This is a genomic window from Candidatus Arthromitus sp. SFB-turkey (assembly GCF_001655775.1).
Taxonomy (GTDB): Bacteria; Bacillota; Clostridia; order Clostridiales; family Clostridiaceae; genus Dwaynesavagella; species Dwaynesavagella gallinarum.
In genome coordinates this window covers 1-40,535 of the sequence record NZ_LXFF01000014.1, presented here as the reverse complement: position 1 = coordinate 40,535, position 40,535 = coordinate 1, and the positions used below count along the sequence as shown (strand labels likewise).

The window sequence follows — 40,535 nt, the reverse complement described above, 5'->3', positions numbered from 1 at the left end:
GATTCCTGCTCTAGCCACCAATTATGAGGATGATTTTTTCATCCTCTAACACTTGATTGTTAATGATGTTACTTGGCACCATAGCCAAGTGGTAAGGCAGAGGTCTGCAAAACCTTTATTCGCGAGTTCGAATCCCGCTGGTGCCTCCATACATATTTTTATATTTTGTAGCTGACAATGTGTTATTTGTCAGCTTTTATTATTTTTTATAAAAACTTTAGAAATTTTTATAAAAAAATTGAAAAAAAAATAGGATAACATTATAATTAGGGGTGTGATTAATATAGGTTTGTAATAGAATGGAGGATTTTGAATGAAAAGAAAATTTTTGAAATTAGTTATAACACTTTCTTTATCTGTTTGTTTTGGATTAGGTTCTTTAGTTGGAGGAGTTGGAAGACAAGCATTGGCTACTTCTGTAACTGAATCTGTTGCTGCTGAAAGTGAAGTAATGGTTGAGGATTTAGATTCTACTTCAAAAGAGTTTTATGATTTTTTGACCAAATATTCAGATTTTGATTCTTCTAAATTAAATGGAGAAGATAAAAAGTTATATGATAATATTACGAAAAATTTTGCTACATATGTTACTGATAATGAATTAGGATTAAGTGCTGAAGAACAAAAAGTAGCAGTAAATCTATTGTGGGGATTGGGCGAAGAAGATGTAAGTGATGAAGCTTTTGATGAAATTCTTGCATATGTAGGAATGGATATGTCTGGATTTGTAAAAGTTGTTATTTTTTCTTTTCAAGAAGAATTAACAGATGTAGAAGTTGAGTTTTATAATTTAATTATTAAATCACACGAACTTGATGTAACTAAATTGACAGAGGATCAAAAGAAAATATTTGATACTTTAAAAAGTAATGCTTCTAAGTTTGTTGCTAAATATGAATTAGAACTTGAGGAAGATGAGATATTTGAAATAGCTTCAATACTTTATAATATGATGGATAGTTCAACTAAACTTAGTACAAAACTTTTAACTGAAGTTGTTTATTATTTAGGAATAGATTTTTCGCTTTTTGAGGAATTATCAGGTGAATTCTTTGAAAAATTTAAAGATTATGTTCCTTCAACATCAGTAATATTTGATTATGTAAATATTGCGTATGCTATTGCTTTAGATCATGATATGAGTGCTGAAGACATAGACAATATAGCTGTTAAACTTTCAGAAGGAAATTTAACTGCTAAAGAATTTGTTTTGGGAATTTTAGATCAAGATGGATTTTATTCAGATAACAATGTATCTGATTTAGTTAATAAGCTTTATAATGTTATTCTTTTAAGAAATGTTGATGAAGATGGATTGAAGTTTTGGAATTCAAAATTAGATGAACTTGTTAAAGGTGGAAAATCTACTAAAGATGCTGTTAAATATGTTGCTAATGAAATGATGGGCAGTGATGAATTTAAAGCTATAGTAGAAGATTTTGGTTTAAAATATTAATTAGAAAAGAGACAAGCCTCTTTTAAGAGGATGTCTCTTTTTATTTTATATAGAAAAGTTCTCTGGTATTTTCATTTAAAGTATTAAATTCATATCCAAGATCTAAGAAATAATCTTTAATAAGTTTAAGTGAGTTAATTGTATTTATATTGTTTGAGTTGGTGTGCATTAATATAATTAAATTTTTATTGTTTTCAAAACGTTTTTTGTATTGATTTTTACATATTTGAAGAATTGTTTCAGGGCTATTTTGTGGGTTTATTGCATCTAATGTATCTATGTGCCAATCGTATATTTTAAAATTATTTTTATGTAGTTTATCTAAAAATATTTTATCCATTTTTAAATACGAATTTTGAGAGCCAAAAGGGAAACGAATTATTTTTGTATTAACATTAAAGTCTTTTTGCAAAAGTTTTTGTAATTCTAGATTTTCTTCTATAAAATTTTCGTGTGATGAATAGCATTTGTTTTTATTATGTGACATTGTGTGAAGTCCTATTGAATGATTCTCTTTAACTATTCTTTTTAGTACTTCAGGATTTTCGTTAACTAATTTTCCAACAACAAAAAAGGTTGCAGGTAGGCTTAATTCTTTTAGTTTATCTAAAAGTAAAGGTGTATTTTTGCATGTAGGACCATCATCAAATGTTAAATATACATATTTTTTTGTTTGTCCGTCGTTTATTGGAAAAGATTTTTGAAAATTTATTAGGGTAAAGATTAAAATTAACATAAAAATTTTATTTAAAAATTTCATGATATAATAAACTCCTTTATTTAAATTTAATCAGTAGTATAACCAGTAAAAAAATATTTAATACAACAAAAAGCAAGATGTTTAATGTAACATCTTGCTTTTTGAAAAAACAAATCTAGAAAATTTCTTTAGAAACAGTGTTATATAATTCAAGAGTTGAACAAGAACATTTTTCCCAAGAAAATTTTTTTGATTGATCATATGATTTTTCCTCTAAACTGTTTTTTAAAAGATTATTATTAGAAATAGAACATAATGCCTCAGAAATTTCTAATACATCATATGGATTAACATTGTATGAAGCATCTCCAACAACTTCAGGAATTGAGGTTAGATTTGAACTTAAAACAGCTTTTTTACAACTCATAGCTTCTAATAAAGGTAATCCAAAACCTTCGTATATCGAAATATATACAAAAAAATCTGATGCATTATAAAAAATAGGTAACTCGTTTTCGGGAATAAATCCTGTAAATATTACATGATCTTGAAGATTTTTTTCTTGTATAAGATTATTTAATATTTTAAATTCATCTCTTATATTTCCAAGTAAAATTAGTTTTGTAGGTTTATTGAAATTTTTATGTGCTTTTTCAAATGATAAAATTAAATTATAAATATTTTTACGTTTGCTGAATCCTCCTAGATAAAGTATAAAATCATAATCTATATTGTATTTTTCCTTTATAAAATTTTTGCAAAAATCTATATTTAAAGGTTTGAAAATTTTATTTGTAGCAAGAGGAGTAACAAAGATTTTATTTGGATCTACTGAGAAAAATCTAATTATTTCTTGTTTGGAGTATTCAGAGACCGTTATTATTGAAGAACTTTGTTCAATTACATATGGAATTTGTTTTAAAAAATTTTTTAAGTATGATTTTCCGACAGTTTGAGGAAGTGCGTATGGAATTAAATCATGAATAGTCACTATTATTTTAAATTTGTCTGATGATACTAGATCTTTATATCCAACTCCATTTTGAGGTATATGAAAAATTGAAGAGCTGTTCTTTTTAATAATGTTTGGTATATATTTTTGTTCAAAAAATGAACTATGTTTTCTTGAAATTAAATGTATGTTAGTATTATCTTTTTTAAATTCTTGAGGATTTTCTCCACAATAAAAAAGATCATAATTATTTTTCATATCTATTTTTAATAAATGTTTCACGAGATTTTTTGTGTAAGTTCCTATTCCAGTACCATGATATAAATGTGCACCTCGTATATCAATTGCAATTTTCATGTTGTTACCCCTTTTTGAGTATTTAAAATATAAGTATATAAATATTTTATTGATAAATAATAATAATGTTCAAAAATAATTTGAGAAGGTGGTATTAATTTGAAAGAATTGGTTTCTATAATAATGCCTGTATGTAACAATGAAAAATATTTATCAGATTCCATAGAAAGTATATTGAATCAAACTTATGAAAACATAGAATTATTAATTTTAGATGATGGTTCTAAAGATAAATCACTTTCAATTATAGAAAAATATGCTTTAGACAATAAAAACATAAGAATCATTTCAAGGGACAATAAGGGAGTAGCTAATTCTATAAGTGAACTTATTAAATATTCTAACGGAGAATACATAGCTCGGATGGATGGAGATGATATTTCATATTTAAACAGAATAGAAACTCAAATAAAATATTTAAAAGAAAATTCAGATGTATCATTGGTTGGAAGTTATGTTGATATTGAAATTAGTGATTATAAAAATGATGATGACAAACTAATGTGTGAAAAGATATTTAATTTTAAAATTGATAAAAATAATCCTAGTATTAAAATTTTAAATGGACACAAAATTTGCCATGGTACTTTTTTTGGAAAAGCAGATTTATTTAAAAAGATTGATTATAATTCAGGATTAAAAACTTCAGAGGATATAGATTTTATTTTTAACGCAATAAAGCAAAATTTTAAATTAGATATAATTCCTAAAAAATTATATTTAAATAGGGTTAATTCTAAATTTGTACATGAGCAAAAACATTTAGATAGTAAGTATAACCGTGAAATTTTAATTTCTAAAATTAAATTTTTAAAAGAAGAATTATTAAATAGAGAAATAATTATTTTTGGAGAAAGTAAGTATTCTGATGAATTATATGAAATACTAAAAAATGATAATAAAGTTAAAGTTGAAAACAATATTGAACTTGAGAAAATAAAAAATGAGTATGTTATTATTTTGGATAGAGAAAATTGTGAAAACATAGAAAATAATTTAATTTCGAAAGGTAAGAAAAATTTAAAGGATTTTGTAACGCTTTAACTTGTATTTTGAAAAAATTTTATATATCATTATTGAGAGGTGAAGGATTATGGTAGATTATTCACATAAAATACTTAATTGCAAAGAGTATAGAGATCGTAAAGAGGTTGGAATTGCAAATGTAATTCTAGAAAATTCATTAAAGTTAAAATTAGTTATAATACAATTAGGAGACGATCCATCTAGTAATTCGTACATTGGAAATAAATTAAAAGCATGTGAGAGATGTAAAATTGAGGCAGAACTTATAAAGCTGGATATAAACACAACACAAGAAGAACTTTTAAAAATTATAAATAGACTTAATGAAAGTGAAAATGTTACTGGAATACTTGTACAATTTCCTCTTCCTGCACATATAGATGCAAAAGTTATAAATGATTCTATAGTGTATACAAAAGATGTTGATGGATTTTCTATTATAAATAAAGGAAAACTTTATTCGAATGAAGATTGTTTAGTTCCATGTACTGCACAAGGAGTTATAGACATTTTAAAGTATAATGATATAGAAATTTCAGGGAAAAAAGTAGTCATTATAAATAGAAGTGATTTAGTTGGTAAGCCTCTTATGCATTTATTTCTTCAGAATAATGCAACAGTTACAGTTTGCCATTCTTATACAAAAAATTTGCAAGAAATATCATCTACAGCAGACATTTTAGTTGTTGGAATTGGAAACCCAAATTTTATAACAAAGGATTATATAAAACAAGATGCGATAGTTTTAGATATTGGAATTAGTTTTTTAGATAATAAAATATGTGGAGACGTTGATTTTTTTGATTGTATTGAAAAGTGTTCAAGGATAACAACAGTACCTGGTGGAGTTGGATTATTAACAGTTACAAATTTACTTACCAATGTAGTAAAAGCTTTTTCTATGAAAAATTAAGTAAAAATATTCGTAAATTTTAGTAAAAATAATGTAAATATTTTAGTTAAATATTTAAATTAAAAATAAATTAAAGTATAATTGGTATATAAGTTATGGAAAAAAATGGGATAAGAGGGGAATAGACTGTTGGAAAATTTGTATACTGTTAAGGAATTATCGCAAAAATATAATGTTTCAGAAAAAATAATTTATTCAAACCTTAAATCAAATGAGGAACTGAAAGAAAATATTATTTATAAAGGTAAGAGGACTTACTTAAATGAAGAGGGTGCTAAACTTTTAAATGATATTTTATGTAAAGAAATCGAGATTGAAGAGGAGTTAGAAGAAAACTTTACAAGACCAGAACAAATACAAATTAATACAGATATTAAACAAATAGAGAACGATGATATTGTACATAGAATTCAAAATATTAAAGATAGTATAGTTGATAAAACTAGTGCAGAAGAAGCTGTAGGAATTCTTCTTGAGCAGATAAAAGAGAAGGATAATTTAATAAAGAGATTAGTTTCACTTATTGAAAGCAACCAAGTTATTTTAGAGAAAGATAGGGAACAGCTTTTAGAAGATACTAGATATTATAAAACTTTGGAGATGCTCGAAGAAAGAGCAATTAAATTTGATGAAAATATTCCATATTTAAGAAACAAACTTGATTGTAAGAAGAATACAAGAAAATGGTGGAAAAAAAATACAGATTGATAAATATAGAAGCTCCTTTGTAAAATAAATTTATAAGGAGTTTTTGTATTTTAAGGGGGAGTATTATAGTGGTTAAAAAAATAGGAGTTATTTCAGATACACATGGTTTAATAAGAGAAGAAATTAATACGTTTTTTGAGGGATGTGATTTAATTATACATGCAGGAGATATATTAAGAGAAGATACAATTTGTGAACTTGAAAAAATTTGTAAGGTTGAAGCAGTTAGAGGTAATAACGATTATATGTTACCATTAACTAAGTATCCAGAGTTTAAAAAAATTACTGTAAATGACAATATAAAAATTTATGTTATTCATGATATAAATTTTATGCATGAGGATTTTGAAAACTATGATATAGTTATTCATGGTCATACACATAAACCATCAGAAGAATACAGAAATAAAACTTTAATTTTAAATCCAGGAAGTTTTGGTCCGAAAAGATTTTCACTTCCAATAAGTTTAGCGACGATTGATATTGATAAAAATTTGATAGTGAAATTTTACGAAATATAAAAAAGAGTACATTTAATTAATTAAATGTACTCTTTTCTTGTTATATTAATTTATCGATCATATTTTCAATTTCTAATTCATTTGGCATTCTATCCAAATTTTTTCTTGAAAATATTAAATCATCATTGACATAAACATCAAATATTCCATTAGTTGCAGGAATGATTTCTACTTTTGAAATATTTGTAGTATGTTTACCTAAAATATTTGTTAATAGAGTAACTACTCTAGGAAGATGATTTCAAACAGTGCAGTATTTTATTAAAATTTTCATTATATAACTTACCTTTCAAATATAAATTTTAACCAAAATCAAAATCAGCAGTATCAAGGTCTTCATTTTGATTGTTAGTGTCATCATCATTAGTGTTCGAATTTGAATTTCCACTGTTATCTGGAGGAGTTATTACTTCAGTATTATTATCTGGAGGCGATGTTTCATTATCAGTTGAAGTATTATTTCCATTATTATCGGTTGAAGTATTGTTTCCACTGTTCTCAGGTGGAGTTATTATAACATCATTATCAGTATTACCAGAATTTCCAGGGTTATTTGTATTATTATTTCCATTTTCAGGTTTGGTTTCTATATCTGTATTATTTTCATTACCTGAATTTGAGTTATTGCCTGAATTTTCATTATTATCTGGAGGTATTACTTCGTTATCAGTTGAGTTATTATTTCCATTATTTTCATCTGGTTTTGCGTTTGATTCTGGATTATTAGTATTAGAATTATTATTGTTATTGTTGTTGTTGTTGTTGTTGTTGTTGTTTTCAGGAGGTGTTGATGTGTTTCCATTATTTATATTGTCATCAAACCATCCTTCATCTGGATCAACTCCATCTTGGTCTAAATCATCTTCTATCGGTTCATATTGAGAATTATCATAAACTTTAGGAGCAACGTATTTTTGGTCACTCAAATATACACTTGGAGTATAGTTTCTTTCAAGATATATACGAGTTTCTCTTAAATAATTAGGAGTATTAGCGGTTGCTATTGCTCCAGTAAGAGAGTTTACAGTTACAGGTATATGAATATCACAAGTGCGAGTTGGAACTGTTCCCTTAGCAAAAATTTCAGTNNATAACAATATGATGTTGCTAATAAACCAGAAACACTGCATATATTAGCAGAAACTATATCTTCTGGTCTAGGAATATCAACTGGTGGCAAAGATTCGTGTGCAAAGGACATTATTTTACCAAATAAAGCACTTGCAGTAGATCCACTAAACGGTTTATTTCCCCATTTGTCTTTTAATTCTGTAGGTTTATCTGCACCAATCCATACAGCTCCAGCCATATAAGGTGTTATTCCAGCAAACCATAAATCTTTATTATTTTCTGTTGTACCTGTCTTACCTGCAACAGGTATATCCCCAAATTTAGCTGGTCTAGAGGAATATCTTTCAACAGGTCCTTTTAATAAATCATACATTATATAAGCAGTTTCAGGAGTAACAACTTGTGTTTTCTCTGGAATATTTTCTAAGATAACTTTACCATTTTTGTCAACTACATGAGTATAGGTGATCGGTTCTGTTAGGATTCCTCCATTAGCAAATACACTATATGCAGCTGCTAATATTAGAGGATTACCTCCATCTAAATCATTAGGGTCATTATTAAATTGACCAAGGGCTAATGTAGCAATACTTGTTTTGGAATTTTCGTTATAATGTAATCCAAATTTTTCACCATACTCTAAAGCCTTATCTAAACCAACTAGATCAGTTATTTTTATAGCAGATAAATTTATTGATCTTTCCAGCGAATATCTAACATTTGTATATCCGATAAAGTTTCCTTTTACTTCATTACTTGGATTCCATCCACCATATTTGGATGAAAGTTCTTTTGATAAAGGAGAATCTTCAACACCTGTTCCAGCGTGACCTAATTTTAAATCAATAAGAGGAGTATATGCAGTAAGAGGTTTTGCTGTAGATCCTATTGATCTTAAAAACTTGTCGGATGCTGCACGGTTATATGAATTAGCACTTTGTTCACCTCTACCACCTATAATTGATTTTACATGACCAGTTTTAAAATCAATTACAACGGATGACATTTGAGGTTGTTTTATTCCATTTTCATCAGTCCATTCACCAAGATTTATATAATTTGTTGCGTTGTCTAAAATATATTGTGAATGTTCCTGTAAAGCTTTATCCATAGTTGTATATATTTTAAGTCCATCGTTTCTTAAGTGTAATTTGATTTCTTCGTCAGTGTAACCATATACTTCTTTTAAATCTTTGGTAAGTTCTTTAACAACAGGTCTTGAAAACCATTCATAGTTATAACTATCACTAATTCTTTTAATATTAAATCCAATTTGATCATTATTAACTTCGTTTACAGCATTATTGTGTTCTTCTTGAGTGATGTATCCAAGTTCTAACATTTTACTTAGTACAGTTAAAGTTCTATTTTTGTAGAATTGACTATCTTCAATGTTAGCAGCACTAGAATAGTATTTTGTTGGATGTTGAGTAGATCCTGCCAAAAAAGCAGATTGAGCTAAAGTTAAATCACTTGCATTTTTGGAAAAATATTGAAGTGCTCCTGCTTCTACTCCATAAGCATTACCACCAACGAAGATAGTATTTAAATAAACTTGGAGAATTTCATCTTTTGACATTTGCTTTTCTAATTCTAAAGTAAGATAAATTTCACGAATTTTTCTTATTATTGATACTTCATTTGTCAAAATATTATTTTTTATAACTTGTTGAGTTATTGTAGATGCACCATGAAGTCCTGATTCTTTATTTATTATTTTTTTGATATCAGTTAAAACTGCACCTATTATACGTTGTATATCTATACCTGAATGTTCATAAAACCGTTCGTCTTCTATAGCTATGAAAGCATTACGTAAGGTGAGTGGCATCTCATCTAATGATATAACGTATCTTTTTTCTGCCGTTAAAACTTCATCCATAAATTCACCATTAGCATCAAAAAGCTGAGAAGCTTGATCTAAATCTGTAACAGCTTCTATTGTTAATGGAGGGGAAGTCTTAACTATTGCGAAAACAAATCCTGAAATTGTAACTATACCTATCAACGATATAACTAATATAAAAATTAAAAATACCTTAAAAAAATTCTTAACTTTATTATTGTTGTTATTGTCATTTTCGTTTTTTGGCTGGTTCGGAGTAATTGCGTTATTATTATTATTTGAATTTGAACTAGTACCAGAGTTATTATTGTTTGACATATATACCTCCCAGTAAATTCTTGCTTGTTGTTTGATAAGGTTACCAAATTTATATAGTTAAGTATTAAATTCAATAAATCATGTTGGTAACATTGTAAAATAAATTCTCCAACAAATTTTAAGATTATAAATTTAGCTATTATTTAAAAATAAAAATCTAAAATGCTTTGAAAAATTTTAAATATATTGTCGTTTTTTACTTTTATTATTTTTATTGTTGTGTGAATTTAAATTATCATTTTACACAAAGTTTTCCCGCAAATTTTTATTTGTTTTTTGATGAGATTGTCAAAGTAAATTATATATCTATCAAAAAAAAATGTAAATACAATGGGTTAAAACAAATGTTTGTAATTTATATAATTAAAGTTAAAATTTAACTTTAATTGTTTTGAATCTTATTTGGATATTTTAGATTCTTTCATGAAATTAATAAACTATACTTTTGAATAGCTTAATTTTTATAAAAATTACAAATAATTTAATTTAGAACAATTAATTTAATTTAGAACAATATTAAATAGACAATATTTTTTATAAAGAGTATAATTCAAAGCATGTGAGGTGATCTTTTGATATACGGAGAGATAGATGGTGTAAAAAAATCTTATATACAAGAACTTGAACTTTTATATGACGTTAAAGTTAATAAAAATTTTATTATTGATGAATTTGTTTTAAAAAAAATTGCTGAAATAAGTTTGAAGATAAATAAAGAGATTTGTGTGGTTATATCAAGACTTGGAATTGTACATAGTATTTCAATCGGAACAAATGTGAATGCAGAAATTAAAATTGATTCAAATGAAAAAAAGAAATTAAGTGGATATAGAGTTGTACATACTCATTTAAATTCATTTCCTAATTTGTCAAATGTCGATATAGCTTCCCTTAAAAATTTAAAACTTGATGCAATTTCAGCAGTCAATGTTACTAATGAAAAATTATTAAAAAGTTTTTCAATTGGATTTTTAAATTTTGATAACCAGAATAATTTTACTGAAATTATTTTTAAAGAAGAACAGAAATATTTTAATTTTGATATTTTTTCAGTTATTCAAGAGATTGAAAAAAATCTTAAAGTTGAAATTTATGATAATGAAATAAATGAAAATACAGTTTTAATTGGATGTGATTCTAAAGAAAGTTTAGAAGAATTAAAAGAGTTGGCTTTTGCTTGTAACGTTAATATTTGTGATATGTTTTTTCAAAAACGAGAGAAAATTGATAAGTCTTATTATATTGGAAAAGGAAAACTTCAAGAAATTTTACAGTCAACTTATCACAAAAATGTGGATGTTTTAATATTTGATGAAGATTTATCTCCTTCTCAAATTAGAAATTTAGAAGAATTTTCAGGAATTAAAGTTATTGATCGAACAAATTTAATTTTAGAAATATTTGCTAGGCGTGCAAAATCAAAAGTTTCAAAATATCAAGTTGAACTTGCACAATTAAAATATAGGTATTCAAGATTAAAGGGTCTTGGTTTTGTTTTAAATAGAACAGGTGGAGGAATTGGAACACGAGGTCCAGGAGAAAAGAAACTTGAAACTGACAGAAGACATATAAGAAATAGAATTGATTATTTAAAGGAACAATTAAAAATTATTAAATCTGAAAGAAATGTTCAAAGAGAATGCAGAATAAAAAATAAAATTCCTCAAGTGTCTATAGTTGGTTATACTAATGCAGGTAAGTCAACTTTAAGAAATTATATTTATTCAATATCAAATGATAATGTTTTAGAAGATAAATTTGTATTTGAAGCTGATATGTTATTTGCAACACTCGATACAACTACAAGAAAAGTTGTTCTTCCTAAAAAAACTATAATTTCTCTTACAGATACAGTAGGTTTTATAAAAAAGCTTCCGCATGACTTGGTTGAAGCTTTTAAGTCTACCCTCGAAGAAATTATTTATAGTGATTTATTGATTCATGTTGTAGATATTTCTTCAAAGACTTGGAAAGAAGAAATAGAAACAACAGATTTTGTATTAGGAGAAATCGGGATAAAAAATCCAAATAAAATTTTGGTATTTAATAAAATAGATAAATTAAAAGACTCAGAGTTTCAAGATATTAAAACAAAAATAGAGGCTGATTATGGAACTCATTCTATATTTATTTCAGCTATTGAAAAAATTAATATAGATGGGCTGTTAGAGAGTATAGAAAATAAATTGAATGTTACTAATAAAAATATTTCAGTCAATATACCTTATAGTGATTATTCAATTTTAAATTCTATTTATAATAATTACATTGTTCTAAAAGAGGAGCATTTAGATAATGGTACTTTTGTAAATTTTGATGTTCCTGAAGATGATTTTAAAAAATATGAAAAATATATAATTAAAGATTTGGAGAAATAGATTTTGGATTATAAAACTGTTTTAAGAGAAGGCATTTATGAATTCGAAGAAAAGAAATCTGTTTTTATTGGTTATACAAAACGTGTTGAAAATGAAAATGAGGCAAAAATTTTTATAGATAAAATTAAACACAAACATAGTGATGCAAGACATAATGTCTATGGGTATATAATCGGTAAAGATATGATGATTCAAAGATATACAGATGATGGAGAACCACAAGGAACAGCAGGTATACCAATAATAGAAGTTATAAAGAAAAATGATTTAAAAGATATCGTTGTTGTTGTTACTAGATATTTTGGAGGAACTCTTTTAGGCGTTGGAGGTTTAACAAGAGCTTATGTTAAATCCGCGAGTGGTGCTATAAAAAATTCTCAAATAGCTAATAAGATTTTGGGAAACAATATTAAAATAAAAGTTAATTATGATTTAATAGGTAAAATTCAATATTTTTTTAATGAAAATAAGATAGATGTTAAAAATATTCAATATGAAGATAAAGTGATTTTTGAAATTAGATGTGAGAAAAATAATTTAGAAGAGATAAAATTAAATATCATAGAGTTAACATCAAACAATTTAGATATTGAAATTGGTGAAGATGTTATGTATTTTAAAAGTGAGGGTAAATATTATTTAGATAATGAAATTTAAAAATGGGAGAATGGTTTATGGCTTTAAATGATAATAATGTAAATATTTCGTATATAAAGTCTATGATAAAGGAGTTTGAAATAGAGCGTGGTTGGGATAAATTTAGGAATCCTAAAGATTTAAGTATGAGTATTGCTATTGAAGCAGCAGAATTGATGGAGATATTTCAGTGGGATACAACAGATGAGGCTTTAAAAATAAAAGAAAGTGATAAGTTTGAACATTTTGGAGAAGAGTTGGCAGACGTGTTTATATACACTGTATCGTTAGCTAATAGTTTAGATATTGATTTGTTTGAAATTGTGAAGGATAAATTACATAAAAATTCTATAAAACATCCAAAAATTAAATAGGGGGATAAAAATGGCTGGTCATAGTAAATGGCATAATATACAGGCGCGAAAAAATAAAGTAGATTCAAAAAGGTCAAAAATTTTTACAAAACTTATAAAAGAAATATCTGTTGCAGCTAAAATTGGCGGTGTTAATATTGAAGGAAATTCTAGATTAAGAGATGCTATAGAAAAGGCTCAGCAAAATAATGTTCCAAGAGATACTATTGAAAGGGCTATAAAAAAAGGTTCTGGAGAGTTAATGGGAAATAATTATGAAACTCTTATTTATGAAGGATATGGACCTTTTGGTGTGGCTGTAATAGTTAAAACTCTTACGGATAATAAAAATAGAACTGCAGGAAATCTAAGATTTTTATTTTCAAAAAACTCAGGAAATTTGGGATCAAGTGGATGTGTTAAATACATGTTCAATGAAATTGGTGAAATTGTCGTAGATATATCTCAAAATATAAGTGAAGATGAAATAATGGAAATAGCTTTTGAACATGGAGCTTATGATTTTCAAACTCATGAAAGAGATGGAGTTTATGTTATTAAAAGCAATGTTGAAAATTTTAGAAAGATAAAACAAGAATTAGAAGTAGAGGATATAGATTTTTTAGAAGCAGAAATACGATTGCAATCAGACAATTATATTATGTTAAATAATGATGAAGAAATTGAAAAATTTGAAAAGTTTATTGATATGTTAGAAGAAGATGACGATGTTCAAGAAGTTTATCATAATGCGGAATATTACGAAAAATAATAAGTTTTATAATGAAATATTTTTAATTTAAAAGACGTATGCAAGGTAGCAGCGTCTTATTTTTATTTATGGAATGATAAATTTGTATAAAATTTACACAAAGTATACATACTGTTAATGAGGAGTGAGAAATTATGGAAATTAAATTTTTGAAAGATAAGAAAAAAAGATTTATTATAGTTGCTTCATTATTACTTTGTGTTTCAATTTTTTTATTGACTTATTTAATTACATATAATTTAAATAAATTAAATAGCAATGTAAATTTTGTAAATAGAAATAATTATGAAATTATGTCAAAAAACAATACAAGAGAACTTGTTATAGTAAATGAAAATTCTGAAGGAGAGTTTTTAGAGAAGAATAGAATAAAGCTAGAATTATCTGATATAAATAAAATTTTTACCGACATGTATCCTTTGGGAGGATATGAAATAATTGATTTTAATGATAAATCTATTATCTTAAAAGAGGTTGATGATAAAAAGTTTGATCCTAATATGTATTATATTGGTGAAAAAGATGGTTACATAACTGTGTTTAAGTCAGATGAAGATGGAAATTTGTTCATCGAAGATGAATCTTTAGATATAAGTAGTAAGAAGGTTGAATCATTACCAATAGCTGATAGAGAATTGGTTGTTAATTATGAACTAAAGTCGCATGAAAGAGAAGATGTACAAGATATATTAAGTGAACTTGAAACTTAATCTATTCATTAACTTGAAAAAAATTTTTTTGAATGGTAAATTTATATTGTTAGTTTGGATATATGAAGGTTGAGTTTTATGTATGAGTATATTGAAGGAAAATATAAAGGTTTAAATAAAGATTATGTTATTATTGATAACAATGGTATAGGATATAAAATATTTACATCAGGAAATAGTATTTGTTCAATGCCGTTGTTAAATGAAAATGTGAGATTATATGTTGAACAAGTAGTAAGACAAGATTTTATAGGATTGTATGGTTTTATAGATAAACAAGAGTTAGAGATGTTTTTAAAGCTGATAAACATAAATGGTATTGGTGCTAAGGCAGCTTTGTCATTGTTATCAGTAAATACAGTTGATACTCTAAAAAAAGCAATTTGTTGTTCTGATGAAACTATTCTTATGAAAGCTAGTGGAGTAGGTAAGAAAAGTGCTCAACGTATAATATTGGAATTAAAAGATAAATTTAAAGTTGATAATAATCAAGAAATTATGGATGAAAAATCTTACGTTGATACTAATTATAAATCGTTAGAAGCAACACAAGCTCTTTTATCTTTAGGATTTGAAGAAAAACATATCAATGTAGTTCTGTTGGAAGTTATGGAAAGATTTCCAGACGAATCTCTAGAGTCTATTATTAAAGAGTGTTTAAAAAATCTTATGAGGTAATTATTGTGGATGAAAGATTAGTTGGTGCATCATTCTCTGTTGATGATGTTAAGGAATATAGTTTAAGACCGTTAAGGTTAGATGAGTATATAGGTCAAGAAAATGTTAAGAAAAATTTGAAAGTTTTTATTGAAGCGGCAAAAATTAGAAAAGAACCTTTAGATCATGTTTTGTTTTATGGTCCACCTGGTCTTGGGAAAACTACTTTAGCTAGTATTATTTCTAAAGAAATGAATTCTAATTTAAAGGTTACATCGGGACCTGTGATTGAGAAGCCAGGAGACTTAGCTTCTATACTTACTTCTCTTGAAGATAGAGAAGTTCTTTTTATAGATGAAATACATAGATTGAGCAGGACTGTTGAAGAAATATTATATAGCGCTATGGAGGATTATTGTTTAGATATTATTATTGGTAAAGGTCCACAATCTAAATCAATTAGAATTGATTTATCTAAATTTACTTTAGTAGGTGCTACTACTAGATTAGGTCTTTTAACATCACCATTGCGTGACAGATTTGGTGTTATACTTGCAATGGATTATTATACAAATGAAGAGTTAAAGAAAATAATTACACGTTCTTCTAAAATACTAAATGTTGATGTGACAGATGAAGCAGCGTTAGAGATAGCTAAAAGGTCTAGAGGTACTCCAAGAATTGCCAATAGACTTCTTAGAAGAATACGTGATTTTGCACAGGTTAATAATACTAATGTTGTAGATATTTTATTAGCTAAAGAGTCATTGGAAGTTTTAGAAGTTGATGAGATGGGATTGGATAAAATAGATAAAAAAATATTAAATGCTATTATTTATAATTTTAATGGTGGACCTGTTGGAGTTGAAACAATAGCTCATTTTTTGTCTGAAGAATTAAATACGTTGGAAGATGTATATGAACCATTTTTGATTCAGCAAGGTTTTTTAGTTAGAACTCCGAGGGGAAGAGTTGCTACAGAAAAAGCTTATAGTTATTTTGGTATAAGAAAATAAATTTATTTGGAGTAAGTTATGGATATAAATCTTTTTGATTTTCATTTACCATCTGAATGCATAGCACAAAAGCCATTAAAAAATAGACAAGATTCAAAAATGATGGTTGTCAATAGAAATAATGATACGATAGAGCATAAAAATTTTTGTGATATTATTGATTATTTGAATAAAGATGATGTTTTGGTTTTAAATAATACTAGAGTTATATCAGCTAGAATTAAGGGAATTAATATTGAATCAAATGGCAAAATGGAAATGTTGTTGGTTAGAAATGTTAAAGATAATATTTGGGAGATAATGTGTAAACCAGGAAAAAGAGCTTTAATTGGCAAAAAGTTTCTGTTTGGAGATGGAAAACTTGAAATAGAGATTATAGATATTAAAGACGATGGAAATAGAATTGCAGAGTTTAAATTCAATGGCAATATTTATGAAATATTAAATGAAATTGGTGAAGTACCACTTCCTCCGTACATAAAGGAAAAATTAAATGATAGTGAGCGTTACCAGACAGTTTATTCAGACAAAATAGGTTCTATAGCAGCTCCTACAGCTGGATTACATTTTACAGATAATTTATTAAATGAAATAAAATTAAAAGGTATAAAAATTGTATATATTACACTTCATGTGGGATTAGGAACATTTATGCCTGTAAAAGTAAATGATTTAAATGAGCATAAAATGCATTCAGAATATTATGAAATAAAAAAAGAGGTAGTTGATATTATAAATGTTGCTAAAAAAAATGGAAATAGAGTAATATCCGTAGGTACAACTACGATGAGAACACTTGAAACTGTAGCATCAAAGTCTGATGATGGATTGTTATTTGAATCGTATGGATATACAGATATTTTTATAAAACCTGGATATAACTTTAAAATAGTAGATTCTTTGATAACAAATTTTCATTTACCTAAGTCTACACTTTTGATATTAATTAGTGCATTTTATGATAGAAATAAAATTTTAGATGCATATAGTGAAGCTATTTTAAATGGTTATAGATTTTTTAGCTTTGGTGATAGTATGTTCATTATATAAATAAGGAGAAGTTATTGTGTTATACAAGATATTAAATACTGATGGTATGGCAAAACGTGCAGAATTTAAAACTGTACATGGTACAATACAGACACCTGTTTTTATGAATGTTGGAACTTTAGGTGTTATAAAAGGAGCGGTATCTACTATTGATTTAGAAAAGATAAATTGTCAAGTTGAATTATCCAACACGTATCATTTACATATTAGACCAGGAGATGAAATTATTAAAAAACTTGGTGGTATACATAAATTTATGAATTGGCAAAAACCTATTTTGACAGATTCAGGAGGATTTCAAGTTTTTTCTTTAGCTAGATTAAGGGATATAACAGAAAGAGGAGTAAAGTTTAATTCTCATATAGATGGTAGAAAAATATTTATAGGACCAGAAGAAAGTATTAGAATTCAAAGCAATTTAGGTTCAACGATTGCTATGGCTTTTGATGAATGTATACCTAATCCTTCTACTAGGGAGTATGTTAGTAATTCGGTTTCTAGAACTACAAGGTGGCTTGAAAGATGTATTGTTGAAATGGATAGACTTAATAAACAAGAAGATACAGTAAATAAAAATCAATTGCTCTTTGGTATAAATCAAGGTGGTGTATATGAAGATATAAGAATTGAACATGCTAAAATTATATCTGAATTTGACCTTCCAGGTTACGCAATAGGTGGACTGGCTGTTGGGGAAAGCACAGAAGAAATGTATGAAGTTTTAGATAAAGTTGTACCATATTTACCTAGAAATAAACCAATATATTTAATGGGAGTTGGTACACCAGAAAATATATTAGAGGCTGTGGAACGTGGAGTCGATTTTTTTGATTGTGTTTTACCAGCCCGAAACGGAAGACATGGACAAGTTTTTACAAATAAAGGAAAGATAAATTTATTGAATAAAAAATTTGAATTAGATGATAATCCTATAGATGAAGAATGTAAATGCGAAGCATGTTGTAATTACTCAAGAGCATATATAAGACATTTATTTAAAGCAAAAGAAATGCTTGCATTAAGATTGTGTGTATTGCATAATCTTAATTTTTATAATACACTATTACGAGATGTAAGAAAATCTATTGAGTTAAATGAATTTTCCAAGTTTAAAAAACAAAAGCTTGAAGATTGGAAAATGATTTGAGGAGGTATTTATGGCATCTTTTGTTAATTTACTTATACCTATTGTTTTTTTGGTAATTTTGTATGTTATAATGATATTACCTGAAACTAGAAGACGAAAGAAGTATCAATCTATGTTAGATAATTTAAAAGTTAATGACAAAGTTGTTACTCGTGGTGGTATAGTTGCGAAAGTTATATCAATTAATGATGATAAAAACGAGGTTGTTTTGGAAACTGGTCCAGATAGAGTTAGAATGACTTTTTTAAGAAATGCAATTGGATCAGTAACTGTTGAATCAGTTGATAAAAATTCTTCTATTGTTAACGAATCTAAAGTTGAAAGTAACACAGAAAAATAAAAAATGTTGGGCATTTGTTTAAAACAAATGCCTTTTTAATTTGAAATTATTTTTATAAATATGGTATAATTCTTGAGAATTAATTATTAATGGGGGAGATGTAATGAAACATATAAAAGTTATTGTTAAAAATACAATTAAAGATACAATTAAAGATACAAATTGTAAGGAGTGTGCTAATTCTTGTCAATCTGCATGTAAGACATCTTGCACTGTAGCTAACATAGTTTGTGAAAAATAGTTTAAGATTAAATCAGTTTTCAATTTGTAATAACAATTAAATATTTGAATTTATTTTTGATAGACTGATTATTTCAGTCTATTTGTTTTTTATAATTGTAAGGAGAGTATGTAAATGGAATTAATTCACAAATTTTCAATAGATGGTTTAAAATATGTTTTGGATGTTAACACAGGTTCGATTATGGAAATTGATGAGCTTGTATATGATCTTTTAGAAGATGATAGAGTTTTAACTTTAGATGAAGCAATCGAAAAATTTTCATCTAAATATTCTTTTGATCAAATAAAAGAAGCTCTAGATGAAATAAATAATTTAGTTGAAGAAGGAGTTCTTTATACAAAAGATATGTATGAAGAAAAGGTTAAGAAAAATAATGAGCAAGAATATATGAAAGCAATGTGTTTGAATGTTGTTCATGATTGTAATCTTAAATGCAAATATTGTTTTGCTGATGAGGGAGAATATAAAGGTAAGCGTGAAATCATGACTTTTGATGTTGCGAAAAGAGCATTAGATTTTCTTATTAGCCAAAGTGGTCCAAGATATAATATAGAAGTTGATTTATTTGGTGGTGAACCATTAATGGCATTTGATATGATAAAACAATTAGTGGATTATGCGAGAAGTATTGAAAAACAAGCTAATAAAAATATAAGATTTACTATAACTACAAACGGACTTCTACTAAATGATGAAATAATTGAATATTTAAACAAAAATATGAAAAATATAATACTGTCTATAGATGGAAGAAAAGAAGTTAATGATAAGATGAGATTAACTGCTGTAGGAACTGGGTCTTATGATATTATAATTGACAAAATAAAGAAGCTCGTAGATGGAAGAGAAGAAGGTCAAGAATATTATTTGAGAGGTACATATACACATCAAAATCTAGATTTTTCAAATGATTTTATGCATTTGGTTAATGAAGGATTTAAAGAAATTTCACTTGAACCTGTTGTTGTTAAAGATGATTCTGAAATATCTATAAGATTTGAAGATTTAGAACAAATTTATGACGAGTATGATAAAATTTACAGATATTTGAAAGATATGATAGATGATGGGAAAAAGATAAATTTTTATCATTATAATATAAATCTTCAAGGTGGTCCATGCGTATACAAGAGGGTTTCTGCTTGTGGAGCAGGATTTGAGTACATAGCAATAACACCTAGTGGTGATATATATCCTTGTCATCAATTTGTTGGTAAGAAAGAATTTGTTATAGGTAATGTTAATGATTTATTGAACTATGGAATAAGAGAACCACAAATTGTTGAGGAATTTAAAGAAGCAAACATTTATAAAAAAGAAGATTGTAATAAATGTTGGGCAAGATTTTATTGTAGTGGTGGATGTCAAGCTAATAATCATGAGTTTACAAACTCTATATTGAAACCATATAAAATTGGATGTTATCTACAAAAGAAGAGAATAGAGATGGCTATAGCTTTGAAAGTCTATGAAAACTCTAAAGATACTTATATAAATAACTAGTTTTATTTGTATAAAAAATTTTCAGGAGGTATGATGTGGGAAAAAACGGTTTTACTTCAAAAAAATCTTCTGTTTTTATTTTTATTATTATAGTTATTTTAGTTATATTTTTTTCAGTCTGGGGATTTTTAGGATTTGAAATATTTGGATATAAATTTATGAACTTTAATGAATCCATAAAGAAGGGATTAGATCTTCAAGGAGGAGTTTCTGTACTACAAGAGATTGTAGATGAGGAAGTAACAAAAGATACTTTGCAAAGGACTAGAGAGTTATTATCATTACGGGTTAATAAATTTGGTTTAAGCGAGCCGGTTGTTGCAATAGAAGGAGATAATCGTATAAGAATTGATCTTGCAGGTGTATTTGATTCAGACGATATTGTTAAAACACTTACATCTACGGGTGAACTTACTTTTAAAGATGAAAATGGCAATGTTCTTCTTACGGGGAATGATGTTAAAGATGCAACGGCGGTGCTCACTAATGAAGGAAAAGCAATAATACAATTGAAATTTACTCCGGAGGGTACTCAAAAGTTTGCAGAAGCTACTAAAAATAATCTTAATAAAACTATAGAAATAAGTATGGATGATCAAGTATTAACAAAACCTGTTGTTAATACTGAAATAACTGAAGGAGAAGCAGTAATTGAAGGTAGCAGGAGCTTTGAAGAAGCTAATAAGGTTGCAAGTATAATACAATCAGGAGCGTTGCCTGTAACATTAAAAACTATTTCTGTGAGTACAGTTGGACCTACACTTGGTGCTGAAGCTATACCTAATACAGTCAAAGCAGGAATTATTGGATTTATATTTATATTTATTATAATGTTTATTAGATATAGATTTCCAGGGGTTATTGCTACTATGTCATTATTCATATATATGCTTTTATTTTTATTTATTTTTTCATTAATACAAGCAGTACTTACTCTTCCAGGTATAGCAGGGATACTTTTAACTCTTGGTATGGCTATTGATGCTAATATTTTGATTTTTGAAAGAATAAGAGAAGAATTAATAAAAGGAAAATCTGTTAAAATTGCTATAAGAATTGGATTTGATAAAGCTATGAGTTCGATTCTTGATTCTAATATAACAACAATAATAGCAGGACTTGTTTTATATTTTATTGGAACAGGTGGAGTTAAAGGATTTGCCACTACATTACTTATTGGTACTGTTTTAAGTATGTTTAGCTCTATAGTTATAACAAAATTTATGATTAAACTTATTTATAATATAGGATTAAGATCCAAAGCAAGCTATGGATTAACTAAATCGATAGAGCAAAAAAGTGGAGGGGCGATAAAAGATGAGTATAGTGAAGAGATATAAACTTTGGTTTTTAATATCTATAATTATAATATTAATTGGTGTTGGTATGTTTTTCTATCGAGGAGTTAATATAGGTATAGATTTTGTGGGAGGTACTACTGTATCTATAGAAATTGGAAAAGAATTTAATAAAGAGGAAATTGATCAAATATTATCTAAATATTCAAAAGATGCGACCTCAAAAAAAGTTAATGAAACTCAGTTAGAGATAAGAAGTAAAGAATTTACAGTTGATAAAGTAAAAGAGTTTTTTAATGAATTGAAAGAAAAATATGAATTAGAAGAATCAGCTTTGTTATCACAAAACGAGATAGGTGAGTCAGTAGGTAAGGAACTTTCAAATCGTGCATTAATTGCTGTTTTTATTGCTACAATTTGTATGCTTATATACATAGTTATAAGGTTTGAAATCTTTTTTGGGATAGCTGCAATAATTGCACTTATTCATGATGTTTTAATTACGTTAAGTGCATACTCAATTTTTTTCGTACCTATAAATTCACCATTTATTGCTGCAATACTTACTATAGTTGGTTATTCTATAAACGATACGATAGTAATTTTTGATAGAATAAGGGAAAATAAAAAAATACATTCTGGTAAATCAGATGAATTTATTGCAGATTTGAGTTTGAAACAAAGTTTTGTTAGATGTATAAATACTTCTTTAACAACAATAGTTATAATACTTTCAGTTTATATTTTTGTACCAAGTGTAAGAGAATTTTCTTTTCCAATACTTATTGGAATGATATCAGGAACATACTCTTCTCTATTTATTGCGACTCCTATATGGACATTATTAAATTCTAGAAAATCTAAAAAAAAGAAATAGTTTTGTTTGCAGATTAGTTTATTAAATTAATCTGCTTTATTTTTGTTAAATATATTGTAAAACTTATGATTGTAAATTATAATTAAATGTGTTTTTCTAATGATTTGGAGGACTATTATTATGGAAGATTATCGTAATGTTGTTTTTAAAAAAGGGTGTATAGATAATAATTATAATCCTTTTGAAATTAATGGAATTAGAGAAGTACTTTATATAATAGATAATCTTATGAATAAGCATACGAATATTTTGATTTGTGCACCAAGTAATTTAGATGGTGTATTATCTACATCTATTTTATTATTAGCTTTACGATATTTAAAATTAAAAGTTTCACATTACATATATGATGAAAATGAAGATTTTGATGAATTGGAATTTAAAAATCATGTTGAACTTATGAGAGCGGATGTAATTTTTTCATTAGACAGAATAATCAAACTTGATTTTCCAATAAAGTGTGTGAATATATCTAACAAATCAAATAATATTGAAAGATCTCCAGAGTATATACTTATAAATCCACATCAAGATAATTGTTTATATTCTTTTAAAGAGCTTACACTCCCAGCTTTAACATATAAAATTTTACAAGCAATAAGTAGATTTTATAATTTGAAAAGTATGGTGAAATTTATAGATTTAGTTTTTATAAGTTTGTTTAACGATAATGTTAAAGTGTGTGGTGAAAATTATGAGCTTTTAAAAGAGGGATCGTATTTTTTAAAAAATACTCGAAACTATGGTTTGAGAGAATTAATAAATATGAATTCTAAAAATCTTACTATAAACGAGTTGATTACTTTTATAAATCCTGAATATATGAGTAAAAATAAAATAACAAATGCTAGATTGATAGTAGAACTTCTTACGGTTTCAAATCCTTTAAAAGCTAATCAAATTTGTAAATATTTGATTAAAGAAGTCAATGATAAAGTGGAGGAAAAATTATGGACTTAAAAGATAGTATAAGAATTGTTGAAGATTTTCCTAAAAAAGGAATAAGTTTTAAAGATATTACAACTTTGATTCAAGATGGAGAAAAATTAAAATACACTATAGATTTGATTGTAGATAATTTGAAAAATAAAAATGTAGATTTAATCGTTGGACCTGAAGCAAGAGGATTTATATTTGGGGTTCCTGTTGCTTATGCTTTAGGAGTAGGATTTGTTCCAGTGAGAAAAAAAGGGAAGCTTCCTGGAGAAACTATTGAAGTAAGTTATAGTTTAGAGTATGGGGAAGATGTTTTAGAAATACATAAAGATGTCATAAAACAAGGAAGCAGAGTAGTTATAATTGATGATTTGTTAGCTACAGGTGGTACAATTAAGGCGGTTGCTGATTTGGTTACAAAAGCTGGAGGACAAGTTATTGAACTTGATTTTCTTATAGAACTTGAGAAAATTGGTGGAAGAAAACTTTTAAGTCAATATGAAGTTAAGTCTTTTGTTAAATATGATTGTTAGTTAATGGTTGAGTTTTTTTTGTTGTTGTACTATAATTAGCAGATAATAGAAAATGTTTTGGATATAATAAAAATTAAATAGCAAATATTTTAGGGAGCTTCAATAAATTTGATCTCCCTAAAATTATTATAATTTTGGGGGTTAATATGTATCAAAGATTAGAGGCCATAATAGATAAGCTTAATGAAAATAAGGAGTTAGTATTAGAAGCATTTAAGTTTGCGTTTAATGCTCATAAAAGTCAAAAAAGAATAGATGGAGAACCATATATAGTGCATCCTTTGGAAGTTGCGTATATTCTTTCTGAAATGAATTTAGATGTTAATACTATAATTGGTGGCCTTTTACATGATGTGATAGAAGATACAGAATTTACATATTCAGATATAACCTCCATATTTGGTGAGGAAGTTGCAATTTTAGTTGAGGGTGTATCCAAATTAGATAAAATAAATTATAAAACAAAAGAAGAAGCACAAGCAGGTAATATAAGAAAAATGCTTGTGGCTATGACCAAAGATATTAGAGTTATTTTAATTAAGTTAGCAGATAGATTACATAATATGAGAACATTAAAGTATTTATCTAAAGAAAAACAGAAAGAAAAATCAGAAGAAACTCTAAATATATTTGTTCCTTTGGCTCATAGACTTGGAATTTCTAAGATAAAGTGGGAACTTGAAGATTTATCATTTAGATATTTAAAACCAGATGAATATTATGAGATTGCAAAATTAGTTTCTCAGAAAAGAGATGATCGTGAGAAATTTACTAATTATATTATAGATGAATTTAAAAGTGTTTTAGAAAATGCAGGAATAGTTGCAAATGTTGAGGGGCGACCTAAGCACTTATATAGTATATATAAGAAAATTGTTCAAAAAAATAAAACAATAGAAGATATATTTGATCTTATAGCAATTAGGGTTATTGTTGATGATATAAAGGATTGTTATTTAGCGTTAGGACTGGCTCATGAAATGTATAACCCAATTTCAAACAAGTTTAAAGATTATATTGCAATGCCTAAACCTAATAATTATCAATCTTTGCATACAACGGTTTTAAGTAAAAATGGTAAGCCTTTTGAAATTCAAATTAGGACAAAGCAAATGCATAAAGTTGCAGAATTGGGAATTGCGGCTCATTTTAAATATAAAGAACAAAAAAATGATAAAGATGACTTCGATGAAAAGTTTGTTTGGATACGTGAAATTGTAGAATGGTTAACAGAAACAGAAAATCCAAAAGAAGCTATGGAAAATTTTAAAACTGATTTAATATTTCAGGAAATTTTTGCTTTTACTCCAAAAGGGAAAGTAATTTCACTTCCAGTAGGATCAACCCCAGTTGATTTTGCCTTTAGAATTCACACAGATATTGGATATAGATGTGAGGGAGCTAAGGTTAATGGAAAAATGGTTTCTCTTGATTATGAACTTGAAACTGGAAATATAGTTGAAATTTTAACATCTAAACAGCTTAAAGGACCAAGTATAGACTGGTTAAATTTTGTAAAGAGCAATCACGCAAAAAGTAAGATAAGACAATGGTTTAATAAAATTATTAAGGGAGATAGTATTTCTAAAGGAAAATATTTATTAGAAAAAGAGTGTAAAAAACGAGGGATAAAATTTAATGATTTTTTAAGTCACCGTGATATAAATAAATTTATTAAGTTACTTGGTTTTTCTTCTATGGATGCTTTATATGCTGTAGCTGGAATGGGAAATATAAATTCTTCTTCTGTGATAAATAAGTTTAACGAAATTGTTTTTGATGATGAGAAGGAAAAGTTTGATGTAAAAAAATTAAACGATCAATTGACTCAAAAAAATATAAATAATGAAATTAGTCAGAGAAAGAAGAAAAATAAACAGGAAAGTGTATTGATAAAAGGTGAAAATAATATGTTAAGTAAATTTGCTAAATGTTGCACTCCTGTTTATGGTGATGAAATAATAGGTTTTATAACAAGAGGAAGAGGTATAACAATTCATAGAAAAAATTGCAAAAACATAACTAAGTGTATTGATTCGGAAAGAATTATTGATGTTGAATGGTATAATTTTAAAAATGAAAAATATGATGTAGATATTTGTATATCTATAAAAAATGCTACATCCTCTATTATAGAAGATGTTACTAAGGTTATTAGAAGTCTTCATGTATATTTAAAAAGTATTAATTTTAGAGAAGAAGATTTTGAAATTTCTAGAATTGATATTAGAGTTACTGTAGATTCTAAGCAAAATTTAGATATACTTTTTTATTCATTAAAAAATATTCCAGGATGCGTTAATGTTTTTAGACCAAATAGTTTAAATTAGAGGAGATAAAATTGAGAGCTGTTGTTCAAAGAGTTAAGAAGTCTTCTGTTAATGTTAATGGAAAAGTATTTAGTAAAATTGAAAAAGGTTTATGTTGTCTTATTGGTATAAAGTGTGGTGAGTCTATTGATGATCTTAAATATATAAGAGATAAAATTATTAAGCTTAGAATTTTTGAAGATGAAAATGGAAATTTAAACAAATCTGTTTTGGATATTGGTGGAGAGCTACTTTTAGTTTCACAATTTACTTTATATGGTGATGGGAGAAAAGGCAATAGACCTTCTTTTATAAATGCAATGAAAAGAGAAGAAGCACAAGATTTGTTTAATGATTTTGTGGAGATGTTTAAAAAGGAATGTAATCTAAATATTAAAACTGGATTTTTTGGTTCTGATATGGAAGTAGAAATAATTAATGATGGTCCTGTGACAATATTATTAGATAGTGAGAAAAGATTTTAAAAATTGGGAGATTAATTATTATGGATAATATTAAAATTCATAGAATTCCACTTGGAAGTTATCAGGCAAATTGTTTTTTAGTTGAAAATCTTGAAACTCATAATGCACTTATAATTGATTGTGGTGATGGAGAAGAGTTACAACAATATATAGACGATAATTTGTTAGACATTAAAATTGAATATGGACTAATTACTCATGGTCATTTTGATCATGTTGGTGGAATTGAATATGTTCAGAAGAATTTTGGTACAACTTTTTTTATAGGACTTGAAGATCTTCAAGCTCAGTATGAAGAGCCATATTTGTTTCCAGGTGTAAAAGATGTTAATATAGTTTATGATGGAATAGAGATGAATTTTGAAGATTTCAAAGTTGGAGTTATATGGACACCAGGGCATACTAAAGGTGGAATGACTTACAAGTTGGGAAATCACGTTTTTACTGGAGATACTCTATTTAAAGGATCAATTGGTAGAACGGATTTTTATGGTGGAAACTTTGAAACTTTAATGGACAGTATAAAAAATAAATTGTTGGTATTACCTGAAGATACTATTGTTCATTCAGGACATGGTGAAGATACAACTATCGGAGAAGAAATTAGAAATAATGAGTTTTTAAAATAGGAGAAGGTATGTTTTAAAATGAGCAACTTTATACAAATACCTAAGGGTACGAAAGACTGCTTACCTCAAGAAAGTTATGTTTGGCAATATGTTGAATCATTTTTGAGAGATAAAGCCAGAAAGTTTGGTATAAAAGAAATCAGGACACCTATTTTTGAATATACAGAGCTTTTTTTAAGAGGAATCGGTGAGGCGACAGACATTGTTCAAAAAGAGATGTATACATTTAATGATAAAGGAAATAGGAGTATTACTCTTAAGGCTGAGGGAACTGCTCCAACAATAAGGGCGTTTATTGAGCATAGTTTATATGCTCAAACTCAGCCCACAAAAGTTTTTTATATAACACCAGTATTTAGATATGAAAATGTTCAAAAAGGAAGATTAAGACAGCACCATCAATTTGGTGTTGAAATTTTTGGTTCACCATCTCCAGTTTGCGATGCAGAGCTTATTAATATGGCTTACTCGATTTATGAAGATTTGGGAATTAAAGATAATTATGTAAATATAAATTCTCTTGGATGTAGAGAGTGTAGGCCGACTTATACAAAAGAGCTTGAAAAGTTTTTACATAAAAATGTAGATTGTTTATGCGGAATATGTAAAGATAGACTTGAGAAGAATCCATTAAGAATTTTGGATTGTAAAAATGAAAAGTGTCAAAATGTTTTAGTTGATGCACCTAAGATACTTGATTTTATATGTGATGATTGTTCAAATCATTTTGAAGAAGTTAAAAGTTTTTTAAAAGTGTTTAATATAAAATTTAATGTTAATTCTAGTATTGTTAGAGGACTTGATTATTATACTAGAACAGTTTTTGAAATTTTAGATAAGAATGGTTTGGCTCTTTGTGGTGGTGGACGTTACGATAATTTAATTGAGCAAATCGGTGGTAAAGATGTTCCAGCTGTTGGATTCGGTATGGGAATAGAAAGATTGATGATTGCTCTAGAAAATGAGGGAATAAAGGTTTCAGAAGAAGAGACTTTAGATGTATTTATTGTTATGTTTGATAAATTATTTGGGAAAGATGCTCTTAAATTATGTAACGAGTTAAGAAAACTAAATATATCTTGTGATCTTGATTATCTAGATAGAAATCTTAAATCTCAAATGAAATATGCAAATAAGATTAATGTTAAAAATGTAATTGTTATTGGTGAAGATGAAATATCAAATAATTATTTGAATATTAAGAATATGTCCACAGGAGAGACAGTAAAAACAGAACTTGATGCTAAGAGTATAAAAGAAGCATTAGAAATAAAACGATAGGGAGTTGCTTTATGGAGTTAAAGGGATTAAAGAGGACTACATATTGTGGTTTAGTTACTAGAGAATTTTCAAATCAAGAAATTGTTCTTGAAGGTTGGGTTAATAGGAAAAGGAATCTTGGATCATTAATTTTCATTGATTTAAGAGATAGAGAAGGTCTTGTACAGATAGTGTTTAAAGAAGGAAATGAAATTTTTGAAATTGCTGACTCTCTTAAACCAGAGTATTGTATAAAAGTAAAAGGAATTGTAAAAGAACGCGAGTCTAAAAATCCTAATTTATACACTGGTGAGATTGAAGTTATTTGTGATGGAATTGAAATTTATTCAAAATCTAAAGCTTTGCCATTTTTGATTGAAGAAGGATATGACGTGAATGAAAATTTGAAATTTAAATACAGATATTTATCTTTAAGGGATGAGAGATGTCAAAAAGTATTTAAAATGAGAAATGAAGCGTCTTACGCTTTTAGAGAATTTTTACATAATGATGGGTTTATTGAAATTTCAACTCCTATTTTAAATAAGAGTACACCTGAAGGAGCAAGAGACTTTTTAGTTCCAAGTAGAATTAATAAGGGAACATTTTATGCGTTACCTCAATCTCCTCAAATTTACAAGCAACTTTTAATGATAAGTAACTTTGACAAATATTATCAAATGGCTACTTGTTTTAGAGATGAGGATCTTAGAGCAAATAGACAACCTGAATTTACTCAGGTAGATATTGAAATGAGTTTTGTGGATGAGCAAGATGTAAAATCGAAAATGGAAGGATTAATAAAGCATGTGTTTCACAAAACAATTGGTTTAACAATAGAAGATAAATTTATAGAAATGAGTTACGAAGATTGTTTGAATTTTTATGGAAGCGATAAGCCAGACATAAGATTTGAAATGAAAATTATGGATATGAAAGAAGATTTTTTAAACTCAGAATTTCCAATATTTAAAGATTGTATTGAAAATAATAAAGAGATACGTGGAATTAAAGCAGAGAATTCTAGTTTTTCAAGAAAACAATTTGATAAATTTACTGAGTTTGTGAAGAATCATTTCGGAGCAAAAGGTTTGGTTTATATTAATTATAAAGACGGGCAAATAGCATCTTCAATTAACAAGTTTCTTACAGAGGAAGATAAGGGGCGTTTAACTGAAAAATATAATCTTAAAAATGGAGATTGTTTGTTTATAATTTCAGATACAAAGAAAGTTGTTTTATCTGCATTAGGAGCGTTAAGATTAGAGTTAGCGAACCATTTGGAATTATTGAAAGACAATAAAGAATTTAAATTTTTATGGGTTACGGATTTTCCATTGTATGAGTATAGCGAGGAAGATGGAAGATACTATGCAGCACATCATCCATTTACTATGCCTAATGAAGATGATATTAAATATTTTGATACTAAAGAGTATTCAAAAATTAGAGCTAAGGCTTATGACTTAGTATTAAATGGTGAGGAAATTGGTGGAGGAAGTATAAGAATTTATAATGATGAAATCCAAAAGAAAATGTTTGAAGCTTTAGGATTAAGTGAAGAAGATGTACAAAATAAATTTGAATTCTTCGTTGAAGCTCTTAAATATGGAACACCACCTCACGGAGGAATAGCTTTTGGTTTTGATAGAATTGTTATGTTTTTAACTGATACTAATGATATTAAAAATGTAATTGCTTTTCCTAAAAATAAGAAGGCAGAATGTTTATTATCTCAAGCTCCAAATGAAGTTAGTGAAGCTCAGCTTGATGAAATTGGAATTGAAATAAAAAATGAAGATTAAATTTGGTTGAATAAAATGCTATGTTTAATGTAATTGCTTGTAATATTAGTAGTATGTTAACATAGCATTATTTTTTTACATTTTAAGGAGTTGATTTTAATGATAAATGATAGAGAATTGGTAAATTTAATTTTAGATGAAAAGAATAGACAACTTAATAATATAGAACTTATTGCTTCTGAAAATTTTGTTAGTAATGATGTGCTTGAGGCGATGGGAACAATTTTAACTAATAAATATGCAGAGGGTTATCCAAATAAAAGGTATTATGGTGGATGTGAAATAGTAGATAAAGTTGAAAATTTAGCGATTGATAGAATGAAGAAATTATTTGATGCGGAGCATGCTAATGTTCAGGCACATTCTGGCTCTCAAGCTAACATGGCTGTATATTTTTCAGTTTTAAACCATAATGATACAATTCTCTCCATGAGTTTAGATCATGGAGGACATTTAACTCATGGAAGTCCAGTTAATTTTTCAGGTAAGACATATAACTTTGAGTTTTATGGAGTTGATAGAGAGACTGGAACTATAAATTATGAAAATGTTATGGAGATTGCTAAGAAAGTACAGCCAAAACTTATTGTTTGTGGATACAGTGCTTATCCAAGAAAAATAGATTTCAAAAAGTTCAGAGAAATTTGTGATGCTGTTGGTGCTTATATGATGGTTGATATGGCTCATATAGCAGGATTAATTGCAGGAGGAGAACATGAAAATCCAGTTAAATATGCGGATTTTGTAACTACTACAACTCATAAAACTTTAAGAGGTCCAAGAGGTGGAGCGATTTTATGTAAAGAAAAGTATGCACAGAAATTAGATAAATCAATTTTTCCGGGAGTTCAAGGTGGGCCACTTATGCATGTTATTTCTGCAAAAGCTGTTTGCTTTAAAGAAGCTATGAGTGAAAATTTTAAAAATTATGCTAAACAGATTGTGAGAAATTCAATTAAATTAAGTGATGAATTAAAAAATAGAGGATTTAATTTAATATCTGGTGGAACTGATAATCATTTAATTCTTATTGATTTGAGAAATAAAAATATAACGGGAAAAGATTGTGAGTTATTATTGGACTCAATTGGTATAACGGTAAACAAAAATTGTATTCCATTTGATGAACAAAGTCCATTTATCACAAGTGGAATAAGAATAGGAACTGCTGCTATGACTACTAGAGGTTTTAAAGAAAATGAAATGGTATTAATTGCTGAATTAATTGATGAAGCAGTTAAAAGTAGAGAAATTAATAATAAAGCTTTAATTCAAAGGGTTAGAGACATTACCAGTAAATTTCCATTATTTTCATATTAATCTTGATAATTGTAAAAAACTGTAAGAGTTGACATGAATTTTATAATGTAATATACTTAAAAAACGCTAATTAACATGCGAGGAGATTTTAGATGTTTAATGTACATAGTCGTATTGTAGATACAGGTATGTATGTACCTGATAAAATTTTAACTAATGATGATTTGGAAAAAATGGTGGATACAAGTGATGAGTGGATATATAGCCGAACAGGTATAAAAGAAAGGCGTATTTCTTCTTTTGCAACTTCGGTTCTTGGATTGAAAGCTGTTAATGATTTATTAACAAAAATCGATAAAAATCCACTTGATATAGATTTGATTGTATTTTGTACAATTTCACCAGATAATAATACTCCTTCTTGTTCTTGTTTAGTTCAAAAACATATAGGCGCTAAAAATGCTACGGCATTTGATATTAATGCAGCGTGTACAGGTTTTATTTATGGACTTGTTTTGGCAGATAGTTTGATAAAAACTGGAAAGTATAAGAATGCTATTGTTATAGGTAGTGAAGTTTTATCTAAACTTATAAATTGGAAAGATCGAAATACGTGTGTTTTATTTGGGGATGGAGCAGGAGCTGTATTTATTGAAGCTACTTCAGATATTAACACAGGAATAATTGATACATATACAAGGTCTATTGGAGAGAAGTCAGATTCTTTAATATCTAGGTCTATACCTGTTTCTAATTTTATGGTGGAAAATACTGAAGAAATATATCCATATATTGAAATGGATGGAAGAGAAGTATTTAAATTTGCAGTATCATCGATTGTTGAAAGTATTGAAAAATTATTGAAGGATAATAAATTATCAATAAATGATATTAAATGCATTGTACCACATCAAGCAAATATAAGAATAATTGAAGCAGCAGCACAAAAATTGAAAATTTCAGTTGAAAAGTTTTTTACTAATTTACATAAGTACGGTAATACTTCTGCTGCAAGTATACCTATAGCACTCGATGAGGTTAATAGATCTGGTAATTGCAAAAAAGGTGATTTAGTTATATTGGTAGGTTTTGGTGGTGGACTTACTTATGGATCAATTTTAGTTAGATGGTAATTTGTTTAATGTTTAGGAGTGTATTTAAATTATGAAAAAGTTTGCGTTTATTTTTCCTGGACAGGGTTCTCAATATGTAGGTATGGGTAAATATTTTTATGATAATTTTAAAGAATCAAAAGATGTTTTTGATAGAGCTGATGACATTTTGAAATTTAATTTGTCAGATAAAATATTTAATGGTACTATGGATGAAATAAGTGAGACGAAAATTACACAACCAGGTATATTGACTGTTAGTATGGCGATTTTGGAAGCTTTAAAAAGCATTTGTGATATAAAAACTTTTTGTACAGCAGGTTTGAGTTTGGGTGAATATTCAGCATTGATATGTTCAGGTTTTTTAGATTTTACTCAAGCTATTCCATTAGTTCAAAAAAGAGCTGAGTTTATGGTAAGTTCTTTGTCTGATGGTGAATATGGAATGACTGCTGTTATTGGTTTGTCTGAGGAAAAAATATTAAAAGTTATTGATGAAGTTAAAAATTATGGAGTTTTGGAAGTTGCAAATTATAATTGCCCCGGACAAATTGTAGTTTCAGGTGAGGTTTCGGCTCTTGAAAAAGCTGAAGAATTATTTCTTGAAAATGGTGCGATAAAAAGTGTAAGATTGTCAGTGAAAGCTCCATTTCATACTAGTTTCTTGTCAAGTGCAGCAGAAAAATTTAAAGTTGAGTTATCTAAGATTAATTTTGAAGAATCAAAAATTCCTGTTATATCAAATGTTACAGCTGAAGAAATTTCTTATGATAGTTTAGTTGGTTTGTTGTCAAAACAGGTTATGAGTTCTGTTTTGTGGGAAAAGAGTGTACATAAAATGATTGAAATGGGAACAGATGTTTTTGTTGAGATAGGACCAGGAAGAACTTTGTCTGGTTTTATAAAAAAGATAGATAGGAAAATAACAGTTTTGAATGTAGAAGATCAAGCATCTTTAGAAAAATTTTTAAAAGTTTTGAGTGAGGTGTAATTATGCTTAAGGATAAAGTTGCAATTGTTACTGGAGCTTCGAAAGGTATCGGAAGAGCTATTGCGATTAATTTTGCTAAAGAAGGAGCAAAGGTTGTTTTAAATTATAGAAGCGATGATAATGGTGCTCAAGAAGTTTTAAAAGAAATTGAAAACAGTGGTGGGGTTGCATTTTTACATAAGGGAGATGTAAGTGATTTTTCTGTTGCAGAGGATTTAATAAAATTTTGTATAGAAAAATTTTCTAGAATAGATATATTGGTTAACAATGCTGGAATAACTAGAGATACACTTCTTTTAAGAATGAAAGAGGAAGATTTTGATAGTGTTATAAATGTTAATTTAAAAGGAAGTTTTAATTGTGTAAAACACGCTTCATCTTTTATGATTAAACAAAAGTATGGAAAAATATTAAATATTAGTTCTGTTATAGGACTTATTGGAAATATTGGACAAATTAATTATGCAGCTTCTAAAGCGGGTATAATAGGAATGACTAAATCTTTAGCTAAAGAACTTGGATCTAGAGGAATAAATGTAAATGCTATAGCTCCTGGTTTTATTGAAACAGATATGACTAGTGTACTAGAAGATAAAACAAAGGAAACAATTATGTCACACATACCATTAAAGAGAATGGGAAGTGTAGAGGATGTTTCTAATCTTGCAGTATTTTTAGCTAGTGATTTAGCAAGTTATATAACTGGTCAAGTGATAACTGTAGATGGCGGAATGGTGATGTAGGAGGATTTTAAAGCATGAATAATAGAGTTGTTGTTACGGGAATGGGTGCTGTTACACCCATAGGAAATGATGTTGTGGAATTTTGGAATAATGCAAAAGAAGGTATAATTGGAATAGAGAAAATTTCAGAAGATAGAAAAATCGAAAACGATAAAGTTAAAGTGGTTGCACCATTAAAAAATTTCGATGTATCTAAGAGATTAAATGTAAAAGAATGTTCTAGACTTGATGAGTATTCCATATATGCACTTTATGCCGCAGAAGAAGCTGTACAAGATTCTAAACTTGATTTGGAGGTTGTCGATAAAACTAGATTTGGTGTTGTTGTTGGATCAGGAGTTGGAGGGTTTAATACTCTAGAAGAAGTAATTGGTAAAATGAGAAAAACTAATAGTGTTAGAATGTCTCCACTTACAATACCTAAATTAATTATTAATATGGCTTCTGGAAATATTGCTATAAAATATGGAGCGCGAGGAGAGTCTAAGTCAGTTGTTACTGCATGCGCAACATCAACTCATTCTATCGGAGATGCGTATAGATTATTAAAGCATGGGTATTTAGATATTTGTATAGCAGGTGGAAGTGAATCAGCTATAACAACTCTTGCACTTGGAGGTTTTACAGCATTAACAGCTCTTAATACGACAAATGATCCAAGTAGGGCATCAATTCCTTTTGATAAAGAAAGAAATGGATTTGTTATGGGAGAAGGTGCGGGCATTTTAGTTCTAGAAACTTTAGAACATGCACAAAAAAGAGGAGCTAATATTCATGCTGAAATAGTTGGATATTCATGTACAACAGATGCTTATCATATAACTGCTCCAATGCCAAGTGGTGAGATGAGTTCAAAGGCTATGGAGAATGTAATTAAAGAGGCAGGTATTTCTTATAAAGATGTAGATTATATAAATGCTCATGGAACTGGTACTAAAATTAATGATGCAGTAGAAACTAAAGCTATTAAAAATTTATTTAAGGATCATGCTTATAATTTAAAAATTAATTCTACAAAATCTATGACAGGTCATTTATTGGGAGCAGCAGGTGCAGTTGAAGCTATAGCTTGTATTAAATCATGTGAAGAAGATTTTATACATCCTACTGCGGGATATAGTGTTTTTGATGAAGAGTGTGATTTAAATTATGTTCCTAATTGTGGTATAAAACATGAAGTAAATTATGCGATGTCAAATTCTTTAGGATTTGGTGGACATAATGGAGTCTTATTATTTAAAAAATGGAGAGGTTAGGTATTAATGTCTTTTAAAGAAATAACAGAATTAATAAATATAATTGATAAATCACAAATTTCATTTATGGAATTGAATTATGAAAAAGTTTATTTAAAGTTAGATAAGTCTCTAAATCGTGGTGAAACTACTAATGTTAAAGATTTTAATAATCAAGTTAAAATTAATGATAAAAATTATGGGGTTGAAACTGAAGAAATTTGTGATGTTGTAAAAGAAAATGTTAAAAATACGAACGTAAATGTAAATGATGTATTAGAAGAAGATGAGAATGTTCAATACATACTTTCTCCTATGGTTGGTACTGTTTATTTAGCTCCATCACCAGGTAAACAAACATATGTATCTAAAGATCAAGATATAAAAAATGGGGATGTTGTTTGTATAATAGAAGCTATGAAATTAATGAATGAAATTGAAAGTGAATATTCTGGAAAAGTTATAGAAATTTTAGTTAAAAATAGTCAGATGGTAGAATATGGACAAAAATTATTTAAGATAAAAAAGAGTTAATAAAAGGTGAGTGAACGTAAATGAAAAAACAAATAAACATAACAGAGATATTAAAAATTCTTCCGCATAGGTATCCATTTTTGCTTATAGATAAAATAGTTGATATTGAAGCTAATAAAAGTGTTACAGCCATAAAAAACGTTACTTTTAATGAACCTTTTTTTCAAGGACATTTTCCAGGCACTCCTATTATGCCTGGAGTTTTGATATTAGAAGCTTTAGCTCAAACAGGAGCTGCTGTAGTTTTATCGATTGAAGAAAATAGAGGTAGAATTGCATTATTTGTTGGAGCTAATAATGTTAAATTTAGAAGAATGATAGTTCCAGGAGATGTTTTGGAATTAAAATGTGAAATGCTTAGATATAGATCTAATTTTGGAGTAGCAAAATGTATTGCTAAAGTTAGAGATGAAATTGCTTGTGAAGCAGAAATATCATTTGCTATTCAATAGTTAGGAGAAGTTTATGATAAAAAAAGTTTTGATTGCAAATAGAGGTGAAGTAGCGGTTAGAATTATAAGAGCTTGTAGAGAATTGGGAATTATATCAGTAGCTGTTTATTCTGAAACTGATAAGGAAGCGTTACATACACAACTTGCTGATGAAGCGATTTGTATAGGGCCAAGTTCATCTAGAGACTCTTATTTAAATATACCAAATATTTTAGAAGCTACAGCATTGAGTGGTGCTGAGGCAATACATCCAGGATTTGGTTTTTTATCTGAAAATTCTAAGTTTGCTAAAATGTGTGGCGATTGTAATATAACATTTATTGGTCCTAGTTATAAAACTATGGATTTAATGGGTGATAAGGCTAATGCAAGAAGAACAATGAAAGAAAATGGTATTCCTATTGTTGATGGATATGAAGGGCATATCAAAGATGAAAACCACGCTTTGGATATTGCAAAAAAAATAGGATTTCCGATTATGATAAAAGCTGCACTTGGTGGTGGAGGAAAAGGAATAAGAATTGTTGAAAATGAAAAGGATTTTATAAATGCTTACATAATGGCTAAAAGTGAAGCTGTAGCATGTTTTAATAATGACACGGTTTATTTAGAAAAATATGTAAAAAATCCACATCACATAGAATTTCAAGTCTTAGCTGATAGTCACGGCAATGTTGTTCATTTGTTTGAAAGGGATTGTTCAGTACAACGAAAAAATCAAAAATTATTAGAAGAAGCACCATCTACTATTTTAGATGAAGTTACTAGAAAAAAAATGGGAGATGTTGTTCTAAAGATTTGTAAAATTGTTGGATATGTAAATGCTGGAACAATAGAATTTCTTGTGGATGATGATAAAAATTTTTATTTTATGGAAATGAATACAAGAATTCAGGTTGAGCATCCTATTACTGAAATGATAACGGGAATTGATCTTATAAAAGAGCAAATTAAAATTGCTAGTGGTTATAAATTGAGTTTTAATCAAGATGATATAAAAATTAATGGACATTCTATTGAATGTAGAATAAATGCTGAGGATGCAAAAAGAAATTTTCTTCCTTCGCCAGGTAAGATTGAACAATTAAATGTTCCAGGAGGATTTGGAGTTCGATTAGATAGTGCTGTTTATCAAGGGTATACTATTCCTTCTTTTTATGATTCTATGATTGCAAAACTTATAGTTCATGGTAAAAATAGACAGGAAGCTATTATGAAAATGAAAAGAGCATTGGCAGAGTTTGTTATTGATGGTATAGAGAGTAATATAGATTTTCAATTTAAAATTTTAAATGATCCGGATTTTAATTCGGGTAATTATAACACAGGATTTTTAAATAAGTTGGTGAATAATAAGTGATAATTGATTTTTTTAAAAAAAATAAGTATATTACTGTTAGTACTACTACCTTTGAAGAAGATAGAAAAGTATATATACCAAATGACCATTGGATTAAATGTAATAAATGTTCAAGGATATTGTATAAAGAAGATATTAGTGCAAATTTGATGGTGTGTCCTTTTTGTGAATATCATTTTAGATTAGAGCCTAGAAAAAGAATTGATTATTTATCAGATGAAAATAGTTTTGAGGAATTTGATAACGATGTTGTAAGTGTGGATCCTTTAAATTTTCCTGATTATGCAAAAAAAATAGAATTAGGAAAAGAAAAGTCTATGGAAAAAGATGCTGTAGTTTGTGGGAAATGTTCTATAGATGGCAATGAAGTTGTTATTTGTGTTATGAATAGTTTTTTTATGATGGGAAGTATGGGAAGTGCTGTTGGAGAAAAAATAACACGTGCTATAGAGATGGCAATTGAACTTAAACTTCCGGTTATAATAGTCACTTCTTCTGGTGGAGCTAGGATGCAAGAAGGTGTTTTTTCACTTATGCAAATGGCAAAAATAAGTGGAGCTTTGAAGAAATTGTCTGAGAATAAGCTGTTGTATTTAACAGTAATTTCTGATCCTACAACAGGTGGTGTTACTGCAAGCTTTGCGATGCTTGGTGATATTATTATAAGTGAGCCTGATGCTTTAATTGGTTTTGCAGGAAGACGAGTTATAGAAAAAACTATAAATGAAAGTTTACCAGATGATTTTCAGAAAGCAGAGTTTCTTTTAGAAAAAGGTTTTTTAGATAAAATAGTACATAGGAAAGATATGAAAAAATTTATATCTTATGTATTGAAAATGCATAGGAGGTGTAACTAATGAGTGATTTAACAGTTTGGGAACGTGTTACACTTGCAAGAATGCCAATGAGACCTAATTCTAAGTTTTACATAGATAATGTGTTTGATTGTTTCGAAGAATTACATGGTGATAGATTTTACGGAGAAGATAGAGCAATTTGTGGTGGTATTGGAAGTATTAATGATATACCTGTAACAATTATTGCTCAGATGAAAGGTGAAAATACAAAAGAAAATATAGCGAGAAACTTTGGTATGCCTAATCCTGAAGGATATAGAAAAGCTCTCAGATTAATGCATCAAGCTAATAAATTTGGAAGACCTATTATTACTTTTGTTGATACTCCTGGAGCGTTTTGTGGTAAGCAAGCTGAGGAAAGAGGTCAAGGAGAGGCGATTGCTAAAAATTTGTATGAGATGATGGGTTTTGAAGTGCCAATACTTTCAATAGTTATATCAGAAGGTGGAAGTGGAGGAGCTTTAGGAATTGCTGTAGCAAATGAAGTTTGGATGCTTGAAAATTCTATATATTCTGTAATATCTCCTGAAGGTTGTGCGAGTATTTTATGGAAAGATTCTTCAAAAGTTAAGGAAGCAGCTGGAGTTTTAAAGCTTACATCTTATGATTTGTATGAATTTAAAATTATAGATAAAATAGTTGATGAGCTTGGAGAAGGTGCTCATGTTACAAAAAATGAAATTGCGAAAAATATGAAAGATGAAATTCTTGGTTTTATCGAAAGATTTAAAGGTAAATCTGGAGAAGAGATTAAAGAGCATAGATATAAAAAATTTAGAAAAATTGGCGAGTATGGAATTGAATAAGTATAGAGAATCTAATCTGATGTTAAGTGGATTAGATTTTTTATTTTTTGATTTATTAGATTTGTGCTGTGTTGACTGTGAAAAATGAAATTGTTATAATCTTGAATTATTATGGAATTAAGGAGAATTTAAATGAAAATGTCTACTAAGGGTAGATATGGTATAAAGGCTATGCTTGAACTTGCACTTGTTTATGAAATAGAAACAATGTCTGTTAAAAGTATTGCAAAAAAACAGAACATATCTGAACTTTATTTGGAACAAATATTTTCTATGCTTAGAAAAGCACAATTAATTAAAAGTGTTCGTGGTGCAAAAGGTGGTTATTCTTTAACTAGGAATCCGAAAAATATTACGATTAAAAATATTATAGATGTAG

At 27.7% G+C, this 40,535-nt stretch carries 40 protein-coding genes, 1 tRNA gene and 1 pseudogene; 38 read left to right on the top strand and 4 right to left on the bottom strand.

Features of this window, described 5'->3' with window-relative positions; genetic code table 11:
* Positions 1-74 precede the first annotated feature (74 nt).
* Positions 75-149 (top strand) — tRNA-Cys (locus tag A6P36_RS02330).
* A gap of 164 nt (positions 150-313) precedes the next feature.
* Entirely contained in the window at positions 314-1,456 is a 1,143-nt protein-coding gene (locus A6P36_RS02325; RefSeq protein ID WP_066760620.1) for a DUF4214 domain-containing protein, read from the top strand.
* A 40-nt stretch (positions 1,457-1,496) separates the two neighbouring features.
* Here the strand turns inward: A6P36_RS02325 and A6P36_RS02320 are convergent, their stop codons facing one another.
* Entirely contained in the window at positions 1,497-2,216 is a 720-nt protein-coding gene (locus A6P36_RS02320; protein ID WP_066760618.1) for a polysaccharide deacetylase family protein, read from the bottom strand.
* 115 nt (positions 2,217-2,331) lie between these two features.
* On the bottom strand, positions 2,332-3,465 hold the full coding sequence (locus A6P36_RS02315; RefSeq protein WP_066760616.1) for a glycosyltransferase family 4 protein: 1,134 nt from the start codon (positions 3,463-3,465) through the stop codon (positions 2,332-2,334).
* Between the two features lie 99 nt (positions 3,466-3,564).
* Here A6P36_RS02315 and A6P36_RS02310 point away from each other — a divergent pair, with 99 nt between their 5' ends.
* The 4 genes from A6P36_RS02310 to A6P36_RS02295 all read left to right on the top strand — a co-directional run bounded on the left by A6P36_RS02310 (position 3,565) and on the right by A6P36_RS02295 (position 6,633).
* Positions 3,565-4,509 (top strand): glycosyltransferase family 2 protein, encoded by a 945-nt coding sequence (locus A6P36_RS02310; RefSeq protein WP_066760615.1) that lies wholly within the window; start codon positions 3,565-3,567, stop codon positions 4,507-4,509.
* Positions 4,510-4,558: 49 nt separating this feature from the next.
* Positions 4,559-5,404 carry a bifunctional 5,10-methylenetetrahydrofolate dehydrogenase/5,10-methenyltetrahydrofolate cyclohydrolase gene (locus tag A6P36_RS02305; RefSeq protein WP_066760613.1) on the top strand — a complete coding sequence of 282 codons (846 nt, stop codon included), beginning with the start codon at positions 4,559-4,561 and terminating at the stop codon, positions 5,402-5,404.
* Positions 5,405-5,533: 129 nt separating this feature from the next.
* Complete coding sequence (locus tag A6P36_RS02300; protein ID WP_242861627.1) at positions 5,534-6,112, top strand: hypothetical protein; 579 nt, start codon at positions 5,534-5,536, stop codon at positions 6,110-6,112.
* Between the two features lie 68 nt (positions 6,113-6,180).
* Positions 6,181-6,633: a metallophosphoesterase family protein gene (locus tag A6P36_RS02295; RefSeq protein WP_066760609.1), complete on the top strand. Its 453-nt coding sequence runs from the start codon at positions 6,181-6,183 to the stop codon at positions 6,631-6,633.
* Between the two features lie 40 nt (positions 6,634-6,673).
* On the opposite strand, the pseudogene A6P36_RS08475 reads toward A6P36_RS02295, so the two are convergent.
* Both A6P36_RS08475 and A6P36_RS02290 read right to left on the bottom strand, forming a co-directional pair.
* Positions 6,674-6,856, bottom strand: a pseudogene (locus A6P36_RS08475) (Rdx family protein); the annotation flags it as partial.
* A gap of 867 nt (positions 6,857-7,723) precedes the next feature.
* Positions 7,724-9,868, bottom strand: a 2,145-nt coding sequence (locus A6P36_RS02290; protein WP_242861626.1) for a transglycosylase domain-containing protein, incomplete at its 3' end; no start/stop codon positions are given.
* 572 nt (positions 9,869-10,440) lie between these two features.
* On the opposite strand from A6P36_RS02290, the gene hflX reads away from it, so the two are divergent.
* From hflX to A6P36_RS02130, 32 genes are all read left to right on the top strand, one after another.
* A complete protein-coding gene (gene hflX, locus A6P36_RS02285) occupies positions 10,441-12,246 on the top strand; it encodes a GTPase HflX (protein ID WP_066760607.1) in 1,806 nt (601 codons plus the stop codon).
* A 3-nt stretch (positions 12,247-12,249) separates the two neighbouring features.
* On the top strand, positions 12,250-12,903 hold the full coding sequence (locus A6P36_RS02280) for a YigZ family protein (RefSeq protein ID WP_066760606.1): 654 nt from the start codon (positions 12,250-12,252) through the stop codon (positions 12,901-12,903).
* Positions 12,904-12,920: 17 nt separating this feature from the next.
* The gene (locus tag A6P36_RS02275) at positions 12,921-13,256 is read left to right on the top strand and encodes a nucleotide pyrophosphohydrolase (protein ID WP_066760602.1); all 336 of its coding nucleotides are present in this window, start codon (positions 12,921-12,923) and stop codon (positions 13,254-13,256) included.
* 10 nt (positions 13,257-13,266) lie between these two features.
* On the top strand, positions 13,267-14,007 hold the full coding sequence (locus A6P36_RS02270) for a YebC/PmpR family DNA-binding transcriptional regulator (RefSeq protein ID WP_066760598.1): 741 nt from the start codon (positions 13,267-13,269) through the stop codon (positions 14,005-14,007).
* Between the two features lie 134 nt (positions 14,008-14,141).
* Positions 14,142-14,717, top strand: a complete 576-nt coding sequence (locus A6P36_RS02265; protein WP_066760596.1) for a hypothetical protein — start codon at positions 14,142-14,144, stop codon at positions 14,715-14,717.
* A gap of 78 nt (positions 14,718-14,795) precedes the next feature.
* Positions 14,796-15,395: a Holliday junction branch migration protein RuvA gene (gene ruvA / locus A6P36_RS02260; protein WP_066760595.1), complete on the top strand. Its 600-nt coding sequence runs from the start codon at positions 14,796-14,798 to the stop codon at positions 15,393-15,395.
* Between the two features lie 5 nt (positions 15,396-15,400).
* A complete protein-coding gene (ruvB, locus tag A6P36_RS02255) occupies positions 15,401-16,390 on the top strand; it encodes a Holliday junction branch migration DNA helicase RuvB (RefSeq protein ID WP_066760622.1) in 990 nt (329 codons plus the stop codon).
* A gap of 18 nt (positions 16,391-16,408) precedes the next feature.
* Entirely contained in the window at positions 16,409-17,440 is a 1,032-nt protein-coding gene (gene queA, locus A6P36_RS02250; protein ID WP_066760592.1) for a tRNA preQ1(34) S-adenosylmethionine ribosyltransferase-isomerase QueA, read from the top strand.
* Between the two features lie 13 nt (positions 17,441-17,453).
* Positions 17,454-18,587, top strand: a complete 1,134-nt coding sequence (tgt, locus tag A6P36_RS02245; protein ID WP_082917562.1) for a tRNA guanosine(34) transglycosylase Tgt — start codon at positions 17,454-17,456, stop codon at positions 18,585-18,587.
* 10 nt (positions 18,588-18,597) lie between these two features.
* The gene (yajC, locus tag A6P36_RS02240; RefSeq protein ID WP_066760589.1) at positions 18,598-18,927 is read left to right on the top strand and encodes a preprotein translocase subunit YajC; all 330 of its coding nucleotides are present in this window, start codon (positions 18,598-18,600) and stop codon (positions 18,925-18,927) included.
* A 103-nt stretch (positions 18,928-19,030) separates the two neighbouring features.
* Entirely contained in the window at positions 19,031-19,168 is a 138-nt protein-coding gene (scfA, locus tag A6P36_RS02235) for a six-cysteine ranthipeptide SCIFF (RefSeq protein WP_066760588.1), read from the top strand.
* Between the two features lie 114 nt (positions 19,169-19,282).
* On the top strand, positions 19,283-20,674 hold the full coding sequence (gene scfB, locus A6P36_RS02230; protein ID WP_066760587.1) for a thioether cross-link-forming SCIFF peptide maturase: 1,392 nt from the start codon (positions 19,283-19,285) through the stop codon (positions 20,672-20,674).
* 35 nt (positions 20,675-20,709) lie between these two features.
* Positions 20,710-22,014, top strand: a complete 1,305-nt coding sequence (gene secD, locus A6P36_RS02225) for a protein translocase subunit SecD (RefSeq protein ID WP_066760586.1) — start codon at positions 20,710-20,712, stop codon at positions 22,012-22,014.
* A complete protein-coding gene (secF, locus tag A6P36_RS02220; protein WP_066760584.1) occupies positions 21,992-22,849 on the top strand; it encodes a protein translocase subunit SecF in 858 nt (285 codons plus the stop codon). Before secD ends, secF begins: the two co-directional genes overlap by 23 nt.
* A 120-nt stretch (positions 22,850-22,969) precedes the next feature.
* Entirely contained in the window at positions 22,970-23,809 is an 840-nt protein-coding gene (locus tag A6P36_RS02215; protein WP_066760582.1) for a DHH family phosphoesterase, read from the top strand.
* A complete protein-coding gene (locus tag A6P36_RS02210) occupies positions 23,800-24,318 on the top strand; it encodes an adenine phosphoribosyltransferase (RefSeq protein ID WP_066760581.1) in 519 nt (172 codons plus the stop codon). Before A6P36_RS02215 ends, A6P36_RS02210 begins: the two co-directional genes overlap by 10 nt.
* 146 nt (positions 24,319-24,464) lie before the next feature.
* Complete coding sequence (locus tag A6P36_RS02205) at positions 24,465-26,648, top strand: RelA/SpoT family protein (protein ID WP_066760579.1); 2,184 nt, start codon at positions 24,465-24,467, stop codon at positions 26,646-26,648.
* An 11-nt stretch (positions 26,649-26,659) separates the two neighbouring features.
* On the top strand, positions 26,660-27,112 hold the full coding sequence (gene dtd / locus A6P36_RS02200; RefSeq protein ID WP_066760577.1) for a D-aminoacyl-tRNA deacylase: 453 nt from the start codon (positions 26,660-26,662) through the stop codon (positions 27,110-27,112).
* 20 nt (positions 27,113-27,132) lie between these two features.
* Complete coding sequence (locus tag A6P36_RS02195; RefSeq protein ID WP_066760575.1) at positions 27,133-27,741, top strand: MBL fold metallo-hydrolase; 609 nt, start codon at positions 27,133-27,135, stop codon at positions 27,739-27,741.
* 18 nt (positions 27,742-27,759) lie between these two features.
* Positions 27,760-29,022, top strand: a complete 1,263-nt coding sequence (gene hisS, locus A6P36_RS02190) for a histidine--tRNA ligase (RefSeq protein WP_066760573.1) — start codon at positions 27,760-27,762, stop codon at positions 29,020-29,022.
* 11 nt (positions 29,023-29,033) lie between these two features.
* Complete coding sequence (aspS, locus tag A6P36_RS02185; protein ID WP_066760571.1) at positions 29,034-30,806, top strand: aspartate--tRNA ligase; 1,773 nt, start codon at positions 29,034-29,036, stop codon at positions 30,804-30,806.
* Positions 30,807-30,905: 99 nt separating this feature from the next.
* A complete protein-coding gene (glyA, locus tag A6P36_RS02180) occupies positions 30,906-32,126 on the top strand; it encodes a serine hydroxymethyltransferase (RefSeq protein ID WP_066760570.1) in 1,221 nt (406 codons plus the stop codon).
* A gap of 92 nt (positions 32,127-32,218) precedes the next feature.
* On the top strand, positions 32,219-33,199 hold the full coding sequence (locus A6P36_RS02175) for a beta-ketoacyl-ACP synthase III (protein WP_066760569.1): 981 nt from the start codon (positions 32,219-32,221) through the stop codon (positions 33,197-33,199).
* Positions 33,200-33,230: 31 nt separating this feature from the next.
* Positions 33,231-34,169 (top strand): ACP S-malonyltransferase, encoded by a 939-nt coding sequence (gene fabD, locus A6P36_RS02170; RefSeq protein ID WP_066760568.1) that lies wholly within the window; start codon positions 33,231-33,233, stop codon positions 34,167-34,169.
* Positions 34,170-34,171: 2 nt separating this feature from the next.
* A complete protein-coding gene (gene fabG / locus A6P36_RS02165) occupies positions 34,172-34,912 on the top strand; it encodes a 3-oxoacyl-[acyl-carrier-protein] reductase (protein WP_066760567.1) in 741 nt (246 codons plus the stop codon).
* 14 nt (positions 34,913-34,926) lie between these two features.
* Positions 34,927-36,168, top strand: a complete 1,242-nt coding sequence (gene fabF, locus A6P36_RS02160; RefSeq protein ID WP_066760566.1) for a beta-ketoacyl-ACP synthase II — start codon at positions 34,927-34,929, stop codon at positions 36,166-36,168.
* 6 nt (positions 36,169-36,174) lie between these two features.
* The gene (gene accB, locus A6P36_RS02155) at positions 36,175-36,681 is read left to right on the top strand and encodes an acetyl-CoA carboxylase biotin carboxyl carrier protein (protein ID WP_066760565.1); all 507 of its coding nucleotides are present in this window, start codon (positions 36,175-36,177) and stop codon (positions 36,679-36,681) included.
* A 20-nt stretch (positions 36,682-36,701) separates the two neighbouring features.
* Positions 36,702-37,133 carry a 3-hydroxyacyl-ACP dehydratase FabZ gene (gene fabZ, locus A6P36_RS02150; protein WP_066760564.1) on the top strand — a complete coding sequence of 144 codons (432 nt, stop codon included), beginning with the start codon at positions 36,702-36,704 and terminating at the stop codon, positions 37,131-37,133.
* A gap of 13 nt (positions 37,134-37,146) precedes the next feature.
* Complete coding sequence (locus A6P36_RS02145) at positions 37,147-38,493, top strand: acetyl-CoA carboxylase biotin carboxylase subunit (protein WP_066760563.1); 1,347 nt, start codon at positions 37,147-37,149, stop codon at positions 38,491-38,493.
* Positions 38,490-39,350, top strand: a complete 861-nt coding sequence (accD, locus tag A6P36_RS02140; protein WP_066760562.1) for an acetyl-CoA carboxylase, carboxyltransferase subunit beta — start codon at positions 38,490-38,492, stop codon at positions 39,348-39,350. Before A6P36_RS02145 ends, accD begins: the two co-directional genes overlap by 4 nt.
* Entirely contained in the window at positions 39,350-40,156 is an 807-nt protein-coding gene (locus A6P36_RS02135; RefSeq protein WP_066760561.1) for an acetyl-CoA carboxylase carboxyltransferase subunit alpha, read from the top strand. Before accD ends, A6P36_RS02135 begins: the two co-directional genes overlap by 1 nt.
* A 132-nt stretch (positions 40,157-40,288) precedes the next feature.
* A partial coding sequence (locus A6P36_RS02130; RefSeq protein WP_156507960.1) for an RrF2 family transcriptional regulator occupies positions 40,289-40,535 on the top strand: 247 nt, incomplete at its 3' end.

What these genes read in the sequence shown, in the direction of transcription:
- ruvA (WP_066760595.1), top strand. Translation starts at nt 14,796, where the DNA reads ATGTATGAGTATATTGAAGGAAAATATAAAGGTTTAAATAAAGATTAT.
- glyA (WP_066760570.1), top strand. Translation starts at nt 30,906, where the DNA reads ATGATAAATGATAGAGAATTGGTAAATTTAATTTTAGATGAAAAGAAT.
- A6P36_RS02195 (WP_066760575.1), top strand. Translation starts at nt 27,133, where the DNA reads ATGGATAATATTAAAATTCATAGAATTCCACTTGGAAGTTATCAGGCA.
- A6P36_RS02305 (WP_066760613.1), top strand. Translation starts at nt 4,559, where the DNA reads ATGGTAGATTATTCACATAAAATACTTAATTGCAAAGAGTATAGAGAT.
- aspS (WP_066760571.1), top strand. Translation starts at nt 29,034, where the DNA reads ATGGAGTTAAAGGGATTAAAGAGGACTACATATTGTGGTTTAGTTACT.
- A6P36_RS02205 (WP_066760579.1), top strand. Translation starts at nt 24,465, where the DNA reads ATGTATCAAAGATTAGAGGCCATAATAGATAAGCTTAATGAAAATAAG.
- queA (WP_066760592.1), top strand. Translation starts at nt 16,409, where the DNA reads ATGGATATAAATCTTTTTGATTTTCATTTACCATCTGAATGCATAGCA.
- A6P36_RS02275 (WP_066760602.1), top strand. Translation starts at nt 12,921, where the DNA reads ATGGCTTTAAATGATAATAATGTAAATATTTCGTATATAAAGTCTATG.
- fabG (WP_066760567.1), top strand. Translation starts at nt 34,172, where the DNA reads ATGCTTAAGGATAAAGTTGCAATTGTTACTGGAGCTTCGAAAGGTATC.
- A6P36_RS02315 (WP_066760616.1), bottom strand. Translation starts at nt 3,465, where the DNA reads ATGAAAATTGCAATTGATATACGAGGTGCACATTTATATCATGGTACT.
- A6P36_RS02325 (WP_066760620.1), top strand. Translation starts at nt 314, where the DNA reads ATGAAAAGAAAATTTTTGAAATTAGTTATAACACTTTCTTTATCTGTT.
- A6P36_RS02320 (WP_066760618.1), bottom strand. Translation starts at nt 2,216, where the DNA reads ATGAAATTTTTAAATAAAATTTTTATGTTAATTTTAATCTTTACCCTA.
- A6P36_RS02265 (WP_066760596.1), top strand. Translation starts at nt 14,142, where the DNA reads ATGGAAATTAAATTTTTGAAAGATAAGAAAAAAAGATTTATTATAGTT.
- secF (WP_066760584.1), top strand. Translation starts at nt 21,992, where the DNA reads ATGAGTATAGTGAAGAGATATAAACTTTGGTTTTTAATATCTATAATT.
- scfA (WP_066760588.1), top strand. Translation starts at nt 19,031, where the DNA reads ATGAAACATATAAAAGTTATTGTTAAAAATACAATTAAAGATACAATT.
- A6P36_RS02210 (WP_066760581.1), top strand. Translation starts at nt 23,800, where the DNA reads ATGGACTTAAAAGATAGTATAAGAATTGTTGAAGATTTTCCTAAAAAA.
- yajC (WP_066760589.1), top strand. Translation starts at nt 18,598, where the DNA reads ATGGCATCTTTTGTTAATTTACTTATACCTATTGTTTTTTTGGTAATT.
- A6P36_RS02135 (WP_066760561.1), top strand. Translation starts at nt 39,350, where the DNA reads ATGAGTGATTTAACAGTTTGGGAACGTGTTACACTTGCAAGAATGCCA.
- A6P36_RS02145 (WP_066760563.1), top strand. Translation starts at nt 37,147, where the DNA reads ATGATAAAAAAAGTTTTGATTGCAAATAGAGGTGAAGTAGCGGTTAGA.
- accB (WP_066760565.1), top strand. Translation starts at nt 36,175, where the DNA reads ATGTCTTTTAAAGAAATAACAGAATTAATAAATATAATTGATAAATCA.
- scfB (WP_066760587.1), top strand. Translation starts at nt 19,283, where the DNA reads ATGGAATTAATTCACAAATTTTCAATAGATGGTTTAAAATATGTTTTG.
- A6P36_RS02215 (WP_066760582.1), top strand. Translation starts at nt 22,970, where the DNA reads ATGGAAGATTATCGTAATGTTGTTTTTAAAAAAGGGTGTATAGATAAT.
- A6P36_RS02175 (WP_066760569.1), top strand. Translation starts at nt 32,219, where the DNA reads ATGTTTAATGTACATAGTCGTATTGTAGATACAGGTATGTATGTACCT.
- fabD (WP_066760568.1), top strand. Translation starts at nt 33,231, where the DNA reads ATGAAAAAGTTTGCGTTTATTTTTCCTGGACAGGGTTCTCAATATGTA.
- hisS (WP_066760573.1), top strand. Translation starts at nt 27,760, where the DNA reads ATGAGCAACTTTATACAAATACCTAAGGGTACGAAAGACTGCTTACCT.
- fabZ (WP_066760564.1), top strand. Translation starts at nt 36,702, where the DNA reads ATGAAAAAACAAATAAACATAACAGAGATATTAAAAATTCTTCCGCAT.
- fabF (WP_066760566.1), top strand. Translation starts at nt 34,927, where the DNA reads ATGAATAATAGAGTTGTTGTTACGGGAATGGGTGCTGTTACACCCATA.
- A6P36_RS02270 (WP_066760598.1), top strand. Translation starts at nt 13,267, where the DNA reads ATGGCTGGTCATAGTAAATGGCATAATATACAGGCGCGAAAAAATAAA.